We start from the raw sequence: 54,949 nt of genomic DNA, 5'->3' as shown, positions 1-54,949 counted from the left end.
ACAACAAGACCAAGCTCAGCGCCGACCAGTTGCCCAAGTCGCTGCTCGATCTTGCCGATCCGAGCTGGAAGGGTCGCTGGGCCGCCTCCCCCTCCGGCGCCGACTTCCAGGCGATCGTCAGCGCGCTTCTGCAGCTCAAGGGCGAGGCCGCCACGACCGACTGGCTGAAGGCGATGAAAGAGAATTTCACCGCCTACAAGGGCAATGGCACGGTGATGAAGGCGGTCAATGCCGGCGAGATCGAAGGCGGCGTGATCTACCACTATTACTATTTCGGCGATCAGGCCAAGACCGGCGAGAACAGCAAGAACGTCGCGCTGCACTATTTCAAGAACCAGGACCCGGGCGCTTTCGTCTCGATTTCGGGCGGTGGCGTGCTGGCCTCCAGCAAGCACCCGAAGGAAGCCCAGGCGTTCCTGAAATGGGTGACCGGCAAAGGCGGCCAGGAAGTGCTGAAGACCGGCACTTCCTACGAGTACGCTGTCGGCAAGGGCGCGGAGTCCAACCCCAAGCTGGTGCCGCTGGCCGATCTGCAGGCGCCGAAGGTCGATCCGGCGACGCTGAATTCCAGGAAGGTGACCGATCTGATGACGGCAGCCGGCTTGCTTTAGCCGGCATTCGTCCTAAAAGGGCAACCGACTGCGCTCCTGCGGGAATTCGCTTTCCGCGGGAGCGCTCTGTTTTTCGAGATGGCATTCGTCCCCCATGACGACCAGCAACACGACCAGCATGACGGCAGACTGCATTTCCGGCTGCGTTCGCGGTTCCTTCAACCGTTGCCGCCGGCAGGCGGCGGCATGGCGTCCGGCCTGATGCAGTCAGCGGCCGATCTTGCCCGCCCAGGCCTGGCTGCCGGCCGGTCGGCCCGGCTTCGGTCCTCATCCTGGATCTTGCTCGCCGCAATCCTCGTCTCGCTGTTTGCGCTGCTGCCGCTTGCTTTCATCTTATGGGTCGCGGTGCAGACCGGCTGGGAAACCGTATCGGCGCTGGTCTTCCGGCCGCGTGTTGGCGAGCTTCTGGTCAACACCGTGCTTTTGGTGGTGCTGACCGTTCCGATCTCGATCGTGCTTTCGGTGGCGCTGGCCTGGCTGACCGAACGCACGGACCTGCCCGGCGCCCGCCTCTGGGCCTGGCTCTCGGTGGCGCCGCTCGCAATTCCAGCCTTCGTCCACTCCTATGCGTGGATCACCCTGGTGCCTGGACTGCACGGCCTGTGGGCCGGCGTTCTGGTTTCGGTCATCGCCTATTTCCCGTTCCTCTATCTGCCGGTGGCGGCGGCGCTGCGCCGGCTCGACCCTGCCCTCGAAGACGCCGCCGCGGCGCTCGGTCTCGGTCCGTGGCGCGTGTTCGCCCGCGTCGTGCTGCCGCAACTCAGGCTCGCCATCTGCGGCGGTTCGCTGCTGGTTGGCCTGCATCTGCTCGCCGAATACGGCCTTTACGTCTTCATCCGCTTCGACACCTTCACCACGGCGATCGTCGACCAGTTCCAGTCGACCTTCAACGGTCCCGCCGCCAATATGCTGGCCGCCGTACTGGTGACCTGCTGCTTCGTGCTGCTGGGGCTGGAAGTGCTTGTGCGCGGCGAGGAGCGCTATGCCCGCGTCGGTTCTGGCGCCGCACGCCAGCAGCAGCGCACCGGGCTCGACCGCGCCACGCTCCCTTGCCTGGCTCTGCCTGCCGTCACCGCGCTGCTGGCGCTAGGCGTGCCGTTCATCACCGTCGGTCGCTGGCTGATCGCCGGCGGCGCCGATGTCTGGCGTCTCGACGAGATCGGCCTCGCGCTCGGCCAGACCCTGTTCCTGGCGCTCGCCGGCGCCTTGCTTGCCACCGTCGCCGCCATGCCGATGGCCTGGATCTCGATCCGCGCGCCGGGACCGCTGCAGCGTCTCTTGGAGGGCTGCAACTACATCGTCGGCTCCCTGCCCGGCGTGGTCGTGGCGTTGGCGCTGGTCACCATCACCGTGCGCATCGCCCTGCCGCTCTACCAGACCCTGCTCACCATCCTCGTCGCCTATGCGCTGATGTTCCTGCCGCGCGCTCTGATCAGCCTCAGGGCGTCGATCGCACAGGCGCCGGTCGAGCTCGAACGCGCCGCCTCCAGCCTCGGCCGACCGCCGCTCAAGGCGCTGTGGTCGACGACGATCCGCCTGTCGGCGCCGGGCGCGGCGGCGGGCATGGCGCTGGTGGCGCTCGGCATCATGAACGAACTGACCGCCACGCAGATGCTGGCGCCGAACGGCACCCGCACGCTGGCGATGGCGTTCTGGTCCTACAGCGGCGAGATCGACTATGCGGCCGCCGCACCCTATGCCTTCATCATGGTGGCGATGTCGCTGCCGCTGACCTGGCTGCTCTATGTCCAGTCGAAGCGAATGGCCGGGCGATGAGCTTTCTCGAACTCACCGATGTGCACAAGCGCTACGGGCCGGTAGCGGCACTGTCCGGCGTCGACCTCAGCGTGGCGAGCGGCAGCCGCACGGCGATCGTCGGGCCGTCCGGCTGCGGCAAGACGACCTTGCTCCGCCTGATCGCGGGCTTCGAAGCGCCAGACCGGGGCCGCATCGTGCTCGACGGTGAAGTGCTGGCCAATGGCGGCGCTGCCGTGCCGGCGTATCGCCGCGGCATCGGCGTGGTGGCGCAGGACGGCGCCCTGTTTCCGCATCTGAGCATCGCCGACAATATCGGCTTTGGCATGGCCCGCGGCGAGAACAAGCGCAGCGAGCGCATCGTCGAACTCGCCTATATCGTCGGGCTGGACAAGGCGATCCTGAAGCGACGGCCGCACGAGCTCTCCGGCGGTCAGCAGCAGCGCGTGGCGCTGGCCCGCGCCATGGCGATGAAGCCTCGGCTGATGCTGCTCGACGAGCCGTTCTCGGCGCTTGACACCGGCCTGCGCGCCTCGATGCGCAAGGCGGTCGCCGAGCTTCTGGAGGCGGCCGGCATCACCACCATCCTGGTCACCCACGACCAGGCCGAAGCGCTGTCCTTCGCCAGCCAGGTCGCGGTGATGCGCGACGGCCTGTTCTCGCAGGTCGGCACACCACGCGAGCTCTATCTCCAGCCGAAAGACCGCATGATTGCCGAATTCCTTGGCGACGCCATCATCCTGCCGGCGAAGATCGCCGATGGCTTCGCCAGCTCGCCGCTCGGCCGCATCGCCGTCGACACCAGGGAACGGCGCGACGTCGCCCGCATCATGCTGCGGCCGGAACAGGTGCTGTTGAAACGAACGTCACGTGAAGGCATGTCGGGCACGCCGGAGATGCTGTTCGGCGAGGTGACGGAATCCGAATTCGCCGGCTCCATGTGCACTATCGCGGTGCGGCTGCTGAACAGTCCCGATCCGCCCGACGCCGCCGCGATCGGCAACACGCCGTTGATCCTGCGCAAGCCAGGCATGGACACGCCTGTCGTCGGCGAGATCGTGCGGCTGACCGTGTCCGGCAAGGCGCATGTATTCGCCTGAACGGCCTTATTGCACCCTTTCGCCCGTCGCCGGCGAATAAAGCGGCCAGCGCTCGAGGAAATCGCAATTGTGCACGACGACCCGGCGCGCGGCAGCGTCGATGAGGATGATCGCGTATGTCGGCGGCGCCTGCTCGACCAATTCTTCCCCGACCAGATCGAGCATGAAGCGGGCATGCAAGCCGCGTTGCGCGGTGAACGGGATGCCGGCGACCGTGCCGGCGATGTCGCGATGGACATGGCCGAAGAAGATGTGGCCGACATTGCCGTGGCGCTCGAGCAGGTCGACGAATCGCCGGGGCTGCTCGAGCCCGAGCGGGTCGAGGATGGGCAGGCCGAGTTCGACCGGCGGATGATGCAGGAAGATGTAGGCCTGCCGGCCCGCCGCCTCGCCCAGCCGCGCGTCGAGCCAGGCCAGCCGCTTGTCGCATAGCTCGCCGGTGACACGGCCTTCAGCCAGGCTGTCGAGCAACAGCAGCGACGCCTCGGGCGTCTCGAAGGCCGACTGCACGAAGCCATTGTCGTCGACAGGGTTCTCGGGAAATGCGGCGACGAGGTTGGCGCGCCTGTCGTGATTTCCCGGCAGCAGCCGGTAAGGCATCGAAAGCCTGCCCAGGGCCGATTTGAGATCGGCATAGCTCTCGGCCGCGCCGGCCTCGGTCAGGTCGCCGCTGAAGACGCAAAGCGCGGCGTCGGCGTGACGGATATTGATGTGATCGATGCAGCGGTCGAGCCGCTCATGCAGGTCGGCACCGTAGCGGATCTCGCCCCGCCGTCCGAGATGGACGTCCGTGACCTGGATGATTTTCATGGCACGACCTCTGTTCGATCGACAGGGAATTTCCTTTGCTGGCCGCCCGGAGCAAACGCCAGCGCATTGTGGTGCATCAATGTGCGGGAACCGGCACGGACGCCTTGAAGACATCAAGGCGGGCGCCCGTCTCCGACGAGAAGAAATGCATGTCTTCGGGCGAGATCTTCAGACCGACTGTCTCGCCGGGCGCCGGATGGACGGTCTCGGACGTCACCACCGAAAACGCCGCGCCGTCGATATCGACATAGACGACCCTGCCCGCGCCCAGTTCCTCGACGAGATCGACTGTGGCATTGAGCACGCCCTGCGAGCCGGGCGCCACCAGGCGCACGGCTTCAGGCCGGATGCCCATCGCGACCTTGGCGCCGACCGGCAGGCCGACCCGCGGAATGGTCAGCCGCCGGCTGCCGCCAAGCAGCGAGAGGCCGTCGAGCCCGACGACGCCCTCGAGGATGTTCATTGCCGGCGCACCGACGAAGGTCGCCACGAACCGGCTGGCCGGGCGCTTGTAGATCTCGCCTGGCGTGCCGACCTGTTCGACGCGGCCGCCATTCATCACCACCAACCGGTCGGCGAGCGTCATTGCCTCGACCTGGTCATGCGTGACGAACACCGATGTCGCGTTCAGCCGGCGGTGCAGCTTGCGGATCTCCGAGCGCATCTGCACGCGCAGCTTGGCGTCGAGGTTGGAGAGCGGCTCATCGAACAGGAACACCTTCGGTTCGCGGATCATGGCGCGCCCCATGGCGACGCGCTGGCGCTGGCCGCCCGACAGCGCCGCCGGCTTGCGGTCGAGCATCGGCTCGAGCTCGAGGATGCGGGCCACGGCCTGTATGCGCTGCGTGCGCTCGGCCGCGGGCACGCCCGCCACCTTCAGCGAATAGCCGATATTCTGGGCGACGCTCATATGCGGGTAGAGCGCGTAGTTCTGGAACACCATGGCGCAGCCTCGCTCGCGCGGTTCCAGCCGGTTGACCACAGTGCCATCGATGGCGATCTCGCCGCCGGAAATCTCTTCCAGCCCGGCAATCATCCTGAGCAGCGTGGACTTGCCGCATCCTGAAGGCCCGAGAATGACGACGAAGTCGCCCGACGCGATATCGAGATCGACGCCATGCACGACCTGCGACTTGGCATAGCTTTTCGTGACATCGCGAATGGTGATGGAGGCCATCAGACGTCTCCTTGTGAAGTCATTTCTCGGTGGCGATCAGGCCGCGCACGAACCAGCGCTGCATCGCCACCACGACGATGAGCGGCGGCAGCATGACGATGAGCGTGCCGGCCATGGCGATGTTCCATTCCGGAATGCCGCCGACATTGGGAATGAGCTGCTTGAGCTCGGTGACCGCTGTCGCATGCGACTGGTCGGTGGTGACCAGCAGCGGCCACAGATACTGGTTCCACGCCCACAGGAACATGATGGTTCCAAGCGCGGCCATGTTGGTGCGCGACAGCGGCAAGAGGATGTCGATGAAGAAGCGCAACGCGCCGGCCCCGTCCATGCGCGCCGCCTCGGTCAGTTCGTCCGGCACCGTCAGGAAGAACTGCCGGTAGAGGAAGGTGCCGGTGGCGGTGGCGATCAGCGGCAGGATAAGCCCCGAATACGAGTTGAGCAGCCCCAGATTCAACGCAACCTGAACACCCGAGACCTTTTCGATGAGCCAGCTCAACCCGGTCACGTCGAGGATCGTCTGGTAGGGCGACAGCACGTTGGCGACCACCGCGTAGGTAGGCACGATGCGCACCTCCAGCGGCAGCATCAGCGTGACGAAGATCAGCCAGAAGATGAAGGTGCGGCCGGGATAGCGGAAATAGACGATGGAGAAGGCGGTGAGCGCCGAGATCATCACCTTCCCCGCCGCCACGCCCGCGGCCATGATGAAGCTGTTGAGCAGCTTGGGACCGAGATTGGCCGTCGTCCAGGCCGTCTTGATGTTCACCCAGAAGTCGCCGCCTGGCAGCAACGACATCGGCACGTCGTTGACGTCCTTCAGATTGTGCGAGGCGGCGACGGCGACGATCACGAACGGTGCCACGGCCAGCACGAAGCCGATGAACAGGACGAGATGCGTGATGAAATTGAGGATCGGCGTGCGTTCTACCATGGCCGCCTCACCGGTAATGCACGCGCCGCTCGATGAAGCGGAACTGGAAGATGGTGAGCACGATGATGAGCAGCATCAAAATGATGCTCTGCGCGGCGGCGCCCGAGTAATCCAGGCCTTTGAAACCGTCCGAATAGATCTTGTAGACCATCAGATTGGTGGCGTTCGCCGGCCCGCCTGATGTCATGATGTCGACGATGCCGAAGGAATCCTGGAAGCTCTCGGTGATGTTGATGACCAGCAGGAAGAAGATGGTTGGCGTGATCAGCGGAAACTGGATGTCGAAGAAGCGCCTGACGACGCCGGACCCGTCCATCGCCGCCGCCTCGATCAGCGAACGCGGAATGGCCTGGAACGCGGCAAGGAAGAAGATGAAGTTGTAGCCGACATATTTCCAGGAAAAGGCCGCGATGATTGAAGCCATGGCGTCGAAGCCGTCGAGGCCTGGATCCCAGAATCCCGGCCACATCCGGTTGACCACGGCCATGAAACCGGCCTCGGGCGCCAGGATGAAGCGGAAGGCGAGCGCCAGCGCCGGTGCTGCAATGCCATAGGGCCAGATGAGCACCACCCGGTAGAAGCGCGAGCCGGCCAGCTGCCGGTCGGTGAGCGCGGCGAGCACCAGCGCGATGAACATCGCCAGCCCGGTGCTGGTCGCGGCAAAGACCAGGCTGGCGGTGATCGAATTCCAGTAATCTGCGCTGGACAGGATCGACTTGAAATTGTCGAGCCCGACCCAGATGTTGCCGCCGCCCCAGGGTTGTTGCAGCGTCAGCGACCAGTAGACCGCCTGGCCGGCCGGCCAATAGAAGAACGTGAAGATCAGCAGAAGCTGTGGCACCGCGAACAGGATGCCGATCGTCCATCTGCTGAAAGTGACGCGTTTTTCCATCGATCCGCCGACGCTGTTGAACCGCCAGCCCGCTTCCCCAGGAAGAGACTGGATATGAAATGGCCGCCCGTCGATCCAAGCATGGTCCCGAAAAGTGGGAACCGGTTTTCGGAAGAGATCATGCTCGGACAAGAACCGACGGGCGGCCGCTGAAATGCCTGAAATCAGGGCAGCATCTTGTTCGGATAGGTCTGCTGGAAGCGGTCGAGAATAGCGTCGCCATTCTTGACCAGCGTGTCGATGCCGTCCTGGACGCTGACCTTGTTGGCGAAGATCGCCTGCATCTGCGTGCCGAACTCGGCGCGGATTTGAGTGAAATTGCCCAGACGGATGCCGCGGGTGATCTCGGTCGGCTCGGACGCCGTCAGGCTGGCGATTGCGACCTCACGGCCCTTGTAGGGCGCCTTGTCGTAGAAGCCATTCGCCTTCATGTAGTCGAAGCCCGACTTCGTCACCGGGATGTAGCCGGTGTTGGTCGACCAGAACAAGGCGGTCTTCGGATCCTGGATGAAGTTCAGGAACGCGGCAGCGCCCTTGTATTCCGCATCCGACTTGCCGGAAAGAACCCAGAGCGAAGCGCCACCGACCAGCGAATTCTTGCGCTCGGTGCCGGCATAGGTCGGCAATTCGGCGACATCCCAGTTCAAGCCTTCCTTCTTGGTCTTGGTGACCGTACCATGGTCGCCGACCGAGGACAGGATGACCTCGCAGGTGCCGGAGGCGAAGGCCTGGACCATGTCCTGGCCGAGATCCTTGGATTTGATCTTGATGAGGCCTTCGTCATACCACTTCTTGAGGTCGCCGACATATTGGACGAACTTGGTCTTGTTGACTTCAAGGCGAGCGTCGAGGCCGTCATAGCCGTTATTCTCGGTTGCGATGGGCTGGTTGTGGATGGCGGAGAACTGCTCCATCAACTGCCAGCTTTCATTGCCTGAGATGTTGATCGCCATCGGGCACTCGTAGCCGGCGTCCTTGAGCGCCTTGAGGTCGGCGCCGACGTCTTCCCAGGTCTTCGGCGCCTCGGTCTTGCCGATCTTGGCAAAGGCGTCCTTGTTCCAGTACATCAACGCGGTCGACGAGTTGAACGGGAACGACAGCATCTCGCCCTTCGAAGTCGCGTAGTAGCGCGCGATGCCGGGGAAATAGTCGGCGTAGTCGACTTTGTAGCCGTTCTCTTCCATCAGCTTGTCGGCAGGTTTGTAGGCACCGGAGAGCATCATGGTGGCGGTGCCGACATCATAGACCTGGACGACGGTGGGCTGCTTGCCGGCGCGGAATGCCGCGATCGTGTTCTGCAGCGTGGCGTCATAGTTGCCCTGGCTGGTGCAGACCACTTCATAGTCGGACTGCGAGGCGTTGAAGTTCTTGCACAGCGTATCGACGACACGTGCGAGGTCGCCCGAAAGGCCGAACCAGAAATCGAACTTGGTCGGCGCGGCGACCGCGGGCAGCGCCAACGAAACGCTGATTGTGCCGGCGGCAAGAGCCGCCAGGCCTTTCCCAATCATGGATCCGTGTTTGATCATCGACATGAGTTACATTCCCTCTTCAGTGGCTTTCGACAGGGGCTTGCGCAAGTCCTTGCCTGCTCTCTTAGAGAAGGTATGTGACAGTTCTGCTGTCCCTCGCGGCCCTGTGGAAAGCCGAGCGCCGTGACGCCAGATTACGATTCCGCCGCTTCGTATGGCGCAATCCAAATGTCTGGATGGATGGGCGTGTTGGAACTGCCGTCTGCGCCGGCCTCGCAAGCATTTGCGCTGACGGGGCACGGGTGCGTATCAGCACCAAAGCACGAAAGATGCTTCAGCCGACCCGCTTTCCCACGGCGTCGAACCAGTGCAGTTTTTCGGCCCTGGCCACGACGCGCAACTGGTCGCCGGGCTTGGCCGTGGCGCGGCCGGCAACACGCACCACGATGCGGCTACCGCCTGCCGCACAATGAAGGAAACTTTCGGCGCCCACTGGTTCGACCGCCTCGACTGTCGCCGGCAAAACGAGCGCTCTGGGCGGCGCCTCCGCATTGAAGGTGACATCGGCATCTTCCGGGCGAAAACCGAGTGTCGCGGCGTTTGTTGCGGGAGGTGCGAAGCCGATCGCCGTGCCGTCGGCCAATATTGGCCCCGAGGATCCTCCAGCCAGCTCCAGAAGATTCATCGGCGGCGCGCCTATGAAGGAGGCAACGAAGGTCGATGCCGGTTTCTCGTAGATATCGAGCGGCGCGCCCATCTGCTCGACCAAGCCGGCGTTCATGACAACGAGGATGTCGGCCAACGTCATCGCCTCAAGCTGGTCGTGAGTGACATAGACAGAGGTAACGCCAAGGGTGCGCTGCAAATTCTTGATCTCGACCCGCATCTGGCCGCGCAATTTGGCGTCAAGGTTGGAAAGTGGTTCGTCGAACAGGAAGACCTTCGGATTGCGCACAATCGCGCGACCCATGGCGACACGCTGGCGCTGGCCGCCAGACAGCTCGCGCGGGCGGCGGTCGAGCAGCGCCGAAAGCTCCAGCACCTTGGCCGTCGAACACACCCTGCTGTCGATCTCGGCCTTCGGCGTGCCACGGTTACGCAGCCCATAGGCCATGTTGTCATAGACCTTCATATGCGGGTACAGCGCGTAGTTCTGAAACACCATGGCGATGTCGCGCTCGGTCGGACCGATTGTGTTGACCACCTTGCCGTCGATGGCGACCGTGCCGGCGGAAATGGTCTCCAGCCCGGCGATCATTCTGAGAAGGGTGGACTTGCCGCAGCCGGATGGACCGACCAGCACGCAGAGCTCTTTATCAGGAATGGCGATGGAAACGCCCTTCACCGCTTCGACCCCGCCGGGATAGACCTTCTTCACGTCCCTCAGATCGACAGTAGCCATCAGCCTCTCACTTTTCGGAATCGACCAGGCCGCGCACGAACCAGCGCTGCATCAGCACCACCACCAGGATCGGCGGCACGATGGCCAGCATCGCCGTGACCATGACCAGATGCCATTGGGTGTCGGCGTCGGCGAAGGACACCATCTTTCTCAGGGCGATGACGATGGTGTTCATGTCGTTGCTGTTGGTAACGAGCAACGGCCACAGATACTGCGTCCAGCCATAGATGAAGAGGATGACGAACAGCGCCGCGATGTTGGTGCGCGACAGCGGCAGGAGAATATCGAAGAAGAACCGCCAAGGCCCGGCGCCGTCAATCCGCGCCGCTTCGACCAGTTCACCCGGAATGGTCATGAAGAACTGGCGGAACAGCAGCGTTGCGGTGGCCGAGGCGATCAACGGGATGATCAGGCCCGCATAGGTGTCGATCATGCCGAGATCGACCATCACTTTGTAAGTCGGCAGGATACGGACCTCCACGGGCAGCATCAAGGTGATGAAGATCAGCCAGAAGAAGGTCATGCGCAGCGGAAAGCGGAAGAAAACGATCGCGTATGCCGACAGGATCGAGATGAAGATCTTTCCCACCGCAACGCCGAGCGCCATGATCGTGGTGTTGAGGAGCAGCCTGCCGACGCTGACACCGCCGATGCGTCCAATGCCGCCAAACAGCGCCTCGCTGTAATTGTTCCAGAGCTGGTCGCCGGGCAAGAGCGGCAGCGGCGGCCTGAGGATCGTTTGCAGCGTGTGTGTCGAGGCAACGAAGGTGTAGTAGATCGGAAAAGCGACGATCAGTATGCCGAGGATGAGCACGGCATGGGCGATGAAGGTGCGAAGCGGGGACTGGCCGATCATCGCTGCCCTCAGCCGTAGTGGACTTTGCGTTCCACATAGCGGAACTGGATGGCCGTAAGCGCAATGACTATGGCCATCAGGATGACGGACTGTGCCGCGGAATCGCCGAGGATCAGATTGACGAAACCATCGTTGTAGACCTTGTAGACGAGCGTCTCGGTCGTCTTGCCCGGCCCGCCGCCGGTCACCGCGTGGACGATGCCGAACGTATCGAACAGGGCATAGACGGTATTGACGACCAGCAGGAAAAAGGTCGTCGGCGCAAGCAGCGGGAAGACGATCGTCCAGAAGCGCTTGGTCTCGCGCGCGCCGTCCATGGCCGCCGCCTCGATCAGCGTTTTCGGCACCGCCTGCAGGCCGGCGACGAAGAACAGGAAGTTGTAGCTGATCTGCTTCCAGGCCGCGGCCGACACCAGCAGGATCATGGCGTGGGTGCCGTTGAGCACGGGGTCCCAGGCAATACCGAGATTTCTCAGCAAATAGGCCAGCGAGCCGATCGACGGATTGAACAGGAACAGCCACAGCATGCCGGCAATGGCCGGGGCTACCGCGTAAGGCCAGATCATCAGCGTCCGATAGAGACCTTTGCCGCGCACCACTTTCTCCGCCATCACGGCAAGCAGCAGCGCCACGCCCATGGCGACGATCGCTGTCGCCAGCGAGAAAACCACCGTGACCTTGATCGAATTGAGATAGGCCGGATCGGCCAGCACCTTTCGGAAATTCGCCAAGCCGACAAATTTGCTCTTCAGTCCGAAAGGATCTTCCCTCAGCATCGACTGGCGAAGCGCCTGCCCGGCCGGCCAATAGAAAAACACCAGGGTGATTGCGAGCTGAGGCGCCACCAAAAGATACGGCAGGATCTTGTTCGGAAAGACGACGCGTGGAGACAGGCTGATACCCTCGCTGTTCAGGAATCGCCCGCGAACGGTTCGCGAGCGATTTTCTAGCCGGCTAATCGATGGGAAGCGTCAGTTCCCGAGGGCTTCCTTGATCGCGGCGTTGCCGCGCGTGACCGCATTGTCGAGCGCTTGCTGGGCGCTTTCCTGGCCGGCCAGCATCTTCTCGAACTCCTCATTCTGGATGTCGCGCACCTGCGGCAAATTCGGCAAGCGAACGCCCTTCGAGTTTTCGGTTGGCGCCTTGCCTGTCATTTGCAGGATTGGTGTCTCGCGCCCGGGGTTCTTGTCATAGAAGCCGGATTTCTTGGTCGCCTCGTAAGCAGCGAGCGTCACCGGCAGATAACCCGACTTCTGGTGCAGATATTCCTGCACATCGGTCTTCGACAGATAAGCAAAGAAGGCGGCGATCCCCTTGTACTCCTCGTCCGACTTGTTGCCGAAAACCCAGAGGCTGGCGCCGCCCGGCGTCGTGTTCTGCGGAGCGCCCTTGGCATCACTGTCATAGGGCAGTTGGCCGATGCCGTAGTTCATACCGGACTTGACGATGTCGCCAAGGCCGCCGGAGGATTCAGTCATGATTCCGCATTCGCCGGCGAGGAAGATCTGCTTGGCTTCGGAGGTGCGCCCGCCATACTTGAACGTTCCATCCTTGGCGAGGTCCGCCAACGCCTGGAAGTGGTTGACGAAAATCGGTGCATTGATCTTGAGTTCGACATCCCCGCCTGCCAGCCCATTCTGCTGCGTGGCCCAGGAGACATCGTTCCACGCGGCAAAATTCTCCAGGTGAATCCAGGTCAGCCAGGTCGACGTGTAGCCGCAAGGGGCAGCCCCGCTGGCCTTGATCTTCTTGGCATCCTCCCAAACCTCGTTCCAGGTCTTGGGCGGATTGTTCACGTCGAGACCCGCCTTTTGGAAGATATCCTTGTTGTAGTAGAGGATCGGCGAGGAGGAATTGTAGGGAAAAGACAGCATGGTGCCATCCGGCTTCGAATAATAGCCGACGATGCCCGGCAGATACTGGCTCTTGTCGAAGGTCATCCCGGCACTCGTCATCACATCCGCCACCGGCTTGATCGCGCCTTCCGCACCCATCATTACGCCGGTACCGACGTCGAACACCTGGATGATGTCGGGCGCCTGCCCGGCACGAAAGGCGGCAATGCCGGCATTCAGCGTCTCGGGATAGGTGCCCTTGAACACCGGCACGAGCTCATAGTCGCTCTGGCTGGCGTTGAAATCCTTGGAAATCTTGTCGACGACCTCCGCATTGGCGCCGGTCATGGCGTGCCACCAGCTGATCTGCGTCACGGCAAATGCGGAGGTGGTGGAAAGCAGCGTCAAGGTGGCGGCGACACCGGCCGCGAAGCCGAACAACTTCATGTTTCATCTCCCGTTTATCATTGGCGAAAGGAGCGCTCCCGCAAAGGCAATATGTGCCGCTCCTACCGATCGGACAACGATTTTGTTGCGGATCGATGCACTTCAGTTCTGTCTAAAATAGCGTCCGCTTCCGAAAGAAGACACCCGACGGGAGATGACAAGCCGGCTTATCAGTCGACGAAACCACGGTTGAGGGCAGATCCTCGCCGCGCTGGCCCCCGGCCCGATAGGGCGAATTCCTAGTCCGGCGCGTTGAGCGCAGTTTCAATGAGCCGCTTGGCATCCGGGCTCGACCATTCGGCTGGGCCGTTCATATGCGCGATCAGGCAGCCTTCGCCATCAATCAGCATGGTGACGGGAAGGCCAAGTGCCAGACCGCGTGTCTTGACATCGTTGAACAGCGCCATTGTCGCATCGCGGTAGAATCCGAGATCTTCAACGCCGATATCCCTGAGGAACTTCTTCGGCTTGGCATCGTCGCCGGCATCGACATTGACGGCGACGACCTGGAAGGCGTCGCTGCCCTTGTCCTTTTGCAGCGCATCGAGCGCCGGCATTTCGGCGCGGCAGGGCGCGCACCATGTCGCCCACAGATTGAGCAGCACCGTCTTGCCGGCGTGATCGGCGAGCGTCATCGGCTTGCCGTCGGGGCCATTGAAGGCAAGATTTTTCAGCGATTGCGGCGGGTCAGCCGGCAAGAGAGCCGCGACCTGGCCGGTGGCGGCCGCGGCGACCTTCTTGGCGCGGTCGGCCTTGGCGGCGCAGGCGACGTCGTCCTTGCTGTCGCCAGCGGCGACCTGAACGGGTGCGTTGTTGCCAGAACCGCTCTCGCTGACATATACCGCGACCGCGCCGGCCAGCACGCCCGCCACCAGGGCGGCGAGGATGAGGCGCGGGGCCGGGAAGAATTTATTGCCGTCTGCCATGTCTTAAAACTGCTCCGGAGCACGGGTTATAGCGATGAGCGACAAGAAGGCCAGCAACCAGATGTGGGGCGGACGTTTTGCCTCGGGTCCGGCCGCGATCATGGAAGCGATCAACGCGTCGATCTCGTTCGACCGCAAACTCTACGCGCAGGACATCAGAGGTTCGATCGCCCATAGCGAGATGTTGGCTGAAACGGGCATTATTTCGGCAGCCGATCAAGAAAAAATCGCTCACGGGCTGAACACGATCCTGACAGAGATCGAAGCCGGCACGTTCGAGTTCTCGACCCGGCTGGAGGACATTCACATGAATGTCGAGGCCCGCCTTGCCGAGCTGATCGGCCCGGCAGCCGGCCGCCTGCACACCGCCCGCTCGCGCAACGACCAGGTGGCGGTCGACCTGCGGCTCTGGGTCAAGGACGAATGCTTGCGCGTCGCCGAGGCGCTGAAAGGCCTGATCGCGGCCTTTCTGGAGCGGGCGGAAGAGCATGCGGCGACGGTCATGCCGGGCTTCACCCACATGCAGGCGGCGCAGCCGGTCACCTTCGGCCATCACTGCATGGCCTATGTCGAGATGTTCTCGCGCGATTTGTCGCGCGTTCGCGATGCCATCGAACGGATGGACGAAAGCCCGCTGGGCGCGGCAGCCCTCGCCGGCACCAGCTTCCCCATCGACCGGCACAAGACGGCGAAGGATCTCGGCTTCCGCGAGCCGATGCGCAATTCTCTGGACAGCGTTTCGGACCGCGATTTCGCGCTTGAGTTCCTGGCAATCGCGGCGATCTGCGCCACGCATCTGTCGCGGCTGGCCGAAGAGATCATAATCTGGTCGACGCCGCAATTCGGCTTCGTCAGGCTGTCGGACTCATTTTCCACCGGCTCCTCGATCATGCCGCAGAAGAAGAACCCCGACGCCGCCGAACTGGTGCGCGGCAAGACCGGCCGCGTCACCGGCCATCTTGTCGGCCTGCTGACGGTGATGAAGGGCATGCCGCTGACCTATGGCAAGGACATGCAGGAAGACAAGGAATCCGTGTTCGACGCCGCCGAGACGCTCGACCTGATGCTGGCGGCGATGACCGGCATGGTGCGCGACATGACGGTCAACGCCGCCGCGATGAAAAAGGCGGCCGGCGCCGGCCATTCCACGGCCACCGATCTTGCCGACTGGCTGGTGCGCACCCTCGGCCTGCCCTTCCGCGAGGCGCATCACGTCACCGGCCGCGCCGTGGCGCTGGCCGAGGAGAAGAAGGTCGGGCTCGACAAGCTTTCCCTGCAGGATTTGCAATCCATTCACCCTGGCATCACGGCCGATATCTTTTCGGTGCTTGCCGTGCAGAATTCGGTGAAGAGCCGCACGAGTTTCGGTGGCACTGCCCCGTCGGAAGTCCGCAAGCAGATACGCTATTGGAAAAAGCGGCTGGCCAAAGCTTGAGCCAAGGTGCAATGCACTGAAAACTCGGCTAGAAGCGGCAGCACGCAAAAGTTTCGGACGGATGGATCGATGACCGCAAGCAGGATTTTGGTGACGCTGACGCTGCTCGCGGCCATAGTGACCGTTACGGCCTGCGGCAGGAAGGCCGGTCTCGACACGCCCTACGAGGCTGCCGTGCAGGCCCGCAAGGACGCCGAAAAGGCCAAGCAGCCGCTTCCGCCGGAGCCGGAAAAACCGGTCGAGGACAAGAAGTTCATTCTCGACCCGCTGCTCTAGAGCCGATGAGATCAGCCGATCTCATCGCGCTCCAACTTCCGGAACCACTCTCGTGAACCATTTCGACTACCGCGACGGCGTGCTGCATGCCGAGGATGTGGCGATTTCAGATATCGCGGCCAGCGTCGGCACGCCTTTCTACTGCTATTCGACGGCGACGCTGACCAGGCACTTTCGCGTCTTCGCTGACGCCTTTGCCGGGCTCGACGCCCTGGTCTGCTATGCCATGAAGGCGAATTCCAACCAGGCGGTGCTGAAAACGCTGGCCAAGCTTGGCGCCGGCGCCGATGTGGTCTCGGAAGGCGAATTGCGCCGGGCGCTCGCCGCCGGCATTCCGGCCAACAAGATCCTGTTTTCGGGGGTCGGCAAGACCGCGCGTGAAATGGACTTTGCGCTCTCGGCCGGCATCCTCTGCTTCAACGTCGAATCCGAACCGGAACTGGAATTGCTATCGGCCCGCGCCGTGGCACTGGGCAAGGTGGCGTCGATCTCGCTGCGCATCAATCCCGATGTCGATGCCAGGACGCACAGGAAGATCTCCACCGGCAAGGCCGAGAACAAGTTCGGCATTCCCTGGCAGAAGGCGCGCCAGGTCTACGCCCGCGCGGCCGGGCTGCCGGGCATCAAAGTCACCGGCATCGACACCCATATCGGCAGCCAGATCACCGAGTTGCAGCCCTTCGACGACGCTTTTGCCCTGCTGGTGGATCTGGTCGGCACGCTGCGCGCCGACGGGCACGCCATCGAGCACATCGATCTCGGCGGCGGCCTCGGCATTCCCTACCGCGTCGACAACAGCCCACCGCCCCTGCCGGACGCTTATGCCGAGATCGTCAGGAAGCACGTCACCAGGCTCGGACTGAAGGTCATGTTCGAGCCCGGCCGGCTGATATCAGGCAATGCCGGTATCCTCGTCTCGCAGGTGATCTTCGTGAAGGAAGGCGACGCCAAGAACTTCCTCGTCGTCGATGCCGCGATGAACGATCTGATCCGGCCGACCCTCTACGACGCTTTTCACGACATAAGGCCGGTGGTGCAGCAGCCGGCTGCGGCGCCGCGCATGACGGTCGATGTCGTCGGCCCGGTCTGCGAGACCGGCGACTATCTCGGTCTGGACCGCGACTTGCCCCAGCTGAAGTCCGGCGACCTCATCGCCATCGCCACCGCCGGCGCCTATGGCGCGGTGCAGGCCGGCACCTACAACACCCGGCTTCTGGTGCCGGAAGTGCTGGTCGACGGCGATCGTTTCCACGTCGTGCGTCCGCGCCAGACCTATGACGAGCTGATCGGGCTGGATTCGGTGCCTGACTGGTTGAAGTAGAGACCGTCCACGGCGCTACAACCGCGCCTGGATCCTGGTTCTGGTCTCTGCAATCTTCGCCTCATCTCGGCGATAGAACGTCCACTGCTTGATGCGCTTACTGCTGAGAAGCCCTGCCTGGGTGAGCACCCGCATATGCTCGCTGAGCGTAGCCTGGGTGATGCCGAGCTTTTCGGCGATCAGCAGCGCGCAGACACCGTCCTCGACCAGGTCGCCATCGGCTTGGCGTGGGAAATTGGCGCGCGGCTCCTTCAGCCAGTCCAGGATCTGCAGCCTGCGCTCGTTGGCGATCGCCTTGAAGACATCGACCTCTTGCATTTAGCCATTTTGCCAAGTTACTAAATACTGTCAACCCTCGGGAGCAATCAATGCCGGATGCCACCAATATCACCCGCGAACGCATCGCCGCCGTGGAAATGCGCATCCGGCCCTTCGTGCGCCGCACGCCGGTGCTGCGCGTCGACATGGCCGATTTCGACCGCCCGGCTCTCGGCGTCGACCTGAAGCTCGAATGCCTGCAGCATTCCGGCTCGTTCAAGGCGCGCGGCGCGTTCACCAATCTTCTCGAACGGGCCGTGCCAAAGGCCGGCGTCGTCGCGGCATCGGGCGGCAATCATGGCGCCGCTGTCGCCTATGCTGCCATGCGGCTTGGCCACAAGGCGACCATCTTCGTTCCCGAGGTGAGCCCGCCGGCCAAGCTCGACCGTATCCGCGGCTATGGCGCCGAGCTGATTGTCGGCGGCGCCCGCTATGCCGAGGCATTGGCCGCCGGCGAGAGCTTCGCCGAAAAGACCGGCGCATTGCAGATCCACGCCTTCAACCAGGAGGAAACGCTGGTCGGGCAAGGCACGCTCGGCCTCGAGATCGAAGCCGAGCTGCCTGAACTCGACACGCTTCTGGTCGCCGTCGGCGGCGGCGGCCTGATCGGCGGCATCGCCGCCTGGTTCGCCGGCCGCATCAGGATCATCGCCGTCGAGCCGGAAGGCGCGCCGACGCTTTACCGCGCCTTCGAGGCCGGGCGGCCGGTCGATGCGCCGGCCGAAGGCATCGCCGCCGATTCGCTGGCGCCCAAACGCGTCGGCGAAAAGATGTTCCCGATCGCGGAGGCCTTCGTCGAACGCTCCATACTGGTCAGCGACGACGACATCATCGCAGCGCAGGCCGCGCTTTGGGACCGGGTGCGAATCATCTCCGAGCCCGGCGGCGCCGCAGCCTTCGCGGCCCTCCTGTCGGGCCGCTACGTGCCGTCGGAGGGCGAGCGTATTGCCGTCCTGGTCTGCGGCGCGAACACGAATCCGGCGAAATTCTGACGATAATGGCTGCAATCCCCTTCACGTTTTAGGGAACCGCCTCGCCTTCGCCGTGTTTGTTGGTATTCTTCTGCCCGTGAGGTTCGGGCTATCCCGCCCGACCAGGAAGGGCCGATGACGCAACGACCCACCTTCACCAGTGATCGCAGCCTGGCCAGGCGCCTTGCCCTGAGCCGACTGGCGACGCGGGTCTCCATGACGGTCGAGCGCGGCTGGCCGTTGCTGCTGCCGCTGATCATCATTGCCAGCCTGTTCCTCAGCGTCTCCTGGCTCGGCCTCTTCCCCCTTCTGCCCGACATGGCGCGCATCGGCCTGGTCGCGGCGTTCGCCATTGCAGCCCTTGGCGCACTCTACCCCTTGCGTTTCTTCCGGATGCCGGCCAGCGCCGAAATCGACCAACGCATCGAGGCGGCCAACCAACTGTTGCACAGCCCGGTTCTGGTGCAAACCGACCGTCCCAGCGGCAAGGAAAGCGGCTTTTCGCAGGCGTTGTGGCGCGAGCACCAGAAACGCATGGCCGAAAAACTCGACCGGCTCGGCGCCGACCTGCCACGCACGCGCGTACCCGAGCGCGACCCGTGGGGGCTGCGCGCCGTGGCGGCGCTTCTGCTCGTCACCGCTTTTGCCTTCTCATTCGGGCCCTCAGGCGGCCGCATGACGGACGGATTCAGCGCCAATGCGGCGCGCGACGTGGTGCCGCCGCGCGTCGACGCCTGGGTGACGCCGCCAGCCTATACCGGCAGGCCGCCGATCTTCCTTACAGCCCCTGTCTCCACGGCCGCCAACGCCACCAACGTCAATCAGGCGGCGCCTGCCTTCACCGTGCCGGAAGGCAGCGACGTGTCGCTGCGCGTCACTGGCGGCTCTGGCGAGGAAACGCTGAGCTATGCCGACGCCAGCGGCAATGCCCACGCCATCGACCCGCAGGCCGCGACGGCCAAGCCGCCGGCAAACCCGGCGCCTCCTTCCTCCATGGCGCCCTCCACCGTGCGCCAGTTCACCGGCAAGCTGACGGCCAATGGCACGCTGACGCTGAAATCGGCTGACGACGAACTTGGCCGCTGGGCCTTCGCGGTGATCCCCGACAAGCCGCCGCAGATCCGCTTCGTCGGCGAGCCCAAGCGCGCCGCCAATGGCGCTTTCGAACTCAACTACCAGATCGATGACGACTATGGCGCGGCCTCGGCCAAGGCGAGCTTCGCCTTGGCCGACCCGCAGGCGCCGAATGCGCGTCCGCTCTATGGCCCGCCCGAAATGCCATTGGCCTTGCCGCGCCGCGGCGGCAAGGCCAATGCCGCCAAGACCACGAAGGACCTGACCGAACATGTCTGGGCCGGCGGCAAGATCAAGCTGACGCTTGTCGCCACCGATGATGCCGGACATACGGCAACCAGCGAAACCAAGACGCTGGTGATGCCGGAGCGGCCCTTCTCCAATCCGCTGGCCCGCGCCGTGATCGAGCAGCGCCGGATGCTGGCGCTCGACGCCAATGACAAGGACCGCGTGCTCGACCTGATGGACGCGATCACGCTTCGGCCCGAAGACACGTTCGACAACATGGCTCACTACCTCGCCATCATGAGCGCCCGCAGCCGCCTGAAGATGGCCGACAGCGACGACCAGTTGCGCGACGAAGTGTCTTATCTCTGGGAGATCGCGCTCGGCATCGAGGAGGGCAATCTGTCGGCGGCCGAGAGGCGGCTGCGCCAGGCCCAGCAGGCGCTGCAGGATGCCATCAAGAACGGTGCCAGCGACGAAGAAATCGACAAGGCGATGAAGGAACTGCGCGAGGCGATGAACCAGTTCCTGCAGGAATTCGCGGCGCGCGCGCAGCAGAATCCGAATGCGCCTCAGATGCAGCAGAACGGCCAGGAACTGCGCCAGAGCGACATCGAACGCATGATGGACCAGATCGAGAATCTGGCGAAATCAGGCGATCGCGACAACGCGCAGCAACTGCTCTCGCAACTGCAGGACATGATGAACAATCTGCAGGCCGGGCGCCAGCAACAGGGCGGTGGCGAGCAGGACAGCGAGATGCGCCAGCAGATGGACAAGCTCGGCGAGATCATGCGGCGCCAGCAGGAGATGATGAACGACACGTTCCGCATGGACCAGATGCAGCGTGGCGAGCGTCAGCGCGGCCAGAATCGCGACGAGCAGCTCGGCGAGAACGGCGAGCAGGGCCAGATGGGCGAACAGGGCAAGCCCGGCCCAGGCGACGACCGCGACCCGCTTGGCCGGCCGAAGCCGATGACGCCGCAGGAATTCGCCGACGCGCTGAAGCAGTTGCAGGAAGGTCAGGGTAAGCTGCAAAGCGACCTCGATCAGCTGAAGAAAGGCCTGGAAGGCATGGGGCTCGAGCCCAGTGAGGGATTTGGCGAGGCCGGCAAATCCATGGGCAATGCCGAACAGTCGCTTGGCGAAGGCGACGGCGATCAGGCAGTCGGTCACCAGGGCCGCGCGCTGGAGGCGTTGCGCAAGGGCGCCAAGGACATGATGAAGCAATTGCAGGCCATGCAGGGCGACCAGGGCGGCAACGGCGAAGGCGGCCGCCAGCAGAATGCCGACCGCGACCCGCTCGGCCGGCCGCGCGCTACCCAGGGTCCCGATTTCGGCGAATCGGTGAAGGTGCCGGACGAGATCGACGTACAGCGCGCGCGCCAGATTCTCGAAGCGATCCGCAAGCGGCTTGGCAATGCGCTCAGCCCGGATATCGAGCGCAGCTATCTTGAGCGGCTGCTGGAGCTGAAATAACGCCCCTCACCCCCTCACCCCAAGCATCGAACCATTGAGACCACCATGGTGAAACTCGGCGCCGTCACCCCGATCCTGCGCATCTTCGACATCGCCAAGGCCCATGAATTCTATGTCGGCTTTCTCGGTTTCGAGGTGCAGTTCGAGCACCGCTTCGACGACAACGCTCCCCTCTATATGGGGATTTCCCGCGACGGCTGCGTGCTGCATCTGAGCGAACATCACGGCGACGGCGCGCCAGGCGCCCACGTTCGGATCGAGGTGACCGACATTGCGAGGCTACACCGCGAATTGACGACCAGGAATTACCGCTTCGCCAGGCCGGGGCTTGAAGAGACGCCGTGGAAGACGAGGGAAATCACCGTCGGCGACCCATTCGGCAACCGGCTGACCTTCTACGAGAACATCCGGTAGCAACTTCCTCCACCTCTGCTCTACCCGTTGGTGAACGCCTCGCGGATTGCCTCTTGCATGCCGTCTATGGCCTCGCCGGAGGCGTTCGGGTTGCGGCGCAGCACGATATTCGAGGCATCGATGTCGCCGAACCCGTCGGCGGCGGCGAGTTCCCGGCAACCGGCCGGTATGTTGCTGCGCGAGATCGGTGCGATCGCCAGCCCGGAGGTGACGGCGAGCTTGAGGCCGCCATTGGTATCGCTGGTATAGGCGACGCGATAGGCGAGACCGCGCTGCTCCAGCGATCTGATAGCGAAATCCTTGCACCAGCCGGCGTGGTTGTAGAGCGCGATCGGCACCGGGCGCTCCTCATGCATGTGATGCAGTTCCGACGTTACCCACACGGTCGGATCCTGCATCAGCACCTCGCCGCCGGAAAGATCCTGCCATTCGAACACCACCGCCAGATCGAGCTCGCCGGTGGCGAGCGCCGCTATCTGGGCGCCGGAATGCGCATAGCGCACGGTAACTTCGACCTGAGGATGGCGCTTGGCGAAGGCGCCGAGCGCGCGCGACAGGATGGCATGACCATATTCTTCCGGGATGCCGATGCGCACCGGTCCGCCAAGCGGCGCCGCGGCCATCGACGCCGCGGTCTCCTCGAGCAGCGACACGATGCGCCGGGCGTTGCCGATAAGCTCACCGCCGCGCCGCGTCAGCGCCACGCCGCGCGAGCCGCGCTCGAACAGGCTGTCGCCGACCAGGCTTTCCAGCTTCTTCATCTGCATCGAGACCGCCGACTGGGTGCGGCCGGCCTGCTCGGCCGCCTTGGTGAAATTGCCGGTGTCGGCAACCGCGACGAAGGTGCGCAACAGGTCACTGTCGAGGGTTGGCCGCATGCTATCCGCCATAAGAAAATCTGATTGCAGGCATCATTCCAATTCGTTTGCAACATGTCAAACGCGAGACGATAGTTCGTCCACCCATTGGATATGCGGCCGCGAAATCGGCCGCGGACCAATCTGAAGAGTCCTCACTCATACCCGCTGCCCGAAACGGTGGCGGGTTCTTTTTACCCCAAAGTAGGCCCGGTCTTCGAGGCCGCGCGCAAGGAGCCTGTGAAATCGCATGCAGAACCGGATCGTCCTCGGCATGGCAAGCCTTTGCCTCGGCGTGCTGGTCTTCTCGCTCCAGGACCCGCTGATCAAGGCCGTATCGGGCACTTATCCGGTGACCGAGGTGATGGCGATCCGCTCGATCGTCGCCCTGCCGATTCTTCTCGTGCTCGTTCATGCCGACGTCGGGCTCAAGGCGATCTTTTCGAAGCGATTTCGCATGCTGACGATGCGCGCCTTCATCCTGTTCACCTCCTACACGGTATACTATCTGGCGATCGCCGCTCTGCCGCTTGCCGACGCGGTCGCTCTCTATTTCATGGCACCGCTGTTCATCATGGCGCTCGCCGGCCCTTATCTCGGCGAACGGGTGGCGTGGCAGACGCTGGTCACCGTCATGGTCGGGATGCTCGGCGTGCTGGTGATGCTGCGGCCCGGTGCCGGGCTGTTCGACTGGGCGGCGCTGCTGTCGCTGGCCTCGGCGATGCTTTACGGCTTTTCGCAATTGATGGCCCGCAAGATCGGCGACACCGAATCGTCCACGGTCATGGCGTTCTACCAAAACGGCGTCTACCTCTTTGGCGCGGCAGTGGTCGCCGGGCTGTTCTGGCTGGCCGGGATAGGTCACGCCACACATCCGAGCCTGGAGTTCCTGGTCAGGCCATGGATCTGGCCGACGCCGATCGATTTCCTGAAGATGGCCGCCTGCGGCTTCGTCGCCTCGGCCGGTATGATCCTGTTGTCGCAGGCTTACCGGCTGGCGCCCGCCAACAGCGTCGCCACCTTCGAATACACCGGCATCATCTGGACGCCGCTGTGGGGCTTCCTGTTCTTTGCCGAAGTGCCGCGATCGACCACCGTCATCGGCGCGGCCCTCATCATCGGCGCCGGTCTGTTCGCGCTCAACGCCAGCCGGCGCCGGACCGGCGAACCGGCAATCGCGGCGACCTGCGACCCTGCATGAACCCGATCAGGCGAAGCAGGCAAGCGCCTGTTCGACACGCGCGCGGATTTCGGCCAGCGTGAACGGTTTCTGGACGACGTCGCGAATGATGCCGTTCAGTTCCTCGGCGCGCTCGCGCTGGTCGGCATAGCCGGTCATCAGCATGATCTTCATCGCCGGGAAGAGAGCGGCCGACGCCTTGGCCATCTCGATGCCATCCATCTCCGGCATGCGGATATCGGACAGGACCAGGTCGTAGCCGCCAGATGCGGCGCGGATCAGGGCAAGCCCTTGCGCGCCATCGGCGGCAATGTCGATCACATGCCCGGCGCGTTCGAGCGCGCGGGTCGCGAGAGTGCGAACGGACTCATCGTCCTCGACAATCAGGAGTTTTGCCATGGCGCGAATACTTGGCGAGGAAAAGTTGACTTTTCCTGAACCGCGAACGGCATCAGAAATAAATTAGGCGTCGCCTTTGACGACGCCGACGAACGGCAGCTCACGAAAGGCGTGGGCGACATCCATGCCGTAGCCGACGACGAAATAGTCGGGACAGTCGAAGCCGACATAATCGGCCTTGAGCGCGGTCTGGCGACGCATGTACTTATCGAGCAACACAGCGATGGCGCAGCTTCTGGCGCCGCGCGACAGCATCAGGTCGCGGGTGAAGGACAAGGTCTTGCCGGATTCGAGAATGTCGTCGATCAACAGCACGTCGCGGCCGGCGACCTCATTGTCAATGTCGCGCAGCACCCTCACCTCGCCGCTGCTGGTGCCGGCGCCGTAGCTGGAGATGAAGATGAATTCCACCTCGGGAGACAGGCCGACATCGTGCATGGCGCGGATGAGATCGGCGGCGAAGATGAACGACCCTTTCAGCACCGAAATCACCAGAAGGTCCTGATAGTCGCGCCCCGCTATCTCCTTGGCCAGTTCCAGATTCCGGCGGGCAATCGCCGAAGCCGAAAACAAAACCTCGATGTCCTTGCCGCGCACGACTGGCATTGGCTGCCTTTCCAGAAATGATCGCCCTAGTTGGCGAAGGCGACCGAGACGGTCTTGAGCCCGTTTCTAGGCACGTCGAGCCGGCTGGAAAAGCCAAATCTTTCGCCGGGCGCCAGCCGACGATTGGATGTCCCCAGCGTGTAGCGAGTGATGCGCCCGTCATTGCCGGTGATCCGGATTTCCAGTGATGGCAATTGCGCAGCCTTCGTCCCGTCATTGCTCGCCTCGGCATTGACAAGCAGCACCGGATCGGAGCCTGACGCATCGACGCGGGAGGTAACGCCGGAAATGCTGAACGCGACACCGCCCGGCTGTTCAACAGCCCAGAAGGGCGCATGCCGCACCAGCGCGTGGCCACCCGAGACCCAAAAGGCCGCAAAGGCAGCGCTGAGGCCGGCAATCCAGAAGATCGGCCCGCCGCGCGACGCCAGCGGACGCTCCGCGGCGGCTTCGGCCTTGCGCAGCATGTCCATGCCTTCGATCGATGGCGTGTCGATCACGCGCGAAGGCGGGGGTGAAGGATCGACATCAGGGGCAGTGCGGGGCAGGACTTCGTAGTCGGCTTCGACAATGTCACTGGCTGGACCACGCATGACGCGTTCCGGCATGACGGCCATATCCGCCATGATTTCGCCGGAAACCGGGCGCGCGGTTCGATCCTCAGCCATCATGGCCAGCACTACACCACTTGTTCGCTCTTCGTTTCTTTTGCGTAAATGGAAATGGTTAACGCTTCCCCACCGGAACCTCTGTGACGAACCGAAAAACACCGAAAATTAACCAAGGGTTAACCATGCCGGCCGATGGTCTTTCCCAGGAAAAGGCTGGCGTTTCGCCACCGCAAGTTTCAGGTCGTCGAACGTGATCCGCTTCGAAAATGTCGGCCTCCGCTATGGCATGGGTCCGGAAATCCTCCGCGACATTTCCCTGCACATACCGGAGCGTTCCTTCCAGTTCCTGAGCGGGCCTTCGGGCGCCGGCAAGACGACGCTGCTGCGGCTTTTGTTCATGTCGCTCAAGCCGACACGCGGGCTGATCACCATTTTCGGCAAGGACCGCTCGCGCATCTCGCGCGCCGAACTGCCGCATCTCAGGCGCCGCATCGGCGTGGTGTTCCAGGATTTTCGGCTGCTCGACCACATGACGACCTACGAGAATGTGGCCTTGCCGCTGCGCGTGCGCGGGCGCGAGGAGATGAGCTACCGCACCGACGTCACCGAATTGCTGAAATGGGTCGGCCTTGGCGAACGCATGCATGTGCTGCCGCCGGTGCTGTCGGGTGGCGAGAAGCAGCGGGCCGCCATCGCCAGGGCGCTGATCGAGCAGCCCGAGATCCTGCTGGCCGACGAGCCGACCGGCAATGTCGACCCGCCATTGGCGCGACGCCTGCTCAGGCTGTTTATCGAACTCAACCGTCTCGGCACCGCCGTGGTGATCGCAACGCACGACCTCGGCCTGATGGAGCAGGTCGACGCTCGGCGCATGATCCTGGCCGGCGGAAGGCTGGATATCTATGACTGACCTTCCCGCCGAACATCTCCAGGACCGGGGCATCGAAGAGGCCGGGATAAAACCCCGCGCCCAGCGCAAGATGGCGCCGATCGTGCCGGCGCAGAACATCGCCGGCCGGGCGCTGCTGCTGGTCATCGCCATCATGACGTTCCTCACCTGCCTGACCTTCGGCGCGGTGACGCTGGTGCGCGACACCGCCTCGGTCTGGGAGAACCAGATTTCGCGCGAGGCGACGATCCAGATCAAGCCGGTCGAGGGTCTCGACATGGAGGCAGCCCTTGCCCAGGCCTCCGGGATCGCCGGCGAATTCCCGGGCGTCAAGGCCACAAGGATCATCGACCGCGACGCCACGGCACGGCTTTTGGAGCCGTGGCTGGGCACGGGTCTCAACATCGATGAACTGCCGGTGCCGCGTCTGGTCATCGTCACCATCGACGAGAACAACCCACCCGACTTCGCCGCCATGCGCGCGGCGATCACGCCGAAGCTGCCGAGTGCGTCCCTCGACGACCATCGCACCTGGGTCGATCGTCTGGTGGCCATGGCCCGCACCACGGTGACCATCGGCATCGCCGTGCTGGCACTGATGCTGTCGGCAACCGTGCTAACCGTGGTGTTCGCCACGCGCGGCGCCATGGCCGGCAATGGCCACATCATCGAGGTGCTGCATTTCGTCGGCGCCGAGGCGCGCTTCATCGCCCGCGAATTCCGCCAGCATTTCCTGGTCACCGGCATGAAGGGCGCGGCCGCCGGCGGTGCGGCGGCGATACTTGTCTTCATCGTCTTCTCATGGTGGTCGTCGCGCAACATGGCGACGCCGCAGGCGGACCAGGCGACTGCCCTGTTCGGCAATTTCGCCATCGGTTCGGCAGGCTATTTCGGCGTCGCCCTGATGGTGCTGATCATCGGCGCGCTGACGGCGGCAACCTCCCATGTCACCGTCGTTGCCTATCTCAGCGACATCGATGTTCGCCAGCCGGACGGCGGCTAATGCATGCTGGCCGAAATGGAAACCGGTTTTGAGACGACGACTTGCGCAAAAGGATCGATCACGGATGAAAACCTGCCGTAACGCAAAGTGCGATTTCGACCTACCAAAGGCCGCAATTCGGGGTTAACCATGAGATGATGGACGCGAGGGACTCGATCGATACGGCTGGACGCATGCCAGTTCTGGTCATGCCTTCGCGTGGTTTTGGCAAATTTGGCCGGCTAAATTCCATTATCCGTGTCTGCGCCTTTTCCCTGCTCGGGCTGATGGCGGTTTTTGTCGGCGGCTTTGCTCTGTTTGCCAATACCGTCAGTCATCTGACGACGCCTGCCAATCCGGCGAAGGCCGATGCCATCATCGTCTTGACCGGCGGCCAATCGCGTCTTGATGCGGCGATCAACCTGCTTGCGTCGGGCAAGGGCGAGCGGTTGCTGATCAGCGGCGTGCATCCATCCGCCAGCCGCCGCCAGCTTCAGGCCGCGACCGGCGGCGACAAGAAACTGTTTTCCTGTTGCGTCGACATCGACCGCGCCGCGCTCGACACGATCGGCAATGCCGAGGAGAGCGCCAAATGGGTGGAGGACCACGCCTATGGCACCGTGATCCTCGTCACCAACAACTATCACATGCCGCGCAGCCTGCTGGAGATGGGCAGGCTCTTGCATGGCGCCAAGCTTGAGCCCTATCCGGTGGTCAACACCAATCTCGACAATGGCGGCTGGCTGACCAAGCCGCGGGCATTGCGCGTGCTGTTCACCGAATACAACAAGTATCTGCTGGCGCTGGCACGCGGCATCGTGCCGGTGAAGCCAACGCCTGACGGCATCGCGTTGGCCGAGGCAACGCCGGGCAACTGAGCCACAGTCCGGCTTGCGGACAGTATCATTTCCTGACTGTGGTGCCCCTAAGCTCCGCGCAAACGCGCGATCTCCTGTTCGAGCCATTCGATACGCTTGTCCCGCTCGGCCAGCGCCGCGGCGACGTCGGCCGCTTCGAAACGTTGCGGGATGTGCTGCGGGCAATTGGCATCCCAGGCCGAGACGGTGAACAGGATGATCTGTTCGGGCCTGGCCTTGTAGTCTTCCGGCATCAGCTTCGCCATCAGTTCCGCGTCGTCCTCGACCACGCGCGCTTTGCCCCAGATCTTGATGCGCTGCCGGTGCGCATAGTCGATCAGGAACAGGAAGGCGCGCGGGTTGTCGGCCAGATTGCCCTGGGTGATGAATTGCCGGTTGCCGGCGAAGTCCGCGAAGCCGATCGTCCGCTCGTCGAGCACCTTGAGGAAGCCGGCCGGCCCGCCTCGATGCTGGATGTAGGGCTGGCCCTCGCCATTGGCCGTCGAGAGGAAAACGCTGGTCTGCGCCTCGATGAAGGCGGCGAGATCGGGCGTGATATCAGCCTGCCAGCCGCCGCGCTCCTCGACACGAGCATAGGCCTCGCGGGAGCCCTTGCGGGCCTGGATCGCCTTGACGGTCGGTGTAAAGGCGACGTCGCTGGTGAAAGCATGGGCGTTCATGAAGCCTCCTTCTGGCAAAGCCTCGAACCATAATCCGCTCTAAATAGAACCTTCCATCTTTCGGATGCAGATGGCATATCTGCAATCTATCCTTCCATTTTCCGGAAGACCTATGGATCGTTTCGAAGCCATGTCGCTTTTCGTCGCCGCCGCGGAGACCGGGAGCCTTTCGGCCGCGGGGCGCCATTTCGGCATGCCACTCGCAACGGTCAGCCGCAAGGTCTCCGATCTGGAGCGGCACCTGAACACGCGTCTCCTGAACCGCTCGACGCGGCGGCTGACGCTGACCGATGCCGGCCAAGCCTATCTCGCCGCCTGCCGCCGCATCCTGGGCGAGGTCGGCGAGGCCGAGCGTGCCGCCGCCGGCGAATACAGCACGCCGACCGGCGAATTGATCGTCACCGCGCCGATCGTCTTTGGCCGCCTGCACGTGTTGCCGGTCGTCACCGGTTTCCTCGCAGCCTACCCCGACGTGGACATCCGCCTGACATTTGCGGACCGGATAACCCAGTTGATCGAGGAACATATCGATCTCGCCATCCGCATCGGCCAGCTTCCCGATTCAAGCCTGGTCGCCATCCGCGTCGGCTCGATCCGTCGCGTCGTCTGCGCGAGCCCGGCCTATCTGGCCGAACGCGGTACACCGAAGACGCCGAACGATCTTGCCGCGCACAACTGCATAGCCTTCGAGGGGCTGACCTCTCCCGCCACTTGGACTTTTGCCGCAGGCAAGACCGAACGCGCTGTCCCAATCCGCTCCAGGCTTCGGGTCAACACCGCGGAAGCGGCGATCGATGCCGCGATTGCCGGTGTCGGCGTGACAAGGGTGCTTTCCTACCAGATCGCCGCCGCGGTCCGCTCGGGCACGCTCTGCCCGGTTCTGGAGGCGTTCGAGCCGCAGCCATGGCCGGTGAACCTCGTGCATGCCGGCCAGGGCCTTCTGCCGGTGAAGCTGCGCGCCTTCCTCGATTTCGCGGCCCCACGTCTCAAGGACCGCCTGGCGCAAGCGACGTGGTAGACTGGGAGAAGGAGCGGCCTCCGGCTCATTGCCGGCCGGATCAATCTCCGCCCATTGCGCCGTTTCCTTTTTGCCCGCGCTTGGTGTAACCAACACACACCTCCTCACCGGGCACTTCCCACATGCTCTATATCCGCTCGCTGGCGTTCAACCTCGTCTTCTACGTCAATTTGATCGTCCAGATGATCCTCTGGACGCCCTACTATTTTCTGTCGCCTCGCCACCGCGCCTGGTTCGTGCCGAAATTCTGGTCGCGCACCTCGATGTGGCTCTACGACAAGATCGCCGGCACCGGAAACGACATCACCGGGCTGGAAAACCTGCCCGAGGGCTCCTTCATCCTGGCGCCCAAGCACCAGTCCTTCTGGGACGCGATTGCCTTCTTCCCCTTCCTCAAGGATCCGCTCTACATCCTCAAGCGCGAGCTGACCTGGATCCCCTTCTTCGGCTGGTACATCATGAAGATGCGGATGATCCCGGTCGACCGCGGCAGCCGCTCGAAAGCGCTGAAGGCGGTGGTCAACGCCACCAGGCAGGAGATGGCACGCAACCCGCGCCAGCTGATCATCTATCCCGAGGGCACGCGCCGGGCGCCGGGCGACGAACCGGCCTATAAATACGGCATCGTCGAGCTCTATGCGCAGCTTGGCGTGCCAGTGGTGCCGGTCGCTCATGTCGCCGGCCTCTATTGGCCTCGCCGGAAATTCATGCGCTATCCCGGCACGATCAAGGCCCGCTTCCTGCCACCGATCCCGCCCGGACTGGATAAGGAGGCATTCATGGAACGGCTGATCGGAGAGACGGAAGCCGCTTGCGACCAGCTGCTCGTCGACGCCTCACGCTCGCCAGACCCGCCGCCCATGCCGCCGACGGCGGTGAAGCGGCTGGCTGAACTGGGCGCGGCCGCGAAAAAGAAAGCCTGATTCAGGTTTTTCGGCTGAAATGGATTGACCTCAGGAAAACGCAGCCAGCGCCGTGGTTAAGACCAGCGTCGCCGCGAAGATCAAATTGATGATCCGCGAGGCGCGCGGCCTGCGCAGGAAGCGCGCAAACGCTGCCCCCGCGAGAAGCCACAGGATATGGATGACGACGATCATCAAGGCCAGGACCGCCAGTTTGAGCCGCGTGTCGAGGTCGGACGACGGCGTACCGGCGAACACGGCGGCAATCGCCACATAGGCTTTTGGGTTGGCGATGGCCAGCAGGAACCCGCCCAGGAAGGTGGGAAGCGCGGCCCCGACGGCGCGCGCCGCCACGGGTGGGGCCATTGCGATCTTGAAGGCAAGGTAGAGAATGTAGGCCGCTGACGCCGCGGCCAGCAGCGGCGTGAGTTTCGGCACGGAGGCGAGCACTGCCATGACGCCCGTCGTCACCACCAAAAGCACGGCGATGGTGCCAAGAACGACGCCGCAGGTGTAGCGGAGCGAGTGGCGCAGGCCGAAGGCGGCCGCGACAGCGGCGACGCTTATCGTTGCCGGTCCCGGACTGCCCATGACGACCGTCGATGCCAGGACAAGCGCGAGCAAGTGCTGCCATAGTTCCGGATTGGATACGATCTGCTCGGCCACCTGCCGTCCCCGCATCTTGCGACGATGCAGGGACGGTATGGCAGGGCCGCGCCGGATGTCTTGAACGATCGTGCATCCCAGCCGGGATGCCTAAATTTAGCGCTGGAATGTCAAGGAGGACAAGCAGCTTGAGATTTGGGCTACGCGCTCGCTTTGTCGAGTTCGGCCATGTCGTCCGGTCCGAGCTTCAACGATGCCGCGCGTACCAGGCTGTCGACCTGGTCGAGCGTCGTGGCGCTGGCGATCGGGGCGGTCACGCCGGGTCGCGCTATCACCCAGGCGAGCGCCACTTCCGCCTGTTTGGCCGAATGCCGGGCCGATACCGCATCGAGGGCGGCCAGGATGCGCATGCCGCGCGCATTGAGATAATCCTTGACGCCGCCGCCCCGCGCGCTTTTGCCGAGATCGGCTTCGCTGCGGTACTTGCCGCTCAGGAACCCCTTGGCGAGGCTGAAATAGGTGATGACGCCAATATTCTCGGCAACGCACAAATCGCGCAGAGCCCCGTCGAACGACGAGCGGTCGTAGAGATTGTATTCAGGCTGCAGCACCGCGTAGCGCGGCAGGCCGCGCAGGCTTGCCACATCGAGCGCGGCGCGCAACTGGCCGGCATCGAGGTTGGAAGCGCCGGCGTAGCGGATCTTGCCCTTGGCCAGCAGCTTCTGATAGGCGCCGAGCGTCTCCTCATAGGGCGTGGCCGGGTCCGGCCAGTGCGACAGATAGAGATCGACGACATCGGTCTGCAGCCGCTTCAGCGACGCGTCTATGGCTTTTTCGATATAGGCGGCGGAAAGGTCCTTTTTGCCTTGCCCCATATCCGATCCGACCTTGGTGATCACCACGACCTTGTCGCGATTGCCGCGGCTCTTCATCCATTTGCCGATGATGGTCTCGGATTCGCCGCCCTTGTTGCCGGCAATCCAGCGCGAATAGGAATCGGCGGTGTCGATGGCGTTGAGGCCGGCGTCGACGAACCGGTCGAGTAGGTCGAAGGAGGTTTTCTCGTCGGCGGTCCAGCCGAAGACATTGCCGCCCAGAACCAGCGGCGCGATGGAAAGGTCGGTTTGACCGAGACGACGTTTCTGCAAGGCTGATCTCCATGAGGATGGAAAGGGCGGGCGAGGAACCCCTTGACGGGTCTAACCTAAGTCGCATCGCGGCAACGTCAAAGGCCAGGCCGTCCTTTACACCCCACCAGCACTTCACAAAGGCGCGACCTGTCGCGCCACCTCCTCCAGCCAATGGTCACGGATGCCCAGCGCCTCGAGATGCTCCAGCGTGTTCGAGACATAGTCCTCGTTCTTTCCCGACCGGCCGACGGCGCCGCGAACCACGCGCGCCGCGTCCGCTTCATCCAGCGCGCCGGCATATTGCTCATGGTCGCGGTCGACGACATAGGCGACCGCCTCGACCGTCTTGCCAGCGCCTGTGTCACCGTCGTCGAGGCGGACCCGCAGCATGCGCTCGAGATAGACACTGGTGACCAGCTCACGCTCACGCAGATAGGCGATGACTTCGTCGCGCAGATCGCCGGGGACGCGAAAAGCCAGTCCGACGCAGGAGCCGCCGCGGTCGAGGCCGAGCACCAGACCGGGCCGCTCGCGCGTGCCGCGATGCACATAGGAATAGACGCAGAGCGACCGGCGATAGCCGTGCAGGCGCGCGCGCCGCGTCTCGACATGCGCAAATCCCGGCCGCCAGATCAGTGAACCATAGCCAAAAACCCAAAAATCGCCCATATCGCCAAGCCTGACTGCACGCCGCACCGGAAGCGGTGTCTTTTCAATCGTCTCCGTCTATCTCTGTTGCCGGAAGCGATTCCTGCAACACGCGTTAACGAGAGCCGCAGCATGACGTCAAGTGAAGAGCGCCCGCCGGATTTTCGCCGCCGCCTCTTCTGGCTTGCCGCCATCCTCGCCGTGCTGTTCGGCATCTATAGCGCCGGCTGGTTCTACCTGGCCGACAAGGTCAGGAGCGAAACCGACAAAGCCATCACCGAGCTCAACGGCAATGGCATCGAGGCTGACTGCGCCAATCTCACGGTCAGCGGCTATCCGCTGAGCTTTGCCATTTCCTGTGACAATCTGGCCTATCAGGACGACACCAGGAACGTCGCCGTTTCGAGCGGCAGCCTCAACGCCGTCACGCAGATCACACGGATTCTGTCGCCGTTTGCCCAATTGCGCGGGCCACTCAGGACCTCCTTCCCCGGAATGGCGCCGCTGTGGATCGACTGGGACAATCTGCGAGCGAGCGCAAAACTGTCCTGGCCCTTGCCGCGGCGCGTTTCGCTGGAGGCCGAGGGCCTGTCCGGCCAGACTGACCCGGCCGACGGCAACGACCCGGCCGAATTGTTCAGCGCAGGCACCGTGGCCGGGCAACTCAGTCCGAATGGCCAGGACATCGGCTATGTCGGGAGTTTTACCGATCTCGAAATCGACCCGGATGCCATCGACGGGCGCGTGCTGCCGCCACTCGACGGCAGCGGCGACGTGACCCTGAAAAACGGCGTGGCGCTGATCAAGACGCAAGCCAGGAGCCTGCGTGGCCAGGCGATCGACATCACCAAGCTCGACCTGTCATCGGGAACCGCGCGCGTCACCATTTCCGGACCGATATCGGTCAACACCGACGGCCTGATCGACGCCAACCTGATGATCAAGCTGAACGACCCGAAAGCCGTGGCGGCAATCCTCGGCGCGGCCATCCCGGAGCAGAAGAGCCAGATTGAAACCGGCTTTGCCGGACTGGCCCTGCTCGGCAACGAGCCGTCGATGCCACTCAGGATCGTCAAGGGCAAAGCCTCGCTCGGGTTCATCCCGCTGGGCAAGATCAAGCCGGTCGATTGACCCCATGAAAAAACCGGTCAGGCTCCTCAGCGTTGGCGCGTTTACCCAAGACACCATCCTTCGTGTAGAGACGCTTCCCGTGCACCAGGGCAAGTTCATAGCCACCGACGGTGTGCAGATCGCCTCGGGCATGGCGACAAGTGCCGCCTGCGCCGCGCGACGCCTCGGCGCGGCGGTATCCCTTTGGGCGAGCGCCGGAGACGACGCCATCGGCGACCGGCTGGTCGCCGAGATCGAGGCAGAAGGCGTCGATTGCAGCCTTGTCCGGCGCGTTCCCGGCGCGCGATCGGCGCTGGCGGCCATTCTGGTGGATGCCCATGGCGAGCGTATCATTGTCCCTTACTACGACGGTCGCGCGCAGGCCGATCCCGAGGTTTTGCCGATAGCTGACCTCTCGGCATTCGACGCCGTGCTGGTCGATGTACGCTGGCCGGGCGCTGCCGCCCTGGCGCTGGCGGCGGCGCGCACCATCGGCCGCCCGGCGATACTGGACGCCGACACCGCGCCGCTCGAGGTACTGGAGCATTTGCTGCCGCTGGCCTCGTACATTGTCGCTTCGGAATCGGCGGCGCGCATCGTCTGCGGCCAGGCCTTGGACCCGGAGACCGCCTGCGCCGAGTTCGCCTGGCGCACCGATGCCTTCGTCGCTGTGACGGGCGGCGCGGCGGGAAGCTGGTGGTTCGACCGCCCGGCGCAATCCGTGCGCCATGTCGCCGCGCCGCGGATCAAGGCGGTGGACACTTTGGCCGCTGGCGACGTGTTTCACGGCGCCTTTGCCGTCGCGTTGGCGGAAGCCATGCCGGTCGAGCAGGCCCTGCGCTTTGCCAGCGCCGCCGCCGCGCTCAAATGCCTGCGCTTCGGCGGCAGGCTGGGCGCGCCGGACCGGGCCGAGACGCTGGCGATGGTCGAAGCGATCTGGCCTGCCGCCGACCATGGGAAAGGAAGTTGAGATTCAGGTCAGGCCGAGTCGAAAATGGTTGGTGCCGAGAACCGGAGCGGAGCGTACTTTTGGGTACGTGAGCACCGGAAGCGCAGGGACCGGCCATTTGCAGACCGGCCTCACCTGAATATCAGCTTCCTTTGGGATGTTCGACCGCCTGCCGTCCGAAATCCGGCGCGTCAATGTCCTGGCCGGCCTCGATGATCGAGCGGCGCACGGCGCGGGTGCGGGTGAACAGGTCGAACAGTTTCTCGCCGTCACCCCAGCGGATGGCCCGCTGCAACGAGGAAAGGTCTTCCGAGAATCGCGCCAGCATTTCGAGGATGGCGTCCTTGTTGTGCAGGCAGACGTCCCGCCACATGGTCGGGTCGGAAGCAGCGAGACGGGTGAAATCGCGAAAGCCCGAGGCCGAATATTTGATGACTTCGGACTTGGTCACCGACTGCAGGTCGTCGGCGGTGCCGACGATGTTGTAGGCGATGATGTGCGGCAGATGCGAGACGATGGCCAGCGTCATGTCGTGATGCTGCGGATCCATCGTGTCGATGTTGGATCCGCAGCGGCGCCAGAACTCCGAGAGCTTTTCCAAGGCCGCGGGGTCGGTGCCGGGCAGCGGCGTGAAGATACACCAGCGGTTTTCGAACAGCTCGGCGAAGCCGGCGTCCGGCCCCGACTTTTCGGTGCCGGCCAGCGGGTGGCCGGGGATGAAATGCACGCCGTCGGGCACATGCGGCTCGATCTGTGCGATGACCGACGCCTTGGTGGAACCCACATCGGTGAGGATGGCGCCCTTCTTCAGCGCCGGCGCGATCTCCTCCGCCACTTCGCCCGAGGAACCGACCGGCACCGAGACGATGACCAGATCGGCATCGCGGACCGCTTCCCTGGCATCCATGGTGTAGGAGGAGCCGAGGTCCAGTTGCCTGGCTCGCGCCAGCGTGGTTTCGCTGCGCGTCGCGATGGCGACATGCCGGGCTAGGCCCTCGCGGCGGATGACGCGGGCCAGCGACGAGCCGATCAGGCCGATGCCGACCAGCGCGATCTTATCGAACATCGGTGATGTCATTGTCTCAGCTTTTCAGGAATGTCGTGAGTGCGGCGACAACGCCGCGATTGGCCTCTTCGGTGCCGATGCTCATGCGCAGTGCATTCGGGAAGCCATAGCCGGACACGCGCCGCAATATGTAGCCGCGTGCGGAGAGGTAATCGTCCGCAGCTGCCGCTGAATGTTTTTTGTCCTCGGGAAAATGGATGAGGACGAAATTGCCGACGCTCGGCGTCACCCGCAGCCCGAGCGTCGTCAGTTCCTCGCTCAGCCAGGCGAGCCAGGTTTCGTTATGCGCGACGCTGCGCTCGACATGGGCGCGGTCGCGGATCGCGGCAATGCCGGCCTCGATCGCCGTCGCGTTGACGTTGAAGGGACCGCGAATGCGGTTGATCGCATCGACGATGTGCATGGGGCCGTACATCCAGCCGATCCGCGCGCCGCCAAGCCCGAGCTTGGAGAAGGTGCGGGTCATGACCACGTTCTCGGCTCCGCCGACCAGCTCGATGCCGGCTTCATAATCGTTGCGGCGCACATATTCGGCGTAAGCCGCATCCAGCACCAGAAGCACGTTTCTTGGCAGCCCGGCATGCAGCCGGCGCACCTCCTGGAACGGCAAATAGGTGCCGGTAGGGTTGTTGGGATTGGCGAGGAAAACGATCCTGGTACGCGGTGTGACGGCCGCCAATATCGCATCCACGTCGGCGCGCTCGTCGGTCTCCTTGACCGACACCGGGACAGCACCTGCCGACTGGATGTAGATCTTGTAGACCATGAAGGCGTGTTCGGTGAAAATGGCTTCGTCGCCCGGCGCCAGATAGGTCTGCGCCAGCAGGCCCAGTATCTCGTCGGAACCATTGGAACAGATGATGTTTGCCGCATTCAGGCCGTGCACCTCGGCGATCGCCTCGCGCAGGCGCCTGGCGGTGCCGTCGGGATAGATGTCGAGCCTGGCTGCGACGTCGCGCGCGGCCTCGATCGCCTTCGGCGAGGGACCGAGCGGGTTTTCGTTCGACGACAATTTGTGGACTTTCGCCACGCCGGCCGGCGCCGTGCTCTTGCCCGGCACATAGGCTTCGATGTCCATGATCCCCGCGCGGGGCGTTGGCCGTGCCTGATCCGGTCTCTGGTTCATGTCGCGAAATCCGTCGAGAGTGCTTCCGTCCGGAAGCCGCAGCGGAAATACAAGCCATGGCCCGGAATGTCGAGAGGCGGCAAATCATGGGTGGCCGTTGACGCCGGCGCGCGCCGGCTCTAGAAGAGAGCGAACTTCCGTGGTGATTTGGCCGGTCGGCTTGCAGCCACGTTAAACAACTCGCTAAAGGGCCGTTTGCATCCTGTAACCGGCTTTGCGATGGCGTTGCCGGTTTTTTGTTGTCCGCGGCCGGCCGGACGACCGCATCGGCGCGAGAATCGCAAGCGATCTTCGCAAAGCCGATACGAGTATAAGAGGATGTGATGGCCGCTCTGCGCGCTCGAAAAACCAACAATGAGGCCGACCAGCCGTCGAGCCCGGTGTTGCGTTTTGGCGCCGACAAGCCGCTCAAGCTCGACGCCGGCACGCTGCTGTCGCCGTTCCAGATCGCCTACCAGACCTACGGCACCCTCAATGACGCCCGCTCCAACGCCATCCTCGTCTGCCACGCCCTGACCGGCGACCAGCATGTCGCCAACACCAATCCGGTGACCGGCAAGCCCGGCTGGTGGGAGGTGCTGATCGGCCCCGGCAGGATCATCGACACCAACCGCTTCTTCGTCATCTGCTCCAACGTCATCGGCGGCTGCCTCGGCTCCACCGGTCCCGCCTCGATCAATCCCGCCACCGGCAAGCCCTACGGTCTCGATCTGCCGGTCATCACCATCCGCGACATGGTGCGGGCGCAGCTCATGCTGATCGACCATTTCGGCATCGAAAAACTGTTCTGCGTGCTTGGCGGCTCGATGGGCGGCATGCAGGTGCTGCAATGGGCGTCGAGCTACCCGGAACGCGTTTTCTCGGCGCTGCCGATTGCCACCGGCGCCCGCCATTCCTCGCAGAACATCGCCTTCCACGAGGTCGGCAGGCAAGCTGTCATGGCCGACCCCGACTGGCATGGCGGCAAATATTTCGAGCTTGGCAAGCGGCCTGAAAAGGGGCTGGCGGTGGCGCGCATGGCCGCCCACATCACCTATCTGTCGGAGGCGGCCCTGCATCGGAAATTCGGCCGCAACCTTCAGGACCGCGAAGCGCTCACCTTCGGTTTCGACGCCGATTTCCAGATCGAAAGCTACCTGCGCCATCAGGGCATGACCTTCGTCGACCGTTTCGACGCCAATTCCTATCTCTACATGACCCGTTCGATGGACTATTTCGACCTTGCCGCCGACCATGGCGGACGGCTGGCCGACGCCTTCGCCGGCACCAGGACCCGCTTTTGCCTGGTCTCCTTCACCAGCGACTGGCTGTTTCCGACCGAGGAAAGCCGCTCGGTCGTCCATGCGCTGAACGCGGCCGGCGCCTCGGTCTCCTTCGTCGAAATCGAGACCGACCGCGGCCACGACGCCTTCCTGCTCGACGAGCCGGAGCTGTTCGCCGCCATCAACGGCTTCATCGCCTCGGCCGCGCGCGCAAGAGGGCTCAGCGCATGACCCCGAAAAGTTGCAGACTTTTCGGAACTGGATCATGCGCCGCACAGGAGGCAGCCCTGTGAGCGTCAATCGCGCCCAGCGCGTCGACCTCGAAGTCGTCGCCGATCTCATCCCGCCGCGGTCGCGGGTGCTGGATGTCGGCTCCGGTGACGGCCTGCTGCTCGAATTGCTGCAGGACACCAAGCAGGTCGACGGCCGCGGGATGGAATTGTCGCAGCGCGGCGTCAACGAATGCGTGGCGCGCGGCCTCTCCGTCATCCAGGGCGACGCCGACAAGGATCTCGAATTCTATCCCGACAAGGGGTTTGATTTCGTCGTCCTGTCGCAGACGCTGCAGGCGACCCGCAACCCCAAGCTGGTGCTCGACGAACTGCTCCGGATCGGCAACCGCGCCGTCGTCTCCTTCCCCAATTTCGGCCACTGGCGGGTGCGCCTCTCGCTGTTCGTCCACGGACGGATGCCGGTGAACGACGACCTGCCCTACTCCTGGTACGACACGCCCAACATCCATTTCTGCACCATTCGCGACTTCGTCAATCTGTGCGACGAGCTCGGCGCCACCGTCGAAAAGGCGACCGCGCTCGACGGCAACGGCCAGAAGATCGGCCTCTCCATGCCGTGGTGGTTCTGGAATTTCTTCGGCCAGCAGGCGGTGTTCCTGCTGAAGCGATGAACGTCGCGCCTAGCGGTACGTCTACTTCAGGACATCCGTTGCCTTGTGCGGATGTTCGACGCCATCGACGAACACCACGTCGGCTCGGGAATTGTCCGTGCGCAAGGCCAGTATCGCCTGGTAGGCCGGCGAATTGTACCAGCCGCGCACATGGTCCCTGTCGGGGAATTCGATGATGATGAGGTGGCCCGGCCACTCGTTCTCGATCACCTCCACATCGCCGCCATGAACCAGAAAACGGCCGCCAAAGGGCTTTAGCGTGGCGTCGATCCTGTGCAGATATTCGACGATCCCGGGCCCCATCGTGGCCTGGCGCATATGGGCGACGGCGTAAGCGGTCATGACGAACTCCCTTGTCGATCGAAGCCAAACAGCAGGCTTCATGCAGGGGAGTTTGCCGACGCGCCGGACGCTGGTCGATTACCTCAAAGGTCATGAAAATGTACCTCCAAGGTCATGAAACGCACACCCGAGGTCACGGAATGCATATCGGCCGAGGGTGGCGCCGTTGAGCGACGCGTTGTAAATTCGCCACATCGGATCGACCATCGTTCACATTGGCGTGACACCGGTGCTTCTTTTTTGTACGGTCAGCCGAACGCGACCTGGGACGGGCATGGAAGGCGAGTACAAATCCATTCGGTTGTCGTGGAACGCGCCGAGGCGACATGCCTAAGACGATGAATCCCGCTCCGCTCATCACAGTGATAACGCCGACCCACAACCGGCGCAGCAAGGTCTTGCGCGCAGTCGAGAGCGTGCTGGCGCAGAACTTCACCCGCTTCGAGCACATTGTCGTCGACGACGGCTCGACCGACGGCACCGAAGCCGCGCTTGCCGCCATCCCCGATCCCCGTCTGATCTATGTCGGCGCGAAATGGCGGGGCGCCAATGCCGCCCGCAATGCCGGCATCGAGCGCGCGCGGGCGCCGATTGTCACCTTCCTTGATTCCGACGACGTCTATCTGCCGAACCGGCTGGAGCGGACGCTTGCCTGGTTCGAGGAGAATCCAGGGCTCGAAATCCTGATCAGCTCGTTCGTGTCCACGAAAGGCGGGCGCAGCACCAATTGCATCAACCGCGACGCGTTCCTGAGCCGGGACACGCTGGAACGGGCATTGGTGGCGCAAACGATTTTCATTGCAGGGTCGGCGATTACCGCCCGGCGCGAGGCCTTGCTGGCGATCGGCGGCTATGACAGCGACATAGCCCGGATGCAGGATCGCGAATTGCTGTTGCGCCTGGCCCGCCGCAGTGGCGCGCAACTGTCCGAAGACGTCGACTGGAAAAAGTACAATTCGGAGAATTCGATCTCGGGTCAGCGCGACGGCTATGTCGAAGCCTATGCGAACCTGATCTGCAAGCATCCCTACATCATCGACCGCTATCCCGACATTCCGCCCTACATGATCGCGCGCCAGATCATCGCCGACACGATGAAGGGCCGGATTTCTCAGGCATTTGCCGGCTATCTGGCCAACCGCTCGTCGAAAGCGCTCGGTTACTCCTTGCCGCAGTTGCTGCGCGGCTATGTCGGCGGCCGGCGCTGGCGGCGCGATCTCTACGACGAGTTCCGCAGCAAATACGGCGCGCGACCGGCCTAGCGCATGACTCCGAAAATCGGAATCGATTTTCGGAAAGGATCATGCGCAAAGTTAAAGTGCTACAGCGTCCTTTGCGCGTCCAATAGGACGCGCGGCGCTGTAGTGCATGTCGCCCAAAAGTGCGTAGCGGTTTTGGGATAACGACTTGCATAAATGCAGAACTTCACTGCGAATTCTCACCGGTCGAGTTCCGGAAAAAACGGATCGGAGAAAAAGCGCCTGTCGCGCTCGCCCTGCAGGCAGTCGATCGGCGCCGCCGCATCGATCCGGACCGGCCGGGGATCGGCCCCAGGGTCGCCGCTGACCTCAAGGATCAGCTTGCGGCGTATGGCTGTCGTGAATTCGGACACCGCGTAGATCGGCAGCACGAAGGAACCCGGTCCGCCCGTCACGCATTCGGCATAGTATTGGTCGAGATGGCTGAAGGTCGGCGACGGGCTGATCAGGATCGGCAGGCCGTTGATGACGATGCCCTTCGCCAGCGCGGCGTCGCGCGTCATGGTGACCGGTAGCCCGATATTGTTCGGGCCATCGCCAGAAATATCGATGACGCTGCGCGCCGCTTCGAAGGCTGTTCCCTCCAACAGCTCCGTGCCGAAGGCGAGCGCGCCGGAGATCGAGGTGGCGCGAAAGCTCCTGAACGGGCGGGCCTCGATCCTGTCGGCGAAAGCGTTGGCGCTCTCGGCATCGTCGATGACCTGCCAGGCAATGACCGCATCGTCGCGGACGGTGCCTGCCCATTCGAAATAGGCCAGCGCGACGCGGCCGGTGGCGCCCGAGCGCACCGCCTTGATGAAGTCGGGGTGGCGCAACGCCTCGACATAGCCGGCGCGCTGCAGGGCGAACTCATTTTCATCCATCGACTGCGAAATGTCGACCGCCAGCACCAGTTCGACGTCCACGTCAATCCCATTGGCCGGTGCGGCCAGAGGGGTGGCGACAGGCGCTGCCTGGGCGCAGGCAAGGCAGGCAAGCAGGCTGATCGCGTCGAGCATGATCTGAAGCCTCGCAGGCTTTGCAACGATGCCTACAATTTCCCCTGCGATCGCGGCGAAATAAAGCTGGGCTGGATGAAACCGGCTACTTCTTCCTCCGGCGCACAGCAACGGCCGGCGGCGGCTCGATCGCCCCGGCCCTGACACTGGCTGGCTTGAGGGCTGGGCGGCCGGCATCCTTCACGATCGTCAGCGAGCGCGGAAAGAACTGGATGTTGTGCTGGCCGCGGCCGATGTTGAGGATGGCCGCACCGGCGAGACGTTTCTCCAGCATCGCCAGCACCCGTCTCAGCGTCGCGCCGTCGAATGTGTCCAGCGCCTCGTCGATGATCACCCATTTCGGCCGCCGCAAGGCGAGCCTGGCAAAGGCCAGCAGGCGCTGCTCGTCATCGCTGAGCTCATGTTCCCAGCGCGCGGAGCGGTCGAGCGAGGACGACAGGCGCTCGAGACCCACCTCGGCGAGCACCGCCGAGATCTCGGCATCGTCGACCTTGGCGGCGCCGCCCGTGTGGTTGAGCACCTCGCGCAGCGTGCCGAGCGGGAAATAGGGGGTGCGCGGAACGAAGGCGGGTATTTCCTTGGCAGGCATGCCGATCCGCCCGCTTCCCCACGGCCACAGGCCGGCGATGGCGCGGAAGAACAGCGTCTTGCCGGCGCGCGGATCGCCGGTGATCATGACGCGCTCGCCGGCGCCGATCTCGACATGCGGCTCGGCAAGCTTGGTGCATCCGTCGGGCGAGGCAATTTCGAGCTTCTCGAAGGTCAGGCGGCCCTCCGGGTTTTCGCCGAACTCGATGCGGCTTTCCGTGTCGTGGAGCACATCCGTTTCGCCAAGCGCGATGCGGAAGTCGGCGACGCGCATCAGCGTGGCGCGCCAATCGGCGATGGCGCCGATATTGTTGATGAACCAGCGCAGCGACGCATTGACCTGGTTGAAGGCGCCGACCGCCATCATCAGCCCGCCGAAGCTGATATCGCCGGCGAAATAGACCGGCGAAGCGACCAGGATGGGCGCGACGACGGTGATCCAGCCATAAGTATCGGTGACCCAGGACAGGTTGATCTGGGCATGATAGATCCGCCGCATCGCGCCTAGCACCGTGCCAAGGTCGAGTTCAAGCTGGCGTTTCGCATCGGCCTCGCCATGCGCGAGCGCTATGGCATCGATATTCTCGTTGACGCGGACCACCGAGGACCGCAGTTCCGCCTCGCGCGAATAGCGATCGCTGTTGAAACGGATGAGCGGCCGTCCGACCAGCCAGCTCAGCCAGGAGGCTATGCCGGCATAAAGGATGGCCGCCCAGACCATGTAGCCGGGGATCGCCAGCGAATGGCCGCCTATATGGAAGACGAAGCCGGAGGACAGCGTCCACAACACGCCGATGAAGGACGCGAGCAGGATGAAGGATTGCAGCAGCCCGACGCCGAGATCGGTCGAAAGATCGGAAAGATGCCCGACATCCTGCTGTATGCGCTGATCGGGATTGACGCCGATGGCGCCGGCATGGGTCAGCCGGAAGGCGCGCGCCGGCAGCATCCATTCGCCGATCAGGTCGACCGTCAGCGCCTCGCGCAGCTTCAGCCGGATCATCTGGTTGAGCCAGGTCTGGCCGACATTGAGCACCAACAGCGTCCCGGCTATTGCCGCAAAGACGAGAAGCTGATGCAGGAAGCCCTGCATGTCGCGCCGCGCCAGCGCGTCGTAGAACGGCTGGTTCCAGCGATTGAGCAGAACCTGCCCGACCGAGGTCGCCACGATGACGGCGACGATGCCGACAGAGAGCCAGAGCAGATATTTGCGCACCGGCGAAGCCGCCAGCGCCAGCTTGATCGTCGCGAGCTGGTCGCGCAGGCTGCTGGCCTCGACCGACGCGCGGGCCATGTCATCTGGATGATCAGCCATGAGTGATGTCCTGCATTCGGAAGCGGCACTGGAACCGGTCACGGGCATTGGCGGCCCGCGCCTTCAATCGGGCTGCAAACCCGCTTTCGACAGATAGTTAGGAAAAAGCGCAGGCCCGATCACGAAGGCGTCACCCTTGCAGGTGAAGACGCTCCGTCGGCGGCTTCGGACAGCCGCCCGAGCCTTGTGGCGCCATGCGGCGAGAAAACCGGCACGAAGACGCGGCGCGAAGCGCGCTGGGCGACCGGTACGCCCTGATAGAGCCGCTTCTGCGCCTCGACCACGATGACGCCGGAAAAGATCGGCCAGAACCGCCGGCCCGCGCGCTCCAGCACATTGTGGAACCGCATCATGAAGCGCCGCCGCGATGGCGGGAAGAACAGGGCGTCGGACCATGCCGCAGGGGTGAAATTTGTTTCGCGCAGCAATTCGGTGAGCTGGCCGCGCGAGAAGGGCCGGCCATTGCCGAACGGCGTGTGCTCGAAGCGGGCCCAGACGCCGCGCCGGTTGGGCACGACGATGACGACGCGCCCCGCGGGCGACAGCACCCGCCAGATCTCGTTCAGCGTCTCGCGCGGATTCTCCACATGTTCGAGCGAATGGACGAGCAGCATGCGGTCGATGCAGGAATCGACCAGCGGCAATTCCTCGTCGAAGACCAGCGCCGTCGCGCTCGGCCCCGTGACCGGCCAGACCACCGCGCCTTGCGTCGCCGGCATGAAGGCGAAGACACGCTCGGCATCGGTGCCGAACCGCTCCAGCCACGGCAAGGTATAGCCGAGGCCGACCAGCCGCTCGTTGGGCACGGTGGCCCATATCGAGGACAGCGCCATGGTGATCGAGCGCTCGGCGAGCCGCCCGAGCGTGGTCGAATAGAAGGAACGGAGGTCGACGATGTCGGAATGCATGCGCCGGACGGTAGCTTCGATGCCGCCCAAGTTCAACAAAAGGCGGATGACATCCGCGGGCAAGCGCCCTATGTCTTCGGCGACTGCATCGGCCGGAAAATCGGATCCGATTTTCGAAAAGCACGATGCAGCAGACAAAAGCGAGAGATGCGATGCCGGTTGAGATCGAACAATTCATGTGCCGCAGCGACAATTTCGGCGTGCTCGTGCATGACCCCAAAAGCGGCCAGACCGCGATCATCGATGCGCCCGAGGAGGCGCCGATCCTGGCCGCGATCGAACGCACCGGCTGGACGCCGACGATGATCCTGATCACCCACCACCATGCCGACCACGTCGAGGCCAATCTGGCGCTGAAGGAACGTTTCAAGCTGCGCATTATCGGGCCGAAGGCCGAGGAGGCAAAGATCCCCGGCATCGACGAGACCGTGGCCCAGGGCTCGGTCATCCGCCTCGGCGACGAAAAGATCGAGGTCATCGAGACGCCAGGCCACACGGCGGGCCATGTCTCCTATCATCTGCCGGCCTCGAAAGTGGCGTTCACCGCCGACACGCTGTTTGCGCTCGGCTGCGGCCGGCTGTTCGAATGCAAGCCGCCGGTGATGTATGAGTCGCTGAAGAAACTCGCCGCACTTCCGGCCGAAACAGTCGTCTATTGCGGCCATGAATACACGCTCGCCAACGCCCGCTTCGCGCTGACGGTCGACCCGACCAATTCGGCGCTGAAGGAACGCGCCGCGAAAATCGAGGCACTGCGCGCCGACGACAAGCCGACGCTGCCGACCACGATCGGCGAGGAACTGTCGACCAACCCGTTCCTGCGCTGGCACGACCCGGCAATCCGCAAGCATCTCGGCATGGAGAAGGCCACCGACGCCGACGTGTTCGCCGAGATCCGCAAGCGCAAGGACAATTTTTGAGCCTCATGCTAGCCTGCAACGCATGATCAGCGCCGCCGAAATCATTGCCGCGCTCGGCCTGAAGCCGCATCCGGAGGGCGGCTGGTATGCCGAGACCTTTCGCGACGGCGCGGAAGGGACGCGCGGCCATTCGACCGCGATCTATTTCCTGCTGGAAGAAGAGCAACTGTCGGCCTGGCACCGGGTCAGGGACGCGGCAGAGGTCTGGCATTTCTATGCCGGCGCCCCGCTGGCGCTGTCGATGCATCAGGAAGACGGTCCGGTGATCGATCAGGTGCTGGGCACGGCGCTGGCAGCGGGCGAACGGCCGCAGATCGTCGTGCCCGCCGGCTGGTGGCAGTCGGCGCGCAGCCTGGGCGAATGGACGCTGGTCGGCTGCACAGTGGCGCCAGGCTTCGATTTCGCCGCCTTCGAGATGGCCGCACCGGGCTGGGAGCCGGGCACGCCCTAAAACCCGATCGCTTTGAACGACGAAATTCGACCTCATCTTTGCCGTTCATGGCAGGAGGCGAGGACGCTTAAAGCGGACTTCGCAGATCTTGTTGTCTTGGACCACATCGTCGCAGGCTTTTGGGAATTTTGCGAACCTTTACGGAGCACAGCGCTCTACAAAGCTGATTTACTAACGGATGTTGTCAGTCTAGGTAACATAGATGCAGCGAGAGGGGGCATATGGTATTTCGATCTGGCAAAAAGTCCCCCGGTTGGGATCACGCCTGTCACAGCCCCCAAGGCCAGCCAATTGTCACCGACATCGGCGAGGTTCTGTCGCCTTGGTATGCCGTTGTCATTGCCTTATCGCTCTGCGGCGCACATTCCGCGTATGGCGCGGACGCTACACTCGACGTGCCGGAAGAGCACGTCCCGGCGGAATCCCCAAAATGGGCCTTGCAGGTCACGCCCTATATGTGGGCAGCCGGCCTCGACGGGCATATTTCGCCGTTCCGGCGCGGCCCGACCATCGGCGTCGAGAAGTCGTTCTCCGATGTCATGGACGACCTAAACTTCGGCGGTTTCATCAACATTTGGGGACGCTACGACCGCTTCGTCTTCTCGGGCGACATCATGTATGTCGATACGACCGACAGCCATAGTGCCGGACCGCTGCCGGCATTCACGATTCCCGGCGTCGGCGTGATACCGCCGGGCGGCAACATCAATGCGAAGGTCGACTCGAAACAGTTCACCGCGACATTGATGGGCGGCTATCGGGTCATCGATACGCCGCAGTTCACCCTCGACGCCCTTGGCGGCGCGCGCTTCTGGCACATCTCTAACGATGTGACGCTTACCGGGAGCCTTGGCGGTATGAGTGGGGCCGTCAGCTACGACGAAAGCTTCGGCTGGGTCGATCCGCTGGTCGGCCTGCGTGCCTTCCTTCCCCTGACGGAAAAGTTGTCCCTTCAAGGGCAGGCCGACATCGGGGGCTTCGGCGCTGGTTCCGATCTCACATGGTCGGCGCTGGCTACCGCCAACTACGTCTTCAACGATCACCTTTCCGCCTCCGTGGGCTACAAGGTGCTCGACGTCGATTACGATCACAGCGGTCACGTCTATGACACGCGCCTCAGCGGCCCGGTTCTCGGCATGACCTATCGGTTCTGATCGGCAAAGGTTTCACGCGGTCTTCTTATGGATTGGTGTTCAATATGTCTCGATTCACACGCATTCTCGCCGTCTTGGCCGCTACCGCGGCGCTGCTGACCGCCGAGGCCCAGGCCTGCACGCGGGTCGTCTACCAAGGGCCTGACGGGCGGACCCTCACGGGGCGCAACATGGACTTCAAGGATCCGATGGTCAGCAATTTCTGGGTCTTTCCTCGCGGGATGAAGCGCAATGGAGCCGCCGGTTCGCGTTCGGTGGAATGGACATCGAAGTTCGGCAGCTTGGCCGTCTCCGGCTACGACATTTCGACGGTCGACGGCATGAACGAAGCCGGCCTCAACGCCAGCCTGCTATGGCTGAACGCCACGAAGTTCCCGGAAGGCGACGGGACGACGCCTCGCATGTCGCTCTCGATCTGGGCGCAGTTCTACCTCGATCAATTCGCAACGGTCTCGGAGGCCGTCGAATACGCGCGCAGCCATCCCTTGGAGGTGGTGAGCGGTGAGGTGCCCGGCCGTCCCGGCAGTCTCGCACCACTGCATCTGACGCTCTCCGATGCCACCGGCGACAGTGCTGTTCTTGAGTGGATCGACGGAAAGCTGAGCATCCATCATGACCGTGCCTATCAGGTGGTGACGAACGACCCGCCCTATGACGACCAACTCGCCAACCAGAGATACTGGAGCGCGGTCGACCCCCTCAAATTCCTTCCCGGCAGTGGCCGCTCCGAAGACCGTTTCGTGCGCGCCGGCTTTTACATTAACGCGGTGACCCAAAGCGATGACCCCCGGATTGCTGCCGCCGCTGTGTTCAGCGTTATCCGCAACGCTTCGGCACCCTATGGCGTAAGCATTCCAGAGGCGCCGAACCTGTCTACCACCCGCTGGCGCGTGGTGGCTGATCAGAAGAGCATGGTTTTCTATGGCGAATCGGCAACGTCACCCAACATTTTCTGGGTGGATTTCAAGAAGCTCGACTTCTCCGAAAGTGCGCATGTCCGCAAACTGGATCTCGGGGTGGACATGGCCCGTATCCTTGCCGGCGACGCATCGAGCCAGTTCGTCCCTGCAAAGCCGTTCGACTTCATGGAAGCCGAATGAAGGCTGCTTTTTGCCAACCGATTGGAAAGCTGCCTGACCGCTACCCACCCATCCCGGCCATTGGCGGCAGCCAGCCGAGTGAATTGTGACCCTAGGGTGTATCGAGCAAAAAACCCATCGTGATCCCCAACTGGGCCACATAATACAGCACCCAGACCGCATGGCGCATCCACACACGGTGCGGCGAGATGGCGGGCACAAGGAATTTTTCCGCGGCCAGCAGCCCGTCCGACGCCATGAACAGAATCGCGCCGCCGATGATCCAGACATGGCTGAGCGTGAGCGCGGAAATGCCCATGGCGAGGATTGCCGCGATATAGACGCTGACCGGAAGGCGCAGGGCAGGGCCGACACGGCGCCAGAGCGCAAAAAGCATGGCAAGCGCGAAGACGGCCATCGCCACCGCAATCGCTGCGCGCCATGGTTCGGCCGAGAGCAGCCCGAACCCGCCGCCGGAGCGCGCGAACAGTACGACATAGAGCACATGCGCGGCGAGAAAACTGGCGAGCCCGCCGAGAAAGGCCTTTTCGCCGTCGCGCGACAGGAAGGCATCGCCGACGGCGCTCAGCGCCAGCGCCGCAACGAGCAGCAATGGCCCGCCCTGTAGCGCTGCCAGCACGGCAAGCATTGCCACGGCAAGCGTCTTTGCCGCCGAACGCGCCAGCGTCGGCCGCCTGTCCAGGGTGAAAGCGTAGATCACCGCCGCCGCGACGGAGAACACCAGCGTCGCATTGGCGTTGGCGTCGATGCCGCCGGGAAACGGCATCATGTCGCCGCCTCGCCGGTCGCCCGCTTGGGGAAGAACAGCGACTTCGCCGCCAGCGCCGCGCCACCGGTGATGAGCACGCAGGCCGCGAGAATGCGCAAGGAAGGCTCGGCGAAGCCCGCGGCAATCAGCACCAGGGTCGACAGCAGCGGCGCGGCATAGCTCGCCGCGCCCAGCACCTGGATGTTGCCGCGCTTGACGCCGATGTCCCAGGCATAGAAGGCAGCCCCAACCGGCATCAGCCCGAGGCCGAGCACGGCCAGCCATTGGCCGGCGCCGTCAGGCCACACCGTCTCTTCCAGCACGAGATGGCAAACGAGCGAGAGCACTGCCGTCGCCGCGCAGAACCAGGTGACGATGCTGGTCGGCACCGAGGGGAAACGCCGCGACAACAGCGAATAGGACGACCACAGCAGTGCGCAGACGCCGGCCATCGCATAGCCGAAGGTGTAGCGCGCGTCGAAAGCAAGGCCGCCGCCCTTGGTGACGATCAGGAAAGTGCCGGCAAGACCGAGCAGCGCGCCGGCGACATGGTTCCAGGCCAGCCGCTCGCCCGGCATCAGCGCCGATCCGAGCACGATCAGCAACGGCCACAGATAGGCGATCAGGCTCGCCTCCACCGCCGGCGCGTTGCGCAGTGCGGTGAAGTAGAAGAAATGATAGCCGAACAGGCCGGCAATGCCGATCAGCCATACTTCGCGTGGTATCTTCTGGCTCCTGTCTGCGGCCGGCATGAACAGCCGCGCGACGAGCCCGACGCCGGTGCCGATCGTAAAGGTGATCGCTGACAGCAGGAAGGGCGGCACGGCGCCGGAAGCGTCGGTAAGCAGCGCCAGCAGCGCCCACATGGCGACCGCCGAGAAGCCGATCAGTGTTGCGCGCGCCATGCCCATCTCCGGCGGCGCGCCAACGCGCCTATTCAGTTGCTTCGAAACGCCCGGCGCTGACGGTGAGTGTGCCGATCTGCGTGGTGACCGTGGCGTGGATCGGCGCATATACGCCGGTTTGGCCGACTGGCGCAAACGTCACCAAGATGACGGCGCGATCCCTGAGGTATTTCAGGGCTTTGCGGTTCTTCCGGTAACCCGCCACCGGCTCGAAGCCCATCCTGCAGGTGACGGTTTCGCCCTCGTAGCCCCGCACCGAGGTCGAGCCTTTCGAATCGTAGGTCAGCACCAGATTGGCGCGCATCTCGCCGTCATAGAGTTTCACCGTGCGCCCGCAGACCTTGTCGAGGCTGTCGGCATGGACGACGGTGGCGGCCATCGGATCGAGCACCGACGCCAGATCGCTGGCGCCCAGCGCTATCCAGTTCTTGGGATTGCGCTTCTTCGGCTCCGGCACGACCTTGGTCGACGTCACGACGCCATTGGCGAACTGGATATCGATCATCGAGGCCTTCTTCCCCGACTTGTAGTCGGCGCGGAACTCCTCCGGCTGCAATTGCTTGCCCGAAATCTTGCCCTTGGACGAGATCGTGCCCTGCGTGTCGTCGAACAGCGTGGCCAGCCCGGCGCTGGAAACGCTGCCATCGATCGAATAGGTATCGCCTTCATAACTGCTGGAGAACGTCGCCTTCGCCACCGAAAGGCCCAGGAAAGACACCGTATACTCGCCCTTGAAGGATTGCGGCGCGGCAGCGGATGTCGCGGTCGGCAACGCAACGGCAAGCAAGGCGAAAACAGCATGTGACGCACGAAGCATGGCGGGGATCGGTCCTCGTTTTTCGGCCGGAGATAGGCGGTATCGGCCTGGCATGTCCCTTTGCGACCGCTTATAGGCTGAATTCCGGCCTTTATATGAAAGGCCGCCGTCAGGGCTTGAACTCCAGGGTATGGTCTATGGCCAGGCGATGGGGCAAGGCGATGGGGGCCTAGAAATAAAAACCCGCCTTGCGGCGGGTCCCGCAGGCGGATCGTCGGCGCAAATCAGCACCATGTCGGAATTACTAGCATAACTGAGTGCACAAAGCAAGAACAAACCTGCCTGCCATCGGCTTTGGAGATGGCGAAAACCGACGGTGACATCCGACCTCGCCCCTTGCGGGGGAGATTGGCAGCTTGGCCGACGGAGCTTGACGCACGGGCGAAATGCAACTAAGGAACGCCAACTTTTCCATAAGGCCGCCTGACCGAAACCGCGCGCCACCCGGCGCGGGTCGAATGTTTGGCCAGACCGCGAACTGAAGGTTAGAACCATGTCCCGCACCTGCGAACTCACTGCCAAGGCAGTCATGTCCGGCAACAATGTGAGCCACGCCAACAACAAGACCAAGCGCCGCTTCCTGCCGAACCTCGTCAATGTGACGCTGATCTCGGAGGCGCTGAACCAGAATGTGCGCCTGCGCATTTCGGCCAACGCGCTGCGTTCGGTCGAGCATCGCGGCGGCCTCGACGCCTTCCTGGCCAAGGCCGACGCCAAGGAGCTGTCGCAGCGCGCCCGCCTCCTGAAGAAGCAGATCGCCAAGAAGCTGGCCGAACAGCCGGCCGCTTAAGCATTTCTTCGGGGCGACCGCCTCTAAAACAACAAGGGAACGCGATCCGGCTTCCGGTTGGCGCTCCGCTGGTTCCATTACCCAGGATAAAAAAATGACTTCCTTCTCGCGATATTTGCCCTTTGTGGCCGCCATGGCACTTGTCGTCGTGGCGTCGAACATCCTCGTGCAGTTCCCGATGCAGGGTGCGGTCGGCGGCCTGTCGCTGGGCGATATCCTGACCTGGGGCGCCTTCACCTACCCCTTCTCCTTCCTGGTCACCGACCTTGCCAACCGCCGCTATGGCCCGGCCGTGGCGCGCAGGATTGTCCTTGTCGGCTTCATGACGGCGGTGGTCTGTTCGATCCTTGTGCCGCCCTTCCTGTTTCGCCACAGCCTGATCGAATTCGAGACGGCCGCCGACCGGCTGGTGCGCATTGCGGCGGCTTCGGGAGCAGCCTTCCTGACCGCGCAACTGCTCGACGTCACCGTGTTCAACCGGCTGCGCCGGCAGAGCTGGTGGCGCGCCCCGATCGTCGGCACGCTGGTCGGCTCGGTCGTCGACACCGTCGTCTTCTTCACCGTCGCCTTTTCGGCGGCCTTCGCCTTCGCTGGCCCGAGCGACGGATTCGCGCTGGAGGCAGCGCCCCTGATGGGCGTGCTGCCGGTCGAGACCATGCGCTGGGTGTCGTGGGCGCTCGGCGATCTCTCGGTCAAGCTGATCATCGCCGTGGTCGCGCTGATCCCCTACCGGTTGCTTGCCGCCCGCTGGAGCCAGCCGGCGCTGGCTGTCTAGAGCATGATCCCGAAAAATGGCACCCGGTTTTTCGGACAAGATCATGCTCAAGGGTAGAGCATGATCCCCTGGATCCAAATAGACTCGGCAAAAACGCCTGACGGCGGACAAGAACTGCGCCTGAAGCGGCGCGGCGCCGAATTCTCGATCATGCTCGGCGCCAACGAGCTGATGAACAGCCGCCTCAGCGGCTCCGAGGAGGCGCTGGCCAGGCTCTCCTGCGAAAGGATCGCCGGCCGCATTGATCCCAAAATCCTGATCGGCGGGCTGGGGATGGGTTTCACGCTGCGCGCCGCCCTTGCCGAGCTTGGCGCCGATGCAGGCGTCGTTGTTGCGGAGTTGGTGCCCGCCGTGGTCGCCTGGGCGCGCGGCCCAATGGCCGAAATGTTCGGCGGCTGTCTCGACGATCCGCGCGTCAGCATTCGCGAGGTGGATGTCGGACAGCTCATAAGATCGGAGAAATCCACCTGGGACGCCATCCTGCTCGACGTCGACAACGGCCCGGAAGGGATCGTCTACACAGCCAATGATGCTCTCTACGGCGCCGCCGGCCTCGGCGCCGCCCGTGCCGCGCTCAAGCCCGGCGGTGTGCTGGCGGTGTGGTCGCAGGGGCCGGATGCAGGCTTCATGCGGCGGCTCAAGCAGGCAGGCTTCGCCGTCGAGGAGATCAGGACCCGCGCCAACGGCAAGCGTGGCGCACGCCACATCATCTGGCTGGCGACAAATGCGCAGTAGGTTTGGGCGGCCGAGGCCAGGCCCTTCCCTCAATCCTCGTGCAGGATGAATTCCAGATAGAGGTTGCGCTGCAGGATCGAGTGGTTGTCGTCCGAGATCAGCGATACCATCAGCGCGCCATCGTCGCGGGTCCAGATGTCGAGCCCTTCCATATTGTCGATCTGGTAGCTCATATCGGCTTCCAGCAGCACCGGCCCGTCGGCAACGGCGCCCTTCTCGACGCTTTCGCCGTAGATGCGCCTCAGCCGCATCTTCAGGCCGCCGGCCATGGTAAAGCTGCGCTCCAGAAGCAAAAGGTCGCCGTCGGGCAGGAAAGCACCATCGGTGATGTCGAAATCGCCATTGCGCTTGACGGTGAAGACGCCCTTTCTCGGCCCTTCGATGACGGCGGCAAAGATGTTGCCCGATTTGTCGAGGCTCTTTTCCGACACCACGACCAGCCCGCCCTCGTGCTGCCCGTAAGGATTGGCGCGGGTGACGGTCTCGAAGCCGCGATTGCGACGCAGCTCCCATGCCGGAATCAGGAAGTCCAATTGCTGGAACGGCGCCTTCATATCGTCCGGATCGATATTGAACTGGGAAACGCGGTGGTCGCGCTCGAAGCCGACGGTGGCGATGCCGTCCTTGACCGCGAGACCTTCGGCGTCGACCTCCGCTTTTTCGTCGACCGGCAGGCCCGATGCGTCGACCATCTGCTGCATATGGAAATTCTGGATGCCCGAAGGACGCTTGTCGGCATCGTGGACAACGGTGCCGAAGAACCAGAAGCCGGTGTCGGCGACGCCGATGAAGTCGCTGCCGGTTTTGAGGAAGCGGAACGCAGACAGCGCGCCGAAATCGCGCGCCGGCGAGGTCATTTCCAGCCCGCCGACGAATTCGAGCGGCCCGAATTTTTTCTCCGCGCGGCCGATGCGGAACGCACTGATCGGGCGGGCGGAAATTTCGATCGGCTCAACCGGCTCTGGCCCGGCAATGGCCGGCGACAAGGCAGGAACGGCAACGAACAGCGCTGCGGCGGCAAAAAGCGTCTGCCGAAACCCCCGCCGCGAAAGGATCATCCGGCGCGCCGCGTACCGCCGCGCCGCGTCTCGCGCGCGCTTTCCTCGCCAAACAGCGAGGCCAGTTGCTCGGTCATGGCGCCGGCCAATTCCTCGGCATCGACGATGGTGACGGCGCGCCTGTAGTAGCGCGTGACGTCGTGACCGATGCCGATGGCGAGCAGCTCGACCGGCGAGCGCGTCTCGATCAGCTCGATGACGGCGCGCAGATGCCGTTCGAGGTAATTGCCCGGATTGACCGACAGCGTCGAATCGTCGACCGGCGCGCCGTCCGAGATCATCATCAGGATCTTGCGCTGCTCCGGCCGCGCGATCAGCCGGTTGTGCGCCCACAGCAGTGCTTCGCCGTCGATGTTTTCCTTGAGCAGTCCCTCGCGCATCATCAGGCCGAGGTTGCGGCGCGCCCGCCGCCACGGATGGTCGGCGGATTTGTAGATGATGTGGCGCAGATCGTTGAGCCGGCCGGGGTTCGGCGGCTTGCCCTCCTTCAGCCATTTCTCGCGCGCCTGCCCCCCCTTCCAGGCTCGGGTGGTGAAGCCGAGGATCTCGACCGAAACGCCGCAGCGTTCCAGCG

The 54,949-nt window shown here is 63.6% G+C and carries 57 protein-coding genes and 1 riboswitch (1 of these 58 cut by a window edge); of the genes, 27 read left to right on the top strand and 30 right to left on the bottom strand.

All coding sequences use genetic code 11. From position 1 onward, the window contains the following. The 3 genes from CN311_RS11195 to CN311_RS11185 form a co-directional block, all read left to right on the top strand. Positions 1-611 carry the 3' portion of an iron ABC transporter substrate-binding protein gene (locus CN311_RS11195; RefSeq protein ID WP_097573689.1) on the top strand. It extends 394 nt beyond the left edge of the window, so only the last 611 of its 1,005 coding nucleotides appear in the window; its start codon lies beyond the left edge, outside the window; it ends in the stop codon at positions 609-611. Between the two features lie 201 nt (positions 612-812). Further along, positions 813-2,387, top strand: a complete 1,575-nt coding sequence (locus CN311_RS11190) for an ABC transporter permease (protein ID WP_165779663.1) — start codon at positions 813-815, stop codon at positions 2,385-2,387. Beyond that, positions 2,384-3,466 carry an ABC transporter ATP-binding protein gene (locus CN311_RS11185; RefSeq protein ID WP_097573687.1) on the top strand — a complete coding sequence of 361 codons (1,083 nt, stop codon included), beginning with the start codon at positions 2,384-2,386 and terminating at the stop codon, positions 3,464-3,466. The genes CN311_RS11190 and CN311_RS11185 overlap by 4 nt, the downstream gene beginning before the upstream one ends. Positions 3,467-3,472: 6 nt before the next feature. Here the strand turns inward: CN311_RS11185 and CN311_RS11180 are convergent, their stop codons facing one another. The 10 genes from CN311_RS11180 to tlpA all read right to left on the bottom strand — a co-directional run bounded on the left by CN311_RS11180 (position 3,473) and on the right by tlpA (position 14,217). Further along, positions 3,473-4,276: a phosphodiesterase gene (locus tag CN311_RS11180; RefSeq protein ID WP_097573685.1), complete on the bottom strand. Its 804-nt coding sequence runs from the start codon at positions 4,274-4,276 to the stop codon at positions 3,473-3,475. Positions 4,277-4,352: 76 nt separating this feature from the next. Further along, complete coding sequence (ugpC, locus tag CN311_RS11175) at positions 4,353-5,453, bottom strand: sn-glycerol-3-phosphate ABC transporter ATP-binding protein UgpC (RefSeq protein ID WP_097573683.1); 1,101 nt, start codon at positions 5,451-5,453, stop codon at positions 4,353-4,355. 19 nt (positions 5,454-5,472) lie between these two features. Beyond that, positions 5,473-6,387: an ABC transporter permease subunit gene (locus CN311_RS11170; RefSeq protein WP_097573681.1), complete on the bottom strand. Its 915-nt coding sequence runs from the start codon at positions 6,385-6,387 to the stop codon at positions 5,473-5,475. Between the two features lie 7 nt (positions 6,388-6,394). Further along, positions 6,395-7,279, bottom strand: coding sequence for a carbohydrate ABC transporter permease (locus tag CN311_RS11165; protein ID WP_097573679.1), 885 nt, complete (start codon positions 7,277-7,279; stop codon positions 6,395-6,397). 164 nt (positions 7,280-7,443) lie between these two features. Next, a complete protein-coding gene (locus CN311_RS11160) occupies positions 7,444-8,790 on the bottom strand; it encodes an extracellular solute-binding protein (RefSeq protein WP_208866473.1) in 1,347 nt (448 codons plus the stop codon). Positions 8,791-9,085: 295 nt separating this feature from the next. Further along, positions 9,086-10,153, bottom strand: a complete 1,068-nt coding sequence (locus CN311_RS11155) for a sn-glycerol-3-phosphate import ATP-binding protein UgpC (RefSeq protein WP_097573675.1) — start codon at positions 10,151-10,153, stop codon at positions 9,086-9,088. A gap of 7 nt (positions 10,154-10,160) precedes the next feature. Then, a complete protein-coding gene (gene ugpE, locus CN311_RS11150; protein WP_097573673.1) occupies positions 10,161-11,009 on the bottom strand; it encodes a sn-glycerol-3-phosphate ABC transporter permease UgpE in 849 nt (282 codons plus the stop codon). Positions 11,010-11,017: 8 nt separating this feature from the next. Then, complete coding sequence (gene ugpA, locus CN311_RS11145) at positions 11,018-11,902, bottom strand: sn-glycerol-3-phosphate ABC transporter permease UgpA (protein WP_097573671.1); 885 nt, start codon at positions 11,900-11,902, stop codon at positions 11,018-11,020. 78 nt (positions 11,903-11,980) lie between these two features. Next, positions 11,981-13,291 carry a sn-glycerol-3-phosphate ABC transporter substrate-binding protein UgpB gene (gene ugpB / locus CN311_RS11140; RefSeq protein ID WP_097573669.1) on the bottom strand — a complete coding sequence of 437 codons (1,311 nt, stop codon included), beginning with the start codon at positions 13,289-13,291 and terminating at the stop codon, positions 11,981-11,983. A gap of 239 nt (positions 13,292-13,530) precedes the next feature. Further along, positions 13,531-14,217, bottom strand: a complete 687-nt coding sequence (gene tlpA, locus CN311_RS11135) for a thiol:disulfide interchange protein TlpA (protein ID WP_097573667.1) — start codon at positions 14,215-14,217, stop codon at positions 13,531-13,533. 34 nt (positions 14,218-14,251) lie between these two features. Here tlpA and argH point away from each other — a divergent pair, with 34 nt between their 5' ends. From argH to lysA, 3 genes are all read left to right on the top strand, one after another. Next, positions 14,252-15,652: an argininosuccinate lyase gene (gene argH / locus CN311_RS11130; protein ID WP_097573665.1), complete on the top strand. Its 1,401-nt coding sequence runs from the start codon at positions 14,252-14,254 to the stop codon at positions 15,650-15,652. 69 nt (positions 15,653-15,721) lie between these two features. Next, entirely contained in the window at positions 15,722-15,928 is a 207-nt protein-coding gene (locus CN311_RS11125; RefSeq protein WP_097573663.1) for a lipoprotein, read from the top strand. A 52-nt stretch (positions 15,929-15,980) separates the two neighbouring features. Beyond that, positions 15,981-17,249 (top strand): diaminopimelate decarboxylase, encoded by a 1,269-nt coding sequence (lysA, locus tag CN311_RS11120; protein WP_097573661.1) that lies wholly within the window; start codon positions 15,981-15,983, stop codon positions 17,247-17,249. A gap of 15 nt (positions 17,250-17,264) precedes the next feature. On the opposite strand, the gene CN311_RS11115 is transcribed toward lysA, so the two are convergent. Continuing rightward, the gene (locus tag CN311_RS11115) at positions 17,265-17,567 is read right to left on the bottom strand and encodes an ArsR/SmtB family transcription factor (RefSeq protein WP_097573659.1); all 303 of its coding nucleotides are present in this window, start codon (positions 17,565-17,567) and stop codon (positions 17,265-17,267) included. A 50-nt stretch (positions 17,568-17,617) separates the two neighbouring features. Between CN311_RS11115 and CN311_RS11110 the strand changes: the two genes are divergently transcribed. From CN311_RS11110 to CN311_RS11100, 3 genes are all read left to right on the top strand, one after another. Beyond that, the gene (locus CN311_RS11110; RefSeq protein ID WP_097573657.1) at positions 17,618-18,559 is read left to right on the top strand and encodes a threonine/serine dehydratase; all 942 of its coding nucleotides are present in this window, start codon (positions 17,618-17,620) and stop codon (positions 18,557-18,559) included. A 114-nt stretch (positions 18,560-18,673) separates the two neighbouring features. Beyond that, positions 18,674-21,316 carry a TIGR02302 family protein gene (locus tag CN311_RS11105; RefSeq protein ID WP_097573655.1) on the top strand — a complete coding sequence of 881 codons (2,643 nt, stop codon included), beginning with the start codon at positions 18,674-18,676 and terminating at the stop codon, positions 21,314-21,316. Positions 21,317-21,361: 45 nt separating this feature from the next. Next, positions 21,362-21,730, top strand: a complete 369-nt coding sequence (locus CN311_RS11100) for a glyoxalase superfamily protein (RefSeq protein ID WP_097573653.1) — start codon at positions 21,362-21,364, stop codon at positions 21,728-21,730. A gap of 20 nt (positions 21,731-21,750) precedes the next feature. Here the strand turns inward: CN311_RS11100 and CN311_RS11095 are convergent, their stop codons facing one another. After that, the gene (locus CN311_RS11095) at positions 21,751-22,608 is read right to left on the bottom strand and encodes a LysR family transcriptional regulator (protein ID WP_097573729.1); all 858 of its coding nucleotides are present in this window, start codon (positions 22,606-22,608) and stop codon (positions 21,751-21,753) included. 229 nt (positions 22,609-22,837) lie between these two features. Between CN311_RS11095 and CN311_RS11090 the strand changes: the two genes are divergently transcribed. Next, positions 22,838-23,788 carry a DMT family transporter gene (locus tag CN311_RS11090; RefSeq protein WP_097573651.1) on the top strand — a complete coding sequence of 317 codons (951 nt, stop codon included), beginning with the start codon at positions 22,838-22,840 and terminating at the stop codon, positions 23,786-23,788. 6 nt (positions 23,789-23,794) lie between these two features. Here CN311_RS11090 and CN311_RS11085 read toward each other — a convergent pair whose 3' ends face one another. The 3 genes from CN311_RS11085 to CN311_RS11075 all read right to left on the bottom strand — a co-directional run bounded on the left by CN311_RS11085 (position 23,795) and on the right by CN311_RS11075 (position 25,443). After that, a complete protein-coding gene (locus CN311_RS11085) occupies positions 23,795-24,166 on the bottom strand; it encodes a response regulator (RefSeq protein WP_165779661.1) in 372 nt (123 codons plus the stop codon). A 63-nt stretch (positions 24,167-24,229) separates the two neighbouring features. Continuing rightward, entirely contained in the window at positions 24,230-24,772 is a 543-nt protein-coding gene (gene hpt / locus CN311_RS11080; protein WP_097573648.1) for a hypoxanthine phosphoribosyltransferase, read from the bottom strand. A 26-nt stretch (positions 24,773-24,798) separates the two neighbouring features. Continuing rightward, positions 24,799-25,443, bottom strand: a complete 645-nt coding sequence (locus CN311_RS11075; RefSeq protein ID WP_097573727.1) for a hypothetical protein — start codon at positions 25,441-25,443, stop codon at positions 24,799-24,801. A 190-nt stretch (positions 25,444-25,633) separates the two neighbouring features. On the opposite strand from CN311_RS11075, the gene ftsE reads away from it, so the two are divergent. The 3 genes from ftsE to CN311_RS11060 all read left to right on the top strand — a co-directional run bounded on the left by ftsE (position 25,634) and on the right by CN311_RS11060 (position 28,132). After that, entirely contained in the window at positions 25,634-26,293 is a 660-nt protein-coding gene (gene ftsE, locus CN311_RS11070) for a cell division ATP-binding protein FtsE (protein WP_006328438.1), read from the top strand. Next, the gene (locus CN311_RS11065) at positions 26,286-27,275 is read left to right on the top strand and encodes a cell division protein FtsX (RefSeq protein ID WP_097573646.1); all 990 of its coding nucleotides are present in this window, start codon (positions 26,286-26,288) and stop codon (positions 27,273-27,275) included. Before ftsE ends, CN311_RS11065 begins: the two co-directional genes overlap by 8 nt. Positions 27,276-27,409: 134 nt before the next feature. Continuing rightward, on the top strand, positions 27,410-28,132 hold the full coding sequence (locus CN311_RS11060) for a YdcF family protein (protein ID WP_097573644.1): 723 nt from the start codon (positions 27,410-27,412) through the stop codon (positions 28,130-28,132). A 47-nt stretch (positions 28,133-28,179) separates the two neighbouring features. Here CN311_RS11060 and CN311_RS11055 read toward each other — a convergent pair whose 3' ends face one another. Further along, entirely contained in the window at positions 28,180-28,791 is a 612-nt protein-coding gene (locus CN311_RS11055; protein ID WP_097573642.1) for a pyridoxamine 5'-phosphate oxidase family protein, read from the bottom strand. A gap of 112 nt (positions 28,792-28,903) precedes the next feature. On the opposite strand from CN311_RS11055, the gene CN311_RS11050 reads away from it, so the two are divergent. Both CN311_RS11050 and CN311_RS11045 read left to right on the top strand, forming a co-directional pair. Continuing rightward, the gene (locus CN311_RS11050; protein ID WP_097573640.1) at positions 28,904-29,809 is read left to right on the top strand and encodes a LysR family transcriptional regulator; all 906 of its coding nucleotides are present in this window, start codon (positions 28,904-28,906) and stop codon (positions 29,807-29,809) included. Between the two features lie 122 nt (positions 29,810-29,931). Beyond that, entirely contained in the window at positions 29,932-30,732 is an 801-nt protein-coding gene (locus CN311_RS11045) for a lysophospholipid acyltransferase family protein (RefSeq protein WP_097573638.1), read from the top strand. 30 nt (positions 30,733-30,762) lie between these two features. On the opposite strand, the gene CN311_RS11040 is transcribed toward CN311_RS11045, so the two are convergent. The 3 genes from CN311_RS11040 to CN311_RS11030 all read right to left on the bottom strand — a co-directional run bounded on the left by CN311_RS11040 (position 30,763) and on the right by CN311_RS11030 (position 33,116). Further along, the gene (locus CN311_RS11040; RefSeq protein ID WP_425351066.1) at positions 30,763-31,392 is read right to left on the bottom strand and encodes a LysE family translocator; all 630 of its coding nucleotides are present in this window, start codon (positions 31,390-31,392) and stop codon (positions 30,763-30,765) included. A gap of 125 nt (positions 31,393-31,517) precedes the next feature. Continuing rightward, on the bottom strand, positions 31,518-32,465 hold the full coding sequence (locus tag CN311_RS11035) for an aldo/keto reductase (RefSeq protein ID WP_097573634.1): 948 nt from the start codon (positions 32,463-32,465) through the stop codon (positions 31,518-31,520). A gap of 114 nt (positions 32,466-32,579) precedes the next feature. Then, positions 32,580-33,116: a gamma-glutamylcyclotransferase gene (locus CN311_RS11030; RefSeq protein ID WP_097573632.1), complete on the bottom strand. Its 537-nt coding sequence runs from the start codon at positions 33,114-33,116 to the stop codon at positions 32,580-32,582. A gap of 111 nt (positions 33,117-33,227) precedes the next feature. On the opposite strand from CN311_RS11030, the gene CN311_RS11025 reads away from it, so the two are divergent. After that, positions 33,228-34,226: a DUF2125 domain-containing protein gene (locus CN311_RS11025; protein WP_097573631.1), complete on the top strand. Its 999-nt coding sequence runs from the start codon at positions 33,228-33,230 to the stop codon at positions 34,224-34,226. Between the two features lie 4 nt (positions 34,227-34,230). Continuing rightward, positions 34,231-35,175, top strand: coding sequence for a sugar kinase (locus CN311_RS11020; RefSeq protein WP_097573630.1), 945 nt, complete (start codon positions 34,231-34,233; stop codon positions 35,173-35,175). A gap of 121 nt (positions 35,176-35,296) precedes the next feature. On the opposite strand, the gene CN311_RS11015 is transcribed toward CN311_RS11020, so the two are convergent. Both CN311_RS11015 and hisC read right to left on the bottom strand, forming a co-directional pair. Beyond that, entirely contained in the window at positions 35,297-36,232 is a 936-nt protein-coding gene (locus CN311_RS11015) for a prephenate/arogenate dehydrogenase family protein (protein ID WP_208866472.1), read from the bottom strand. Between the two features lie 4 nt (positions 36,233-36,236). Continuing rightward, positions 36,237-37,346: a histidinol-phosphate transaminase gene (gene hisC / locus CN311_RS11010; RefSeq protein ID WP_097573626.1), complete on the bottom strand. Its 1,110-nt coding sequence runs from the start codon at positions 37,344-37,346 to the stop codon at positions 36,237-36,239. A gap of 129 nt (positions 37,347-37,475) precedes the next feature. Continuing rightward, a riboswitch (SAM riboswitch) is annotated at positions 37,476-37,553 on the top strand. 116 nt (positions 37,554-37,669) lie between these two features. Here hisC and metX point away from each other — a divergent pair. Then, a complete protein-coding gene (metX, locus tag CN311_RS11005) occupies positions 37,670-38,839 on the top strand; it encodes a homoserine O-acetyltransferase MetX (RefSeq protein ID WP_097573624.1) in 1,170 nt (389 codons plus the stop codon). Positions 38,840-38,897: 58 nt separating this feature from the next. Next, positions 38,898-39,512 (top strand): methionine biosynthesis protein MetW, encoded by a 615-nt coding sequence (gene metW, locus CN311_RS11000; RefSeq protein WP_097573725.1) that lies wholly within the window; start codon positions 38,898-38,900, stop codon positions 39,510-39,512. A gap of 21 nt (positions 39,513-39,533) precedes the next feature. Here the strand turns inward: metW and CN311_RS10995 are convergent, their stop codons facing one another. After that, positions 39,534-39,854, bottom strand: coding sequence for a DUF1330 domain-containing protein (locus CN311_RS10995; protein WP_097573622.1), 321 nt, complete (start codon positions 39,852-39,854; stop codon positions 39,534-39,536). Positions 39,855-40,180: 326 nt separating this feature from the next. Here CN311_RS10995 and CN311_RS10990 point away from each other — a divergent pair, with 326 nt between their 5' ends. Further along, positions 40,181-41,116: a glycosyltransferase family 2 protein gene (locus CN311_RS10990; RefSeq protein ID WP_097573621.1), complete on the top strand. Its 936-nt coding sequence runs from the start codon at positions 40,181-40,183 to the stop codon at positions 41,114-41,116. Positions 41,117-41,292: 176 nt separating this feature from the next. On the opposite strand, the gene CN311_RS10985 is transcribed toward CN311_RS10990, so the two are convergent. From CN311_RS10985 to CN311_RS10975, 3 genes are all read right to left on the bottom strand, one after another. Beyond that, complete coding sequence (locus CN311_RS10985; protein ID WP_097573619.1) at positions 41,293-42,111, bottom strand: DUF1194 domain-containing protein; 819 nt, start codon at positions 42,109-42,111, stop codon at positions 41,293-41,295. 85 nt (positions 42,112-42,196) lie between these two features. Further along, complete coding sequence (locus CN311_RS10980; protein WP_097573618.1) at positions 42,197-44,014, bottom strand: ABC transporter ATP-binding protein/permease; 1,818 nt, start codon at positions 44,012-44,014, stop codon at positions 42,197-42,199. 119 nt (positions 44,015-44,133) lie between these two features. Further along, positions 44,134-44,922: a class I SAM-dependent methyltransferase gene (locus tag CN311_RS10975; protein WP_097573723.1), complete on the bottom strand. Its 789-nt coding sequence runs from the start codon at positions 44,920-44,922 to the stop codon at positions 44,134-44,136. Positions 44,923-45,074: 152 nt separating this feature from the next. Here CN311_RS10975 and gloB point away from each other — a divergent pair, with 152 nt between their 5' ends. From gloB to CN311_RS10955, 4 genes are all read left to right on the top strand, one after another. Beyond that, entirely contained in the window at positions 45,075-45,842 is a 768-nt protein-coding gene (gene gloB, locus CN311_RS10970; protein ID WP_097573617.1) for a hydroxyacylglutathione hydrolase, read from the top strand. A 22-nt stretch (positions 45,843-45,864) separates the two neighbouring features. Then, positions 45,865-46,293, top strand: coding sequence for a cupin domain-containing protein (locus CN311_RS10965; protein WP_097573615.1), 429 nt, complete (start codon positions 45,865-45,867; stop codon positions 46,291-46,293). A 221-nt stretch (positions 46,294-46,514) separates the two neighbouring features. Next, the gene (locus CN311_RS10960; protein ID WP_245440799.1) at positions 46,515-47,447 is read left to right on the top strand and encodes a DUF481 domain-containing protein; all 933 of its coding nucleotides are present in this window, start codon (positions 46,515-46,517) and stop codon (positions 47,445-47,447) included. 44 nt (positions 47,448-47,491) lie between these two features. Next, positions 47,492-48,547 (top strand): linear amide C-N hydrolase, encoded by a 1,056-nt coding sequence (locus tag CN311_RS10955; protein WP_097573721.1) that lies wholly within the window; start codon positions 47,492-47,494, stop codon positions 48,545-48,547. 91 nt (positions 48,548-48,638) lie between these two features. On the opposite strand, the gene CN311_RS10950 is transcribed toward CN311_RS10955, so the two are convergent. The 3 genes from CN311_RS10950 to CN311_RS10940 are packed head-to-tail and all read right to left on the bottom strand — an operon-like array spanning position 48,639 to position 51,017. Next, the gene (locus tag CN311_RS10950; RefSeq protein ID WP_097573611.1) at positions 48,639-49,316 is read right to left on the bottom strand and encodes a lysoplasmalogenase; all 678 of its coding nucleotides are present in this window, start codon (positions 49,314-49,316) and stop codon (positions 48,639-48,641) included. Next, complete coding sequence (yddG, locus tag CN311_RS10945; protein ID WP_097573720.1) at positions 49,313-50,200, bottom strand: aromatic amino acid exporter YddG; 888 nt, start codon at positions 50,198-50,200, stop codon at positions 49,313-49,315. The genes CN311_RS10950 and yddG overlap by 4 nt, the downstream gene beginning before the upstream one ends. A 28-nt stretch (positions 50,201-50,228) precedes the next feature. After that, positions 50,229-51,017, bottom strand: coding sequence for a DUF3108 domain-containing protein (locus tag CN311_RS10940; RefSeq protein ID WP_097573610.1), 789 nt, complete (start codon positions 51,015-51,017; stop codon positions 50,229-50,231). Positions 51,018-51,510: 493 nt separating this feature from the next. Between CN311_RS10940 and rpmB the strand changes: the two genes are divergently transcribed. The 3 genes from rpmB (at position 51,511) to CN311_RS10925 (ending at position 53,317) form a co-directional block, all read left to right on the top strand. Continuing rightward, a complete protein-coding gene (gene rpmB / locus CN311_RS10935; RefSeq protein WP_006328411.1) occupies positions 51,511-51,807 on the top strand; it encodes a 50S ribosomal protein L28 in 297 nt (98 codons plus the stop codon). Between the two features lie 94 nt (positions 51,808-51,901). Continuing rightward, complete coding sequence (locus CN311_RS10930) at positions 51,902-52,582, top strand: queuosine precursor transporter (protein WP_097573608.1); 681 nt, start codon at positions 51,902-51,904, stop codon at positions 52,580-52,582. 60 nt (positions 52,583-52,642) lie between these two features. Beyond that, positions 52,643-53,317, top strand: coding sequence for a spermidine synthase family protein (locus CN311_RS10925; protein WP_097573606.1), 675 nt, complete (start codon positions 52,643-52,645; stop codon positions 53,315-53,317). A gap of 29 nt (positions 53,318-53,346) precedes the next feature. Here CN311_RS10925 and CN311_RS10920 read toward each other — a convergent pair whose 3' ends face one another. Beyond that, complete coding sequence (locus CN311_RS10920; protein ID WP_097573604.1) at positions 53,347-54,375, bottom strand: esterase-like activity of phytase family protein; 1,029 nt, start codon at positions 54,373-54,375, stop codon at positions 53,347-53,349. After that, the coding region (locus CN311_RS10915; RefSeq protein ID WP_425351065.1) for a cobaltochelatase CobT-related protein at positions 54,372-54,949 on the bottom strand (578 nt) is incomplete at its 5' end. The genes CN311_RS10920 and CN311_RS10915, both read right to left, overlap by 4 nt.

The sequence above is a fragment of the Mesorhizobium sanjuanii genome (assembly GCF_002529485.1).
Taxonomy (GTDB): domain Bacteria; phylum Pseudomonadota; class Alphaproteobacteria; order Rhizobiales; family Rhizobiaceae; genus Mesorhizobium; species Mesorhizobium sanjuanii.
Note: the sequence above shows the minus strand (reverse complement) of the source record. Positions and strands in the feature narration are given on the sequence as shown.

Excerpts from the sequence above, each read along its gene's own strand:
- CN311_RS10930 (WP_097573608.1), top strand. The coding sequence starts at position 51,902 with ATGACTTCCTTCTCGCGATATTTGCCCTTTGTGGCCGCCATGGCACTT.
- metX (WP_097573624.1), top strand. The coding sequence starts at position 37,670 with ATGGCCGCTCTGCGCGCTCGAAAAACCAACAATGAGGCCGACCAGCCG.
- hpt (WP_097573648.1), bottom strand. The coding sequence starts at position 24,772 with ATGCCAGTCGTGCGCGGCAAGGACATCGAGGTTTTGTTTTCGGCTTCG.
- CN311_RS11190 (WP_165779663.1), top strand. The coding sequence starts at position 813 with ATGCAGTCAGCGGCCGATCTTGCCCGCCCAGGCCTGGCTGCCGGCCGG.
- CN311_RS11115 (WP_097573659.1), bottom strand. The coding sequence starts at position 17,567 with ATGCAAGAGGTCGATGTCTTCAAGGCGATCGCCAACGAGCGCAGGCTG.
- CN311_RS11055 (WP_097573642.1), bottom strand. The coding sequence starts at position 28,791 with ATGAACGCCCATGCTTTCACCAGCGACGTCGCCTTTACACCGACCGTC.
- CN311_RS11105 (WP_097573655.1), top strand. The coding sequence starts at position 18,674 with ATGACGCAACGACCCACCTTCACCAGTGATCGCAGCCTGGCCAGGCGC.
- CN311_RS10940 (WP_097573610.1), bottom strand. The coding sequence starts at position 51,017 with ATGCTTCGTGCGTCACATGCTGTTTTCGCCTTGCTTGCCGTTGCGTTG.
- CN311_RS11170 (WP_097573681.1), bottom strand. The coding sequence starts at position 6,387 with ATGGTAGAACGCACGCCGATCCTCAATTTCATCACGCATCTCGTCCTG.
- CN311_RS10990 (WP_097573621.1), top strand. The coding sequence starts at position 40,181 with ATGCCTAAGACGATGAATCCCGCTCCGCTCATCACAGTGATAACGCCG.
- CN311_RS11020 (WP_097573630.1), top strand. The coding sequence starts at position 34,231 with ATGAAAAAACCGGTCAGGCTCCTCAGCGTTGGCGCGTTTACCCAAGAC.
- ugpE (WP_097573673.1), bottom strand. The coding sequence starts at position 11,009 with ATGATCGGCCAGTCCCCGCTTCGCACCTTCATCGCCCATGCCGTGCTC.
- CN311_RS10920 (WP_097573604.1), bottom strand. The coding sequence starts at position 54,375 with ATGATCCTTTCGCGGCGGGGGTTTCGGCAGACGCTTTTTGCCGCCGCA.
- CN311_RS11100 (WP_097573653.1), top strand. The coding sequence starts at position 21,362 with ATGGTGAAACTCGGCGCCGTCACCCCGATCCTGCGCATCTTCGACATC.
- CN311_RS11040 (WP_425351066.1), bottom strand. The coding sequence starts at position 31,392 with ATGCGGGGACGGCAGGTGGCCGAGCAGATCGTATCCAATCCGGAACTA.
- CN311_RS11155 (WP_097573675.1), bottom strand. The coding sequence starts at position 10,153 with ATGGCTACTGTCGATCTGAGGGACGTGAAGAAGGTCTATCCCGGCGGG.
- CN311_RS10995 (WP_097573622.1), bottom strand. The coding sequence starts at position 39,854 with ATGACCGCTTACGCCGTCGCCCATATGCGCCAGGCCACGATGGGGCCC.
- CN311_RS10950 (WP_097573611.1), bottom strand. The coding sequence starts at position 49,316 with ATGATGCCGTTTCCCGGCGGCATCGACGCCAACGCCAATGCGACGCTG.
- hisC (WP_097573626.1), bottom strand. The coding sequence starts at position 37,346 with ATGAACCAGAGACCGGATCAGGCACGGCCAACGCCCCGCGCGGGGATC.
- CN311_RS11025 (WP_097573631.1), top strand. The coding sequence starts at position 33,228 with ATGACGTCAAGTGAAGAGCGCCCGCCGGATTTTCGCCGCCGCCTCTTC.
- CN311_RS10955 (WP_097573721.1), top strand. The coding sequence starts at position 47,492 with ATGTCTCGATTCACACGCATTCTCGCCGTCTTGGCCGCTACCGCGGCG.
- CN311_RS10960 (WP_245440799.1), top strand. The coding sequence starts at position 46,515 with ATGGTATTTCGATCTGGCAAAAAGTCCCCCGGTTGGGATCACGCCTGT.
- yddG (WP_097573720.1), bottom strand. The coding sequence starts at position 50,200 with ATGGCGCGCGCAACACTGATCGGCTTCTCGGCGGTCGCCATGTGGGCG.
- CN311_RS11180 (WP_097573685.1), bottom strand. The coding sequence starts at position 4,276 with ATGAAAATCATCCAGGTCACGGACGTCCATCTCGGACGGCGGGGCGAG.
- CN311_RS11095 (WP_097573729.1), bottom strand. The coding sequence starts at position 22,608 with ATGCGGCCAACCCTCGACAGTGACCTGTTGCGCACCTTCGTCGCGGTT.
- CN311_RS10925 (WP_097573606.1), top strand. The coding sequence starts at position 52,643 with ATGATCCCCTGGATCCAAATAGACTCGGCAAAAACGCCTGACGGCGGA.
- CN311_RS11125 (WP_097573663.1), top strand. The coding sequence starts at position 15,722 with ATGACCGCAAGCAGGATTTTGGTGACGCTGACGCTGCTCGCGGCCATA.
- CN311_RS10975 (WP_097573723.1), bottom strand. The coding sequence starts at position 44,922 with ATGCATTCCGACATCGTCGACCTCCGTTCCTTCTATTCGACCACGCTC.
- ugpB (WP_097573669.1), bottom strand. The coding sequence starts at position 13,291 with ATGAAGTTGTTCGGCTTCGCGGCCGGTGTCGCCGCCACCTTGACGCTG.
- argH (WP_097573665.1), top strand. The coding sequence starts at position 14,252 with ATGAGCGACAAGAAGGCCAGCAACCAGATGTGGGGCGGACGTTTTGCC.
- CN311_RS11185 (WP_097573687.1), top strand. The coding sequence starts at position 2,384 with ATGAGCTTTCTCGAACTCACCGATGTGCACAAGCGCTACGGGCCGGTA.
- CN311_RS11015 (WP_208866472.1), bottom strand. The coding sequence starts at position 36,232 with ATGACATCACCGATGTTCGATAAGATCGCGCTGGTCGGCATCGGCCTG.
- CN311_RS10980 (WP_097573618.1), bottom strand. The coding sequence starts at position 44,014 with ATGGCTGATCATCCAGATGACATGGCCCGCGCGTCGGTCGAGGCCAGC.
- gloB (WP_097573617.1), top strand. The coding sequence starts at position 45,075 with ATGCCGGTTGAGATCGAACAATTCATGTGCCGCAGCGACAATTTCGGC.
- rpmB (WP_006328411.1), top strand. The coding sequence starts at position 51,511 with ATGTCCCGCACCTGCGAACTCACTGCCAAGGCAGTCATGTCCGGCAAC.
- CN311_RS11060 (WP_097573644.1), top strand. The coding sequence starts at position 27,410 with ATGATGGACGCGAGGGACTCGATCGATACGGCTGGACGCATGCCAGTT.
- CN311_RS11030 (WP_097573632.1), bottom strand. The coding sequence starts at position 33,116 with ATGGGCGATTTTTGGGTTTTTGGCTATGGTTCACTGATCTGGCGGCCG.
- CN311_RS10985 (WP_097573619.1), bottom strand. The coding sequence starts at position 42,111 with ATGCTCGACGCGATCAGCCTGCTTGCCTGCCTTGCCTGCGCCCAGGCA.
- CN311_RS10965 (WP_097573615.1), top strand. The coding sequence starts at position 45,865 with ATGATCAGCGCCGCCGAAATCATTGCCGCGCTCGGCCTGAAGCCGCAT.
- CN311_RS11045 (WP_097573638.1), top strand. The coding sequence starts at position 29,932 with ATGCTCTATATCCGCTCGCTGGCGTTCAACCTCGTCTTCTACGTCAAT.
- CN311_RS11085 (WP_165779661.1), bottom strand. The coding sequence starts at position 24,166 with ATGGCAAAACTCCTGATTGTCGAGGACGATGAGTCCGTTCGCACTCTC.
- CN311_RS11065 (WP_097573646.1), top strand. The coding sequence starts at position 26,286 with ATGACTGACCTTCCCGCCGAACATCTCCAGGACCGGGGCATCGAAGAG.
- CN311_RS11110 (WP_097573657.1), top strand. The coding sequence starts at position 17,618 with ATGCCGGATGCCACCAATATCACCCGCGAACGCATCGCCGCCGTGGAA.
- CN311_RS11165 (WP_097573679.1), bottom strand. The coding sequence starts at position 7,279 with ATGGAAAAACGCGTCACTTTCAGCAGATGGACGATCGGCATCCTGTTC.
- CN311_RS11075 (WP_097573727.1), bottom strand. The coding sequence starts at position 25,443 with ATGATGGCTGAGGATCGAACCGCGCGCCCGGTTTCCGGCGAAATCATG.
- ugpC (WP_097573683.1), bottom strand. The coding sequence starts at position 5,453 with ATGGCCTCCATCACCATTCGCGATGTCACGAAAAGCTATGCCAAGTCG.
- tlpA (WP_097573667.1), bottom strand. The coding sequence starts at position 14,217 with ATGGCAGACGGCAATAAATTCTTCCCGGCCCCGCGCCTCATCCTCGCC.
- CN311_RS11160 (WP_208866473.1), bottom strand. The coding sequence starts at position 8,790 with ATGATTGGGAAAGGCCTGGCGGCTCTTGCCGCCGGCACAATCAGCGTT.
- CN311_RS11050 (WP_097573640.1), top strand. The coding sequence starts at position 28,904 with ATGGATCGTTTCGAAGCCATGTCGCTTTTCGTCGCCGCCGCGGAGACC.
- CN311_RS11090 (WP_097573651.1), top strand. The coding sequence starts at position 22,838 with ATGCAGAACCGGATCGTCCTCGGCATGGCAAGCCTTTGCCTCGGCGTG.